This window comes from Rhizobium sp. BK275 (assembly GCF_014193555.1).
Lineage (GTDB): Bacteria > Pseudomonadota > Alphaproteobacteria > Rhizobiales > Rhizobiaceae > Rhizobium.
This window is the reverse complement of the sequence record NZ_JACHZL010000006.1, coordinates 339,428-395,775: the sequence shown is the minus strand read 5'-3', so window position 1 is coordinate 395,775 and position 56,348 is coordinate 339,428. Positions and strand designations below refer to the sequence as shown.

General features: G+C 59.0%; 52 protein-coding genes, 1 tRNA gene and 1 pseudogene (2 of these 54 running past the window's edge). 22 read left to right on the top strand and 32 right to left on the bottom strand.

The features are described 5' to 3' along the window. Window positions 1-31, top strand: partial view of an acetate--CoA ligase gene (gene acs, locus FHT82_RS20805; RefSeq protein WP_183734573.1) — the end only. It extends 1,925 nt beyond the left edge of the window; the window shows 31 of its 1,956 coding nt (coding positions 1,926-1,956); the start codon falls outside the window, past its left edge; its stop codon occupies window positions 29-31. A gap of 32 nt (window positions 32-63) precedes the next feature. Here acs and FHT82_RS20800 read toward each other — a convergent pair whose 3' ends face one another. Together FHT82_RS20800 and FHT82_RS20795 are read right to left on the bottom strand one after the other, a co-directional pair. Next, window positions 64-507: a thermonuclease family protein gene (locus FHT82_RS20800; protein ID WP_183734572.1), complete on the bottom strand. Its 444-nt coding sequence runs from the start codon at window positions 505-507 to the stop codon at window positions 64-66. 48 nt (window positions 508-555) lie between these two features. Then, complete coding sequence (locus FHT82_RS20795; protein ID WP_183734571.1) at window positions 556-780, bottom strand: DUF1674 domain-containing protein; 225 nt, start codon at window positions 778-780, stop codon at window positions 556-558. Between the two features lie 111 nt (window positions 781-891). Here FHT82_RS20795 and htpX point away from each other — a divergent pair, with 111 nt between their 5' ends. The 3 genes from htpX (at window position 892) to FHT82_RS20780 (ending at window position 5,006) form a co-directional block, all read left to right on the top strand. After that, window positions 892-1,854 carry a zinc metalloprotease HtpX gene (htpX, locus tag FHT82_RS20790; protein WP_183734570.1) on the top strand — a complete coding sequence of 321 codons (963 nt, stop codon included), beginning with the start codon at window positions 892-894 and terminating at the stop codon, window positions 1,852-1,854. Continuing rightward, window positions 1,845-3,236 carry an RsmB/NOP family class I SAM-dependent RNA methyltransferase gene (locus tag FHT82_RS20785; RefSeq protein ID WP_183734569.1) on the top strand — a complete coding sequence of 464 codons (1,392 nt, stop codon included), beginning with the start codon at window positions 1,845-1,847 and terminating at the stop codon, window positions 3,234-3,236. The genes htpX and FHT82_RS20785 overlap by 10 nt, the downstream gene beginning before the upstream one ends. A 102-nt stretch (window positions 3,237-3,338) precedes the next feature. Beyond that, a complete protein-coding gene (locus FHT82_RS20780) occupies window positions 3,339-5,006 on the top strand; it encodes a heparinase II/III family protein (RefSeq protein ID WP_183734568.1) in 1,668 nt (555 codons plus the stop codon). On the opposite strand, the gene FHT82_RS20775 is transcribed toward FHT82_RS20780, so the two are convergent. Beyond that, complete coding sequence (locus tag FHT82_RS20775) at window positions 5,003-5,200, bottom strand: hypothetical protein (RefSeq protein ID WP_183734567.1); 198 nt, start codon at window positions 5,198-5,200, stop codon at window positions 5,003-5,005. The two genes, FHT82_RS20780 and FHT82_RS20775, sit on opposite strands and share 4 nt — an antisense overlap. Here FHT82_RS20775 and purH point away from each other — a divergent pair. Then, window positions 5,199-6,815: a bifunctional phosphoribosylaminoimidazolecarboxamide formyltransferase/IMP cyclohydrolase gene (gene purH / locus FHT82_RS20770; protein WP_183734566.1), complete on the top strand. Its 1,617-nt coding sequence runs from the start codon at window positions 5,199-5,201 to the stop codon at window positions 6,813-6,815. The two genes, FHT82_RS20775 and purH, sit on opposite strands and share 2 nt — an antisense overlap. Before the next feature lie 47 nt (window positions 6,816-6,862). On the opposite strand, the gene FHT82_RS20765 is transcribed toward purH, so the two are convergent. Beyond that, window positions 6,863-8,248, bottom strand: a complete 1,386-nt coding sequence (locus tag FHT82_RS20765) for an MFS transporter (RefSeq protein ID WP_246698186.1) — start codon at window positions 8,246-8,248, stop codon at window positions 6,863-6,865. A gap of 29 nt (window positions 8,249-8,277) precedes the next feature. Continuing rightward, entirely contained in the window at window positions 8,278-13,056 is a 4,779-nt protein-coding gene (locus FHT82_RS20760; protein ID WP_183734564.1) for an NAD-glutamate dehydrogenase, read from the bottom strand. A 275-nt stretch (window positions 13,057-13,331) separates the two neighbouring features. On the opposite strand from FHT82_RS20760, the gene pdxY reads away from it, so the two are divergent. Both pdxY and FHT82_RS20750 read left to right on the top strand, forming a co-directional pair. Next, a complete protein-coding gene (pdxY, locus tag FHT82_RS20755) occupies window positions 13,332-14,207 on the top strand; it encodes a pyridoxal kinase PdxY (protein ID WP_183734563.1) in 876 nt (291 codons plus the stop codon). A gap of 58 nt (window positions 14,208-14,265) precedes the next feature. Continuing rightward, window positions 14,266-14,913: a carbonic anhydrase gene (locus FHT82_RS20750; protein ID WP_183734562.1), complete on the top strand. Its 648-nt coding sequence runs from the start codon at window positions 14,266-14,268 to the stop codon at window positions 14,911-14,913. Window positions 14,914-15,188: 275 nt separating this feature from the next. On the opposite strand, the gene FHT82_RS20745 is transcribed toward FHT82_RS20750, so the two are convergent. The 3 genes from FHT82_RS20745 to FHT82_RS20735 all read right to left on the bottom strand — a co-directional run bounded on the left by FHT82_RS20745 (window position 15,189) and on the right by FHT82_RS20735 (window position 17,534). After that, window positions 15,189-16,010: a lytic transglycosylase domain-containing protein gene (locus FHT82_RS20745; protein ID WP_183734561.1), complete on the bottom strand. Its 822-nt coding sequence runs from the start codon at window positions 16,008-16,010 to the stop codon at window positions 15,189-15,191. Between the two features lie 169 nt (window positions 16,011-16,179). Beyond that, window positions 16,180-17,214, bottom strand: coding sequence for an aspartate-semialdehyde dehydrogenase (locus tag FHT82_RS20740; RefSeq protein ID WP_183734560.1), 1,035 nt, complete (start codon window positions 17,212-17,214; stop codon window positions 16,180-16,182). Between the two features lie 110 nt (window positions 17,215-17,324). Next, window positions 17,325-17,534 carry a hypothetical protein gene (locus FHT82_RS20735; RefSeq protein ID WP_183734657.1) on the bottom strand — a complete coding sequence of 70 codons (210 nt, stop codon included), beginning with the start codon at window positions 17,532-17,534 and terminating at the stop codon, window positions 17,325-17,327. A gap of 261 nt (window positions 17,535-17,795) precedes the next feature. Between FHT82_RS20735 and FHT82_RS20730 the strand changes: the two genes are divergently transcribed. After that, window positions 17,796-19,682, top strand: coding sequence for an MFS transporter (locus FHT82_RS20730; RefSeq protein ID WP_183734559.1), 1,887 nt, complete (start codon window positions 17,796-17,798; stop codon window positions 19,680-19,682). Between the two features lie 86 nt (window positions 19,683-19,768). Here FHT82_RS20730 and lpxE read toward each other — a convergent pair whose 3' ends face one another. Together lpxE and leuB are read right to left on the bottom strand one after the other, a co-directional pair. Beyond that, window positions 19,769-20,503, bottom strand: a complete 735-nt coding sequence (gene lpxE, locus FHT82_RS20725; RefSeq protein WP_183734558.1) for a lipid A 1-phosphatase LpxE — start codon at window positions 20,501-20,503, stop codon at window positions 19,769-19,771. A gap of 192 nt (window positions 20,504-20,695) precedes the next feature. Beyond that, window positions 20,696-21,808, bottom strand: coding sequence for a 3-isopropylmalate dehydrogenase (gene leuB, locus FHT82_RS20720; protein ID WP_183734557.1), 1,113 nt, complete (start codon window positions 21,806-21,808; stop codon window positions 20,696-20,698). A gap of 181 nt (window positions 21,809-21,989) precedes the next feature. Between leuB and FHT82_RS20715 the strand changes: the two genes are divergently transcribed. After that, window positions 21,990-22,922 carry a pyridoxal-phosphate dependent enzyme gene (locus FHT82_RS20715; protein ID WP_183734556.1) on the top strand — a complete coding sequence of 311 codons (933 nt, stop codon included), beginning with the start codon at window positions 21,990-21,992 and terminating at the stop codon, window positions 22,920-22,922. A gap of 68 nt (window positions 22,923-22,990) precedes the next feature. Here the strand turns inward: FHT82_RS20715 and leuD are convergent, their stop codons facing one another. The 3 genes from leuD to FHT82_RS20700 all read right to left on the bottom strand — a co-directional run bounded on the left by leuD (window position 22,991) and on the right by FHT82_RS20700 (window position 24,493). Beyond that, the gene (gene leuD / locus FHT82_RS20710; RefSeq protein WP_183734555.1) at window positions 22,991-23,599 is read right to left on the bottom strand and encodes a 3-isopropylmalate dehydratase small subunit; all 609 of its coding nucleotides are present in this window, start codon (window positions 23,597-23,599) and stop codon (window positions 22,991-22,993) included. Window positions 23,600-23,732: 133 nt separating this feature from the next. Further along, window positions 23,733-24,152 (bottom strand): glyoxalase/bleomycin resistance/extradiol dioxygenase family protein, encoded by a 420-nt coding sequence (locus tag FHT82_RS20705; RefSeq protein WP_183734554.1) that lies wholly within the window; start codon window positions 24,150-24,152, stop codon window positions 23,733-23,735. Window positions 24,153-24,262: 110 nt separating this feature from the next. Continuing rightward, window positions 24,263-24,493 (bottom strand): hypothetical protein, encoded by a 231-nt coding sequence (locus FHT82_RS20700; protein WP_007824784.1) that lies wholly within the window; start codon window positions 24,491-24,493, stop codon window positions 24,263-24,265. 113 nt (window positions 24,494-24,606) lie between these two features. Between FHT82_RS20700 and FHT82_RS20695 the strand changes: the two genes are divergently transcribed. Both FHT82_RS20695 and FHT82_RS20690 read left to right on the top strand, forming a co-directional pair. Further along, the gene (locus tag FHT82_RS20695; protein ID WP_183734553.1) at window positions 24,607-25,512 is read left to right on the top strand and encodes a CoA ester lyase; all 906 of its coding nucleotides are present in this window, start codon (window positions 24,607-24,609) and stop codon (window positions 25,510-25,512) included. Beyond that, window positions 25,512-25,718 (top strand): DUF1737 domain-containing protein, encoded by a 207-nt coding sequence (locus FHT82_RS20690; RefSeq protein WP_183734552.1) that lies wholly within the window; start codon window positions 25,512-25,514, stop codon window positions 25,716-25,718. The genes FHT82_RS20695 and FHT82_RS20690 overlap by 1 nt, the downstream gene beginning before the upstream one ends. 2 nt (window positions 25,719-25,720) lie before the next feature. On the opposite strand, the gene FHT82_RS20685 is transcribed toward FHT82_RS20690, so the two are convergent. Continuing rightward, window positions 25,721-26,158: a metallopeptidase family protein gene (locus tag FHT82_RS20685; protein WP_183734551.1), complete on the bottom strand. Its 438-nt coding sequence runs from the start codon at window positions 26,156-26,158 to the stop codon at window positions 25,721-25,723. Between the two features lie 162 nt (window positions 26,159-26,320). Between FHT82_RS20685 and FHT82_RS30425 the strand changes: the two genes are divergently transcribed. From FHT82_RS30425 to bfr, 5 genes are all read left to right on the top strand, one after another. Continuing rightward, window positions 26,321-27,265: a hypothetical protein gene (locus FHT82_RS30425; protein ID WP_246698185.1), complete on the top strand. Its 945-nt coding sequence runs from the start codon at window positions 26,321-26,323 to the stop codon at window positions 27,263-27,265. Between the two features lie 40 nt (window positions 27,266-27,305). After that, a complete protein-coding gene (locus tag FHT82_RS20680; protein WP_246698188.1) occupies window positions 27,306-28,724 on the top strand; it encodes a DNA polymerase Y family protein in 1,419 nt (472 codons plus the stop codon). Then, window positions 28,721-32,200: an error-prone DNA polymerase gene (locus FHT82_RS20675; RefSeq protein ID WP_183734549.1), complete on the top strand. Its 3,480-nt coding sequence runs from the start codon at window positions 28,721-28,723 to the stop codon at window positions 32,198-32,200. The genes FHT82_RS20680 and FHT82_RS20675 overlap by 4 nt, the downstream gene beginning before the upstream one ends. Window positions 32,201-32,296: 96 nt before the next feature. Next, on the top strand, window positions 32,297-32,683 hold the full coding sequence (locus tag FHT82_RS30420; RefSeq protein WP_081928573.1) for a (2Fe-2S)-binding protein: 387 nt from the start codon (window positions 32,297-32,299) through the stop codon (window positions 32,681-32,683). Next, window positions 32,649-33,134 (top strand): bacterioferritin, encoded by a 486-nt coding sequence (gene bfr, locus FHT82_RS20665; protein WP_007824799.1) that lies wholly within the window; start codon window positions 32,649-32,651, stop codon window positions 33,132-33,134. Before FHT82_RS30420 ends, bfr begins: the two co-directional genes overlap by 35 nt. An 88-nt stretch (window positions 33,135-33,222) precedes the next feature. Here bfr and FHT82_RS20660 read toward each other — a convergent pair whose 3' ends face one another. The 6 genes from FHT82_RS20660 to rsfS form a co-directional block, all read right to left on the bottom strand. Continuing rightward, window positions 33,223-33,756, bottom strand: a complete 534-nt coding sequence (locus tag FHT82_RS20660; protein ID WP_183734547.1) for an RNA pyrophosphohydrolase — start codon at window positions 33,754-33,756, stop codon at window positions 33,223-33,225. Between the two features lie 12 nt (window positions 33,757-33,768). Further along, window positions 33,769-34,968: a divergent polysaccharide deacetylase family protein gene (locus FHT82_RS20655; RefSeq protein ID WP_183734546.1), complete on the bottom strand. Its 1,200-nt coding sequence runs from the start codon at window positions 34,966-34,968 to the stop codon at window positions 33,769-33,771. Between the two features lie 77 nt (window positions 34,969-35,045). Next, complete coding sequence (locus FHT82_RS20650) at window positions 35,046-36,368, bottom strand: S41 family peptidase (protein ID WP_183734545.1); 1,323 nt, start codon at window positions 36,366-36,368, stop codon at window positions 35,046-35,048. After that, window positions 36,358-37,767 carry a murein hydrolase activator EnvC gene (locus FHT82_RS20645; protein WP_183734656.1) on the bottom strand — a complete coding sequence of 470 codons (1,410 nt, stop codon included), beginning with the start codon at window positions 37,765-37,767 and terminating at the stop codon, window positions 36,358-36,360. Before FHT82_RS20645 ends, FHT82_RS20650 begins: the two co-directional genes overlap by 11 nt. Before the next feature lie 154 nt (window positions 37,768-37,921). Next, entirely contained in the window at window positions 37,922-38,404 is a 483-nt protein-coding gene (gene rlmH, locus FHT82_RS20640) for a 23S rRNA (pseudouridine(1915)-N(3))-methyltransferase RlmH (RefSeq protein WP_183734544.1), read from the bottom strand. Between the two features lie 119 nt (window positions 38,405-38,523). Further along, entirely contained in the window at window positions 38,524-38,967 is a 444-nt protein-coding gene (gene rsfS, locus FHT82_RS20635) for a ribosome silencing factor (RefSeq protein ID WP_183734543.1), read from the bottom strand. 209 nt (window positions 38,968-39,176) lie between these two features. Here rsfS and FHT82_RS20630 point away from each other — a divergent pair, with 209 nt between their 5' ends. After that, window positions 39,177-39,554 carry a winged helix-turn-helix domain-containing protein gene (locus FHT82_RS20630; protein ID WP_183734542.1) on the top strand — a complete coding sequence of 126 codons (378 nt, stop codon included), beginning with the start codon at window positions 39,177-39,179 and terminating at the stop codon, window positions 39,552-39,554. Here the strand turns inward: FHT82_RS20630 and modC are convergent, their stop codons facing one another. From modC to obgE, 7 genes are all read right to left on the bottom strand, one after another. Continuing rightward, window positions 39,555-40,625: a molybdenum ABC transporter ATP-binding protein gene (modC, locus tag FHT82_RS20625; RefSeq protein WP_183734541.1), complete on the bottom strand. Its 1,071-nt coding sequence runs from the start codon at window positions 40,623-40,625 to the stop codon at window positions 39,555-39,557. Continuing rightward, window positions 40,622-41,323 carry a molybdate ABC transporter permease subunit gene (modB, locus tag FHT82_RS20620; protein WP_183734540.1) on the bottom strand — a complete coding sequence of 234 codons (702 nt, stop codon included), beginning with the start codon at window positions 41,321-41,323 and terminating at the stop codon, window positions 40,622-40,624. The genes modC and modB overlap by 4 nt, the downstream gene beginning before the upstream one ends. Window positions 41,324-41,398: 75 nt before the next feature. Continuing rightward, window positions 41,399-42,190 (bottom strand): molybdate ABC transporter substrate-binding protein, encoded by a 792-nt coding sequence (modA, locus tag FHT82_RS20615; protein WP_183734539.1) that lies wholly within the window; start codon window positions 42,188-42,190, stop codon window positions 41,399-41,401. Window positions 42,191-42,681: 491 nt separating this feature from the next. Next, window positions 42,682-43,302 (bottom strand): nicotinate-nucleotide adenylyltransferase, encoded by a 621-nt coding sequence (locus tag FHT82_RS20610; protein ID WP_183734655.1) that lies wholly within the window; start codon window positions 43,300-43,302, stop codon window positions 42,682-42,684. Window positions 43,303-43,318: 16 nt separating this feature from the next. Continuing rightward, window positions 43,319-44,602 carry a glutamate-5-semialdehyde dehydrogenase gene (locus FHT82_RS20605; protein WP_183734538.1) on the bottom strand — a complete coding sequence of 428 codons (1,284 nt, stop codon included), beginning with the start codon at window positions 44,600-44,602 and terminating at the stop codon, window positions 43,319-43,321. Beyond that, on the bottom strand, window positions 44,595-45,764 hold the full coding sequence (gene proB, locus FHT82_RS20600; RefSeq protein ID WP_183734537.1) for a glutamate 5-kinase: 1,170 nt from the start codon (window positions 45,762-45,764) through the stop codon (window positions 44,595-44,597). The genes FHT82_RS20605 and proB overlap by 8 nt, the downstream gene beginning before the upstream one ends. Beyond that, the gene (gene obgE / locus FHT82_RS20595) at window positions 45,757-46,827 is read right to left on the bottom strand and encodes a GTPase ObgE (RefSeq protein ID WP_183734536.1); all 1,071 of its coding nucleotides are present in this window, start codon (window positions 46,825-46,827) and stop codon (window positions 45,757-45,759) included. Before obgE ends, proB begins: the two co-directional genes overlap by 8 nt. A gap of 83 nt (window positions 46,828-46,910) precedes the next feature. Between obgE and FHT82_RS20590 the strand changes: the two genes are divergently transcribed. Beyond that, complete coding sequence (locus FHT82_RS20590) at window positions 46,911-47,777, top strand: endonuclease/exonuclease/phosphatase family protein (protein WP_183734535.1); 867 nt, start codon at window positions 46,911-46,913, stop codon at window positions 47,775-47,777. Window positions 47,778-47,812: 35 nt separating this feature from the next. Here the strand turns inward: FHT82_RS20590 and FHT82_RS20585 are convergent, their stop codons facing one another. The 4 genes from FHT82_RS20585 to rplU all read right to left on the bottom strand — a co-directional run bounded on the left by FHT82_RS20585 (window position 47,813) and on the right by rplU (window position 49,800). After that, entirely contained in the window at window positions 47,813-48,400 is a 588-nt protein-coding gene (locus tag FHT82_RS20585) for a GNAT family N-acetyltransferase (protein ID WP_183734534.1), read from the bottom strand. Next, window positions 48,397-49,053, bottom strand: coding sequence for a GNAT family protein (locus FHT82_RS20580; RefSeq protein WP_183734533.1), 657 nt, complete (start codon window positions 49,051-49,053; stop codon window positions 48,397-48,399). The genes FHT82_RS20585 and FHT82_RS20580 overlap by 4 nt, the downstream gene beginning before the upstream one ends. Before the next feature lie 125 nt (window positions 49,054-49,178). Next, window positions 49,179-49,448, bottom strand: a complete 270-nt coding sequence (gene rpmA, locus FHT82_RS20575; RefSeq protein ID WP_113429721.1) for a 50S ribosomal protein L27 — start codon at window positions 49,446-49,448, stop codon at window positions 49,179-49,181. A 34-nt stretch (window positions 49,449-49,482) separates the two neighbouring features. After that, window positions 49,483-49,800, bottom strand: a complete 318-nt coding sequence (gene rplU, locus FHT82_RS20570) for a 50S ribosomal protein L21 (RefSeq protein WP_007824851.1) — start codon at window positions 49,798-49,800, stop codon at window positions 49,483-49,485. 304 nt (window positions 49,801-50,104) lie between these two features. Here rplU and FHT82_RS20565 point away from each other — a divergent pair. Then, a tRNA-Ser gene (locus tag FHT82_RS20565) sits at window positions 50,105-50,194 on the top strand. A gap of 195 nt (window positions 50,195-50,389) precedes the next feature. Further along, entirely contained in the window at window positions 50,390-52,903 is a 2,514-nt protein-coding gene (locus FHT82_RS20560; protein ID WP_183734532.1) for a toll/interleukin-1 receptor domain-containing protein, read from the top strand. Window positions 52,904-53,311: 408 nt separating this feature from the next. On the opposite strand, the gene FHT82_RS20555 is transcribed toward FHT82_RS20560, so the two are convergent. Beyond that, a complete protein-coding gene (locus FHT82_RS20555) occupies window positions 53,312-54,256 on the bottom strand; it encodes a LysR family transcriptional regulator (protein ID WP_183734531.1) in 945 nt (314 codons plus the stop codon). A 169-nt stretch (window positions 54,257-54,425) separates the two neighbouring features. Between FHT82_RS20555 and FHT82_RS20550 the strand changes: the two are divergent. Both FHT82_RS20550 and FHT82_RS20545 read left to right on the top strand, forming a co-directional pair. Next, window positions 54,426-55,917: pseudogene (locus FHT82_RS20550) on the top strand (MFS transporter). Between the two features lie 176 nt (window positions 55,918-56,093). After that, window positions 56,094-56,348: the 5' portion of a DUF2934 domain-containing protein gene (locus FHT82_RS20545; protein ID WP_183734530.1), read on the top strand. It continues 3 nt past the right edge of the window; only the first 255 of its 258 coding nucleotides appear in the window; it begins with the start codon at window positions 56,094-56,096; its stop codon lies beyond the right edge, outside the window.

Here is a 56,348-nt window from a genome sequence, read left to right as displayed (position 1 = left end):
TGCCAACCGGCAGAACAAGGCTACGGCTTGAGTTAAAGGGCTGCTCCACCATCAGGAGCGGCCTCATTCTTCCGTGCAGGAAATCGGTGGTTTGCGGCCGCCATCATAGGAGCGAACCAGCCCGTCGGTGAGCAGATCCTGTGCAGGATTGCGCCCGTCGGGTAAGGTGACATTGGCGAGAATTCGTCCGAAATATTTGTCACCACTGATATCGGTCAATTTGATGCCCGTAACGCCTGAGGTCATTTGCTCCAGCGCGTGCCGCGCCTCGCGACCAGCTCTCCTGACTTCAGGGCATTTCGAATGCATTTCGGGTGCGTCGATGCCGCGAATTCGGACATACACTTCCATCGTCTGCTGTGGCCAGGGTGTCGCGGTGACCAGCAGCGTATCTCCATCAATGACCCTGATGATTTCAGCCGAAACCGGTCCGTCGATCTCATTCCGTGCCGCAAGAGCAGGCATGGCGAGAAGGAACACGAGAAAAACAGGAGTCAACTTCATCATAAGAGGAATAAATTCCTCTTACATGCGAAAGTCAATAGGAATATTTACTTAGAAATCAATCGCGCGGCCGTTGATTTCATAGTCGCCGAAGCGGGAGGGTTCCGCCCCGCCCCGTCCGCCGATCTCTGGCGGCAGTTCGGCGGGCTTGACGTTCTTGCGACGTTCCTCGGCTTCGGCAAGCGCACGCATGGCAGCAGGGGAAAGCATCTTGCGTGGCGGCTCGGAGCCTTCGGAAACCGGGGTTTCCACATTGTCGTTATCGGCCGTCTGCATGCTGCACTCCCGCCTAAAAATATTGAAAATGGCTGGCGAATAACCAAATCATAGTGCGTCGGCGCCAGGATTTAAAGCATCGCGTCGCAATCAAGGAGATGGAGACCTCTGATGAACCTTGTGCGTACTGCCATGTTGCTTGCCTTCATGACGGCGCTTTTCATGTTTGTCGGCTTTTTGATCGGCGGCCGGGGCGGCATGATGATCGCCTTTCTGATCGCTGCCGGCATGAATTTCTTCTCCTACTGGAATGCCGACCGGATGGTGCTGTCGGCCTATCGGGCACAGGAGGTCGATGAGCGCAACGCGCCGGAATTTTTCCGAATCGTGCGCGATCTAGCCCGTAATGCCGCTCTGCCCATGCCGAAGGTCTATCTCTATGACAGCCCTCAGCCGAATGCCTTTGCGACCGGCCGCAATCCGCAAAATGCTGCTGTTGCCGCATCGACCGGCCTGCTGGCAGCTCTCTCGCCGGAAGAGGTTGCGGGCGTGATGGCGCATGAACTTGCTCACGTTCAGAACCGCGATACACTGACCATGACGATCACGGCTACGCTTGCCGGTGCGATTTCCATGCTCGGCAATTTTGCCTTCTTCTTCGGTGGCAATCGCGAAAACAACAACAATCCTCTTGGCTTCATCGGCGTGCTCGTCGCGATGATCGTTGCGCCGCTTGCGGCCATGCTGGTGCAGATGGCGATCAGCCGTACGCGCGAATATTCGGCCGACAGGCGTGGTGCTGAAATCTGCGGCAACCCGCTGTGGCTCGCCTCTGCGCTTGGGAAGATCGCTCGCGGCGCAGCACATGTGCCGAACTATGATGCGGAGCGCAACCCGGCCACCGCGCACATGTTCATCATCAATCCGCTCTCCGGCGAGCGCATGGACAACCTGTTTTCGACCCATCCGGACACCGAAAACCGCATCGCTGCCCTGCAGGAAATGGCGCGCGGAGGCTTCGACGTCTCGACGCAGCCGGTTCGCGCTGTTAATCCGACACGCAAATCGCGATCGGTCCCGAATGCCGGTTCTGGCCGCGGTGACTCGCAACCGCCAAAGGGTCCGTGGTCTTGAATTCAGACGGCAAGAAGAAGCCAGTTCATAAATATAAGCCTTCCGCAGAACGCTCAGCGCCAGTGCCGGTAAAACCCGGCCTGCCGGCGCGCGCGGCGGCTGCGAAGATCCTTGCGGCCGTCGTCGACAAGAAACTGCCGCTTGATGGCGCGCTGGATCACGAGCATGGAAATCCAGCCTATAAGGTGCTTGGGGAAAGTGATCGTGCGCTGGTACGCGCCATCCTCAACACCACGCTCAGGCATCTGCCCCGCATCGATGCCGCCATTGCCTCGCTGCTCGAAACGCCGTTGCCGGAAGGTGCTCGAGCTTTGCATCATGTGCTTGCCGTTGGTGCCGCGCAGATTCTCTACCTTGACGTTCCCGATCATTCCGCCGTCGACCTTGCAGTCGAGCAGGCCAATCAGGATCCGCGCAACCGCCGTTTCGCTAAGCTCGTCAACGCCATCCTGCGCCGTCTTGGCCGCGAGAAGGAGCACATTCTCGCAGACATCGCAGACATTCCGCCGATGCCGATGTGGTTTATCGAGCGGCTTGAAAAAGCCTATGGGAAAGAGCTGGCTATTGCCATTTCCGAATCCCAGCTTGAGCCGGCCGCCATCGATCTCACCGTGAAATCCGATGCTGTAGGCTGGGCGGAACGCCTGAACGGCACGGTACTTCCAACCGGCGGCGTGCGGCTTTCCGCTTTCGAGGGCGGTATTCCCTCGCTTGATGGATTTGAAGAGGGTGAATGGTGGGTTCAGGATGCGGCAGCAAGCATCCCCGCGAAGCTCTTCGGCGATCTCACCGGCAAGCGCGTCGCCGATCTCTGTGCCGCGCCGGGCGGCAAGACCGCGCAGCTCATCCTTGCCGGCGGTAAGGTGACGGCGATTGACCAATCCGAAAACCGGCTGAAGCGCTTGCGCTCCAACCTTGAGCGGCTTGGCCTCGAAGCCGAAACGGTCGCGGCGGATCTTACGAAATTCGAACCGTCCGAGCGCTTCGATGCGATCCTTCTCGATGCCCCCTGCTCGTCGACGGGCACGACCCGCCGGCATCCCGACGTGCTCTGGACGAAGGGTGCCGAGGATATCGCCAAGCTGGCAGCACTTCAGGAACGTCTTCTGCGCCATGCCGTTACGCTTCTCAATCCCGGCGGCTTGCTCGTCTTCTCCAATTGTTCGCTCGATCCGCAGGAAGGCGAAGAGGTCGTCGAGCGCGTTCTCGAAGATGTGAAGGGTGTTGAACGTGTGCCGATCGATGCAGGAAAATGGCCCGGTATGAGCCAGGCGATCACACCGCTGGGCGAATTCCGCACGCTTCCCACAATGCTGGATATGCCTGACGGTTTTGCGTCCGGCCTCGATGGTTTCTATGCAGCAGTGCTCAGACGCAACTGACGATTATTATATTCTAATTTCATCACAAAATAATACATCGTGGGTAATGAAATCGGTTTTGATTCATCTATTCTTAACCACGAGGGTCAATAGACAATTGATATGCAGTCCGGTCGGCGTCTTGCGAGCATGTATGTTCGGGAAGCTTGGCGGCGCGGTACGCGCCGTGCCGCACTTCTGCGTTTGCGCTTTTCCCGCCATGCCATATCGGTGCCGGAACGCCTGATCGTAGCGCCGACGGATCTGAGAGGCATCGATTCACACGTCGCGGAAGAAATCATAGACGGCCGTTTTCCGCTTGCCGGACGTATGCTGGAAACAGGCGGAAAATCCCCTTTCACATTGACCCTCCCATCGCGCGCTTTCGCAGTCAGGCTCCACAGCTTTGGTTGGCTGCGGCATATGCGGGCCAATAAGAGCGAGCGCGGTTCGGCCGTCGCTCGTATGATCGTCGATAGTTGGCTCTCGATTCACGGAGGCCGGATCGAAGGCATCGCCTGGGAGACCGATGTCGTCTCGCAGCGCGTCATTGCTTGGTTGTCGCATTCTCCGGTTGTCCTGCAGAATGCCGATCGCGGTTTCTATCGCCGCTTCATGAAGTCGCTTGCCTTCCATATCGGCTACCTGCGCCGTATGGCACCCTATTCGTCAGGCGAAGTCCGCTTCCGCCTCCGCATCGCGCTCGCCACAGCCTCTGTTGCCATGCCGGTGCGTGCCGCGACAGTGCGGCGGGCAGCTCAGGCGCTCGACCGCGAATTCGATAGCCAGATTCTGCCTGACGGAGGTCATATCTCCCGCAACCCGCGCATCGGGCTGGAGTTGCTGCTCGACCTGCTGCCGCTGAGACAAACTTACGTCAATCTCGGCCACGACCTGCCGCAGAAGCTGATTTCGGGTATTGACCGTATGTATCCTGCCCTGCGCTTCTTCCGTCATCAGGACGGCGATCTGGCACTTTTCAACGGTGCGACATCCACGCTGGCGGATGAGCTGATGTCCGTGCTGCGCTATGACGAGACGGCGGGCCAGCCCTTCAAGGCGCTGCCGCATTCGCGCTATCAGCGACTTGCGGCCGGCAAAACGGTGATCATTGCCGATACCGGACCGCCCTCGCCCGGCTGCTTCAGAACAGCCCATGCAGGCAGTCTCTCCTTCGAAATGTCCTCTGGTCGTTACCGTTTTATCGTCAATTCAGGATCACCGAAATTCGCCGGCCAGCGTTATACCCAGATGGCGCGCACCACGGCTGCCCATTCCACTGTGGTCCTGAACGATACGTCCTCCAGCCGGTTCTCTCCTTCGGCTTTTCTGGCCCATATGATGACGGAGCCGGTGGAAACGGTCATCGCCGAGCGCGTGGAGACCGAGGACGGTCGTGAAGGCATCAAGGCAAGCCATGATGGCTATCTCGATGCCTTCGGTGTCATCCATGAACGGGAGCTGACGCTCAATGCCGCCGGCTCCATCGTGACCGGTATGGACCGTTTCGTCGCCGATGACCGGTATCACAGCGAAGGTCCATTGCGGGCGGTTGCCCGCTTCCACATCCATCCATCCATCGTGCCGCGGCAGAACGACACGGAATCCGTGCTGCTGACGGCGCCGGATGGTGAAAGCTGGTTGTTTTCCTCGCCGGGCAACGAGGTGCTGATCTCGGAAGATATTTTCTTTGCCGACAGCGCCGGCATCAGCAGTTCGGACCAGATCGAGATCGACTTCGATTTGGCAGAGAAACCTGAAATTCGCTGGTTCTTATCACGCAAGGGCTAAAGCATTTCCGTTTTCTCTGAACATGGAAATGCTTTCGCTCTTTGCTTTTGTGCAATTCCGAACGTAAAACCGATGCACACTTTTGCTGGAATTGCTTCGGCGGCTGTTTGCGCCGGCTCCAAGCTGTGATAACGCGGCCCCATCAAGCGTCCCTTGCCCGGATGTCTCCCGAAGCCCGAACGGAGAAGGTTCATGGCCGTCATTTCCAAGAAAATCCCCGCCCCTGACAAGGTCGAGATCAAGACCGCGCTGCTCTCTGTCTTCGACAAGACCGGCATCATTGAACTTGCCCGCGCCCTTTCTGCGCGTGGCGTGCGCCTGCTGTCGACCGGCGGCACCTACAAGGCGATCGCGGCCGAAGGACTTGCCGTGACCGACGTTTCCGAAGTGACGCAGTTTCCGGAAATCATGGATGGCCGCGTGAAGACGCTGCACCCGAAGGTGCATGGCGGCCTGCTGGCAATCCGCGACGATGCCGAGCATCAGAAAGCCATGAAGGCTCACGGCATCGACGGCATCGATCTTCTGGTCGTCAATCTCTATCCCTTCGAGGATGTGCGCGCGGCCGGCGGTGACTATCCGACAACGGTCGAGAATATCGATATCGGCGGCCCGGCAATGATCCGCGCTTCGGCCAAGAACCACGCTTATGTCACCGTCATCACCGATCCGGCCGACTATGCGGAGCTGATCGAGCAGCTTTCGGGCGATGCCGGCAAGACGGTTTACGCGTTCCGCCAGCGCATGGCGGCCAAAGCCTATGCCCGCACTGCCGCCTATGACGCTGCCATCTCCAACTGGTTTGCCGAGGCGTTGTCGATCGATACGCCGCGTCATCGCACTATTGGCGGCGTGTTAAAGGAAGAGATGCGCTACGGTGAAAACCCGCACCAGAAGGCTGCCTTCTACGTGACGGGCGAAAAGCGCCCGGGCGTTTCGACAGCCGTCCTGCTGCAGGGCAAGCAACTCTCCTACAACAATATTAACGATACTGATGCGGCCTATGAACTCGTGGCCGAGTTCCTGCCGGAGAAGTCGCCGGCCTGCGCCATCATCAAGCATGCCAATCCCTGCGGTGTCGCGACCGGTTCAACGCTTCTCGAAGCCTACAAGCGTGCGCTTGCCTGCGATTCCGTCTCGGCTTTCGGCGGCATCATCGCACTGAACCAGACGCTCGATGCGGCGACGGCCGAAGAAATCATCCAGCTCTTCACCGAGGTCATCATCGCGCCTGACGTCACAGATGAAGCGAAGGCGATCGTCGCCCGCAAGCCGAACCTGCGCCTGCTCTCAGCCGGCGGCCTGCCGGATGCGCGTGCGGTCGGCATCACCGCCAAGACCGTTTCCGGTGGCCTGCTCGTCCAGAGCCGCGACAATGGCATGGTCGAAGATCTTGAACTGAAGGTCGTGACCAAGCGTGCACCGACGGCCCAGGAGCTCGAAGACATGAAGTTTGCGTTCAAGGTCGGCAAGCATGTGAAGTCCAATGCCGTCGTCTACGCCAAGGATGGCCAGACGGCGGGTATTGGCGCCGGTCAGATGAGCCGCGTCGATTCCGCCCGCATCGCGGCGCTGAAGGCCGAGGAAGCGGCCAAGGCGCTCGGCCTTGCCGTTCCGATGACGCATGGTTCGGCGGTCGCCTCCGAGGCGTTTCTGCCTTTCGCAGATGGCCTGCTGTCGATGATTGCCGCCGGCGCCACCGCTGTGATCCAGCCGGGCGGCTCGATGCGCGACCAGGAGGTGATCGACGCAGCAAACGAACACAATGTCGCGATGGTCTTTACCGGCATGCGCCATTTCCGCCACTAAGCGAAACAGCCAATTTGTCCCCCGGTCTTGCGGGCCGGGGGAACCCGTTACGTGCGATCCGCCGGATAGGGCGTCCGGATCAGCAGCACCAGGCCTCCGGCGAGAAACAGGATCAGCGTCGACATGCCGAGATGCGCCGATCCGGTCAAATAGGTCACGATCGAAAATAGCAGCGTCGCCATGAAGCTCGTGGCGCGGCCCGAGAGCGCATAGATGCCAAAATAGCGGCCGGCCTCCTCGATGCTGACACTGCGCGCCAGATAGGAGCGCGACGAGGCCTGCACGGGTCCAAAGGCAAGGCCGATCAGCAGGCCGTAGAGGATATAGGCCTTTTCGGCAGCCGTGCCGAATAGCCCGCCACTATCGGCATTTGAAAGCGGCATCGATCCGAAGAAGGTGTAGCCGGGTCCGGTAGAGATGATGCCTATTGTCGCCAGCAACAGCATGGTGAGGCTGATGATGACCGTTGTTTTCGAGCCGATGGCCCTGTCGATACGTCCGGCAATCAGGCAGCCGAGGATCGCGACGACGTTAAGGATGATGCCGTAGATGCCGATCTCGATCGTCGCCCAGCCAAACATGCCGGCAGCGAAGGCGCCGCCGAGGATCAGCAGGCCGTTGACGCCATCCTGATAGATCATCCGTGCGATGAAAAAGGACAGGATACTGCGGCGCGTCTTCAGTTCGCCGAGCGTGTTGCGCAATTCCCTAAGACCGAAGCGCACGGCAAAGGCAAAAGGCAGGCCTTTGCGGGCATCCGGGGTGAAGAAAAACATCGGCAGGATGAAGATCAGATACCAGACGGCCGAGATCGGCCCGGTGATGCGCGCATCCTCGCCCGTATGAGGGTCGAGGCCGAAAAGCGGATCGAGACCCAGAATTGTCTTGCCGCTATCCGGACTGCCGGCCAGCAGCGCCACGACGCCGATCAGCACGATCATGCCGCCGAGATAGCCGAGGCCCCAGGCAGTGTTGGAAAGCCTGCCCACTTCATCCTTGCCGACGAGGCGCGGCATCATGGAATCGTTGAAGACGATAGAAAATTCTGCCGAAATCGAGGCGAGGATCATGAAGATGACGGGATAGATGACCGGCGAGCCGGGTGCCGCGAACCACAGGCAGCAGAGGCTGACGATCTTGATGACGGCGAAGAAGGCGATCCAGGGTTTACGTGCGCCGGACTGGTCGGCAATAGAGCCCAGTATGGGGGATAGGATGGCGATGATGATCGAAGAGATCGTCGCCATATTGCTCCACGTCGTCTGGGCGGTAACCGGATCAGCCGTTAGCCGCGAGACGAAGTAGGGGCCGAAAATGAAGGTGGTGACCACGGTGAAGAAAGGCTGGGCTGCCCAATCGAAGAGCATCCAGCCCCATATGCCCTTCTCCGTGGCTTTCGGCGGCTGCGTTCCTGTCCAGTCAATGCGATTCAAGCGTCCGCTCCTTTTTGGGGCGGACTGTCTCATCTCGCCCGGTCGCGCGCAAGGTCGGTCAGGATGCCCGCGGCAACAGTGATGCGGGCGAGGTTCGGGTCTGCGCCATCACTGAGGCTCGCAAGTTCCTCGACGATACGGTTGATGCGGATCCTGTCCTGCGCATGCCAGGCCTGGACCGGCTGCTTTTCCTTGCCGTGATCGGAAAGTGCGGAGATCACGATATCGCGACGGGCGCTGGCGATCTGGTCGATGCTGCGGGCAAGGGCGAGGTTTTCGTAATGGTCGGAGGTGATGATGCGGTTACCCGCGGCAAGCAGCCGGCCGACGCGGAAGGTCCGGGTGACGGCAAAGTAGTTTTCGGCTGCACGCGGCAGCGCCTCGTCGGTCCGTTCAGCGATCTGCATAATTTCCGGCACGAGGGCGAGGGTCGGCAGGGCTGCAATTTCGGCGGCCAGTTTTTCCGGCAGGCCGGACTGCTGGAACTCCTGCTGGCGCGCTGAGACTTCGGTTGCCGCCTGCTCGGCAAAGGCTGGTTTGAGTTTTTTCAGGGCAGCCTGCAGCCGGCTAATGATTTCAGCCATGCCGCCTCGAGTCATGCCGGTCTTCAGCAGTAGACGTGTCAGCACGATGAAGCTATTGGTGATTTCCTCGTAAATCCGGTTCTGGACCTCGCCGGAAACCTTGTTGTCCAGGGCATCTGTTTCGGCCCATAGCCGGTTGAGATCAAAGCCGTCACGGGCGACGATCGCAGCGCGCACGACCTCAGAGGCAGAGGCCGCTGTGGCATCCATCATGCTCACGGCAAAGCTCGGCCCGCCGCGGTTGATCGCCTCATTTGCGAGGACAGTCGCGACGATTTCCCGCTTCAGCCGGTGAGTGTCGATGTCGAATGCGTTCGACTTCTGCATCTTGGCCGGGAAGTAGTTGAAGAGCGTGCTGACGAAATAAGGGTCATCAGGTAATTCACTGGCGATCAGCGCATCGAAGAGCACGATCTTGGCATAGGAGAGCAGCACGCCGATCTCGGGGCGCGTCAGCGGCCGTCCGGCCGTGTAGCGTTCGGACAGCGAGGCGTCGTCGGGAAGCGTCTCGACCTTGCGGTTCAGCTGGCCGGCTGCTTCCAGCACGCTCATGAAACGGCCGAGTTCCAGGCCGTTTGCCGTTCCCTTGCGAGATGTCAGCGAGATCGCGAGGGACTGCAGGTAGTTGTTGCGCAGCACGAGGCCGGCCACTTCGTCGGTCATACTGCCGAGAAGCTGGTCGCGTTTCGCCCGGCTGAGGCGCTGTTCATGCATGGCGTTTGCCAGCGCGATCTTGATATTGACCTCGACGTCCGACGTGTTGACGCCTGCAGAGTTGTCGATAGCATCCGAATTGCTGCGTCCGCCCTTCAGGCCATAGGCAATGCGGCCCTTCTGCGTAACGCCAAGATTGGCGCCCTCGCCGATTACCTTGGCGCGTACCTCGTCGGCCGTAATGCGGATCGGATCGTTGGCGCGATCGCCCACTTCCGCATCAGTTTCCGACGCTGCCTTCACGTAAGTGCCGATGCCGCCAAACCAGAGCAGGTCGACCGGGCTCTTCAGGATCGCCGTCATGATCTCGAAGGGCGTGGCGACCGCCTTGTCGATGCCGATTGCTGCCACAGCCTCCGGCGTCAGCGTAACCGATTTTGCCGAGCGCGAGATGATCATGGCGCCTTTCGAGAGCACGGACTTGTCGAAGTCCTGCCAGCTCGAGCGCGGAAGATTGAAGAGGCGCTGGCGCTCACGAAGCGTCTTTTCCATATCGGGATCGGGGTCGATGACGATATCGCGGTGATCGAAAGCGGCGACCAGCCGGATCTTCGGCGAAAGCAGCATGCCGTTGCCGAAAACGTCACCCGACATGTCGCCGACGCCGGCAACCGTAAAGGGTGTCGTCTGGATATCGATGTCCATTTCGCGGAAGTGGCGTTTCACTGTTTCCCAGGCGCCGCGGGCGGTGATGCCCATCTTCTTGTGGTCGTAACCGGCCGAGCCGCCTGACGCAAAGGCGTCGTCCAGCCAGAAACCGGCCTCCTGGGCGAGCGCGTTGGCGGTGTCGGAGAAGGTTGCCGTGCCCTTGTCGGCCGCGACGACGAAATAGGGGTCGTCGCCGTCGAGACGCACCGTATTGTCAGGCGGGAGGATATAGGCGCCGGAGATGTTGTCGGTGATGGAAAGCAGTGTACGGATATAGGTCTTGTAGGCTTCACGACCTGCGTTGAAGATCTCTTCGCGGCTGCCACCGACCGGCAGTTTCTTGGGATAGAAACCACCTTTTGCGCCGACGGGGACGATCACGGCGTTCTTGACTTGCTGCGCCTTCACGAGACCCAGAACTTCGGTGCGGTAGTCCTCGGCGCGGTCCGACCAGCGCAGGCCGCCGCGGGCAACGCGGCCAAAGCGCAGATGCACCCCTTCTACTTCCACACCGTAGACGAAGATTTCGCGGAAGGGCTTCGGTTCCGGCAGGCCATCGACCAGGTGCGGGTCAAGCTTGAAGGCAAGCATCGCCTTCGGTGTCCCATCGGCATTGCGTTGGAAATAATTGGTGCGCAGCGTTGCATCGACGATATTGACATAGCGGCGCAGGATACGGTCGTCATCCAGGCTCGGCACGTCGGCAAGCTCGGCTTCGATTGCCTGATGCAGTTCGGCGAGTTTCTTGATACGCGCCTTTTCCGACAGCTTCGGATCGAGCGTGTCGCGGAACAGGCGGAAGATCGAAGCGGCGATAACAGGATATTTGTCGAGGGTGGTTGCGATATAATCCTGCGAATAGGCGATGCCGGCCTGGCGCAGATAGCGCGCATAGGCGCGCAGCACACTAACCTCGCGGGCCGAGAGACCGGCCGACAGAATCAGCCGGTTAAAGCTGTCATTGTCGATCGTGTCGCTGAAGGCTGCGACGAAGGCTTCTTCGAGCGGTGCGCCAAAACGTGCGAGGTCAATGTCCGCACCGCTGCGAGCCTCGAGTTCCATGTCGTGCAGCACGACGATGTTGATGGCGCCGTCGGCGGCCGGAACTTCGATATCGAAGGTCCGTTCACTCAGGACGTTGAAGCCCAGGTTTTCGAGGAGAGGCACGCGGCGTGACAGCGGCAGTTGTTCGCCGCAATGGAAGATCTTCAGCGACAGGATGCGGCCGCGTTCATCGTCGTGGCGATAGTAGAATTCGATGCGGATCGGCTCGCCGGCGGCGCATGCGGCTATGTCGGGCAGATCGCCAACCGCTTCATCCGGCGTGAAGGCTTCCTGGAAGGCGTTGCTGACGCCGAGCTTCGGCGCCTTGGGGCCAGCGAGCATCTCGAAGCGGCTGTCCCAGCGCGCGGTGATCTGGCGGATCGTCTCCTCGAGCTTGGCCTGAGGGATGCGTGGCGTCTTACCGCCGGAGCGACCGATGATGAAGTGCACACGCGCGACGCCACCTTCCGGGAAGGCCGGGTAATAAGCGGAAACGCGGCCGTCATAGACGGTCTTCAGGTAGGCACCGATGCGTTCGCGTACGATCGAGTCATATTCTTCGCGCGGCACGAAGACGATGACGGAAACGAAACGGTCGAAATGATCAATGCGCGGTAGGACACGCACGCGAGGGCGGTCGACCAGATCGTTGATCTGCTCGGCGAAGCGTGCAAGCAGCGTGGTATCTATCTGGAAAAGATCGTCACGTGGATAGGATTCAAGCGTGTTGTCGAGCATGCGGCCCGAGTGGCTCATCGGGTCGAAGCCGAAATGCTCCTTCACCTTTTCAATCTTGGAGCGCAACAGCGGGATTTCCGTGGCCGACGAGGTATAGGCGGTCGAGGTGAAGAGGCCGACGATGCGCAGCTCCCCTGTCACGTTGCCCTGTGCGTCGAAACGTTTGACGCCGACATAGTCCATGTAGGCGCGGCGATGGACCGTGGACTTCACATTGGCTTTGGTGACGATCAGGAAGTCCGGACCATCGAGGAAGGCGAGAATCTCCGGCGTCGTCGTCACGGCGTCCTTGCCGGTGCGCAGAACCAGCACATCGGGGTTGGAGAGAATGCCAAGACCCGTTCCCTTGTCACGTTCGACCTTCGCATCCGGTCCCTTTCCGGAATAGACGTAATCGCGCATGCCGAGGAAAGTGAAATTCTCGTCGCGCAGCCAGGTCAGAAAGGCGACCGCCTCATCACGGTCGGCCTTTTTGCGGCTGGCATTGTAGTTCGAAAGCTCTGTAATCACCTCGTCGACGCGCGACAGCATCGGCTTCCAGTCGGAAACGGCAAGCTCCACCTGCTCGAGCACTGCCTTGATGCGCTTGATGAGATCGGCGGCCTGAGAGGCGGCGAGCGGCGAGACATGAAGCTGGATATGGCTGACCCGTTTTGCCGGATCGCTCGGCACATCAGCGGAGTAAAGTTCCGGAGCCTTGCCGTCTTCCATGATCAGGATCGGGTGAACCGCCATGTAGATGTCGCGATGGGTGCTGGTCACCTCGCCCATCACGGATTCATAGAGGAAAGGCTTGTTGTGATCGGTCACCGAGAGAATGGAGACTGCGATGCCATCGGGGTTGACGTCGGCGATCGTATCGATGCTGACGCGCGCCGTCTTGCCGTTCCAGGCGGCGAGTTCGGCTGCCGAATGCACGGCGGAAAGCGCCAGCATTTCCGGTGTGTAGAGTTCGAGGTCGTCGCTACTGGCCCGGCCGAAGAGGATTTCGGGGTCGAGATGGGGTTCGCCGGTCGCAGCCGCGATCTTGCGCGCGCTTTCGATCTGCTTTTCCCGTTTCGGATTGTTTCTGGCAGCCATGGATCACCCCCCGATTTGTTCTGATATGGGCAAGTTAGCAGAAGGCTCTTCGAAAGAATCTTTAAAAAAGGGCTTCGAAAAGTAGTTTTCGTGCTTTTTTGACTATGCTGGCGAGAGATTTCGAAAGTTTTTGGGTCGTTTTGTGTCGGTGGACGGCAAAGCGTCCTTATCCGGCTTTCCGCCCCGCCGCACATTTCCACGCTCGCGTGAAGAATGGTTGACAGCGCCTCGTCAAAAAGATCATCAACGGCGGTCAAAATTCGGATTCGGATACTATGTCGGAAAACGCAGCAGGCGCAGTTATCGTCATTTCCAGCCATGTCGTGCGCGGATCGGTCGGAAACCGTGCTGCGGTCTTCGCGCTGGAAACGCTCGGCCATCAGGTCTGGGCGCTGCCGACGATCGTGCTGCCCTGGCATCCCGGTCATGGCCGTTCGACACGGCTTACCTTCGCCGAGGCCGATTTCGAGGCGGCGATCGACGATCTCATCCGCGCACCGTGGATCGGCGAGGTCAAGGCCGTCCTGTCGGGCTATTTCGGCAATGCGGCCCAGGCTCGCTCTGTTGCGAAACTCGTTGCGTCCTTGCGTGAGAAGGACCCAGAACTGCTCTATGTCTGCGACCCAGTCATGGGCGATCTTGGTGGCCTCTACGTGCCGGAGGTAACGGCCGAGGCGATCCGTGACCACTTGATACCGCTTGCCTCGCTCGCAACGCCGAACCGCTACGAGCTTGCCTGGCTTTCGGGCGCTGCGCTTGATGATAACAGTGCGGTCATGGAAGCTGCACTCGCGCTCGGCCCTTCGCGCATGCTGGTCACGTCGGCAGTGCCGATGATGACGGGCAGCACCGGTAACCTCTATCTCTCCGGGAAACATGCCCTGCTTGCCGAACATCGTGTCGTCGAGAACCCACCGAATGGCCTCGGGGATTTGCTCGCGGCTCTCTTCCTGTCCCGCCTGCTTTCGGGAATGGAGGACGAAAAGGCGCTGCAGTTGGCGACCGCAAGCGTGTTCGAAGTGCTGGCGCGCGCCGTCAAGCGCGGCAGTAGCGAACTGATGCTGGCAAGCGATGCTTCGAGTCTTTCGACGCCCATGGCAATGGTGCAGATGCGTCACCTCCTCCATCCTGCCCAACGGCGGAAAAAATAGGCCCCACGCTTTGCAGCGCAGCATTGATCTTGGCTCACGCGCGCGTTAATCCAGGGGCATGATGAGCTTTCCCAACTCCCTTCTGGCTGGTTATCGCAACTTCATGAGCGGGCGCTATGCCGATGCCCGCGATCGGTATCGGCAGCTTGCGGAAAACGGGCAAAACCCGACAACGCTCGTCATTGCCTGTAGCGACTCGCGCGCGGCCCCCGAACTGATCTTCGATGCAGGGCCTGGTGAACTCTTCGTTATCCGCAACGTTGCCAACATGGTTCCGCCTTTTGAACCGGACGGCCATTTCCATTCCACGTCGGCAGCACTCGAATTCGCTGTGCAGGCCCTGAAGGTCAAGAATATCGTCGTCATGGGTCATGGCCGCTGCGGCGGCATTCGCGCAGCACTCGATCCCGATGCCGAGCCTTTGTCGCCGGGCGATTTCATCGGTCGCTGGATGTCGCTCGTCCGCCCGGCCGCCGAACAGATCGGCAGCAACGACGTCATGACGCAGGCCGAGCGGCAGACCGCGCTGGAGCGGGTCTCCATCCGCAACTCGATCAGTAATCTCAGGACTTTTCCTGATATCAAGGCGCTCGAGGAAGAAGGTAAGCTGGAGCTTCATGGCGCCTGGTTCGATATTTCGACCGGCGAGCTCTGGGTGATGGATTCTGAGACACTCGACTTCATCCGTCCCGAAATCTGGGGATAGACCGCTTTATCGGTCTTTTAAGATATTCCAATAAGCTCGCTTGTGGAGTGCTACGCGCGCGGATTGGTCATGAATTTCGAAGTGGTGAAATTCAAGAATACAAGTAGGGCAGTGCCGGTCGCTATCCTGCTGCCGTTCGTCTTGAAGGAGTGGTGTTGATCCGCTCCTCACTCATGCAGTAGGCACGCGCTCGAAAATAACCATCTCTTTGCCGATGTTCTTGCCCGTGCCGCATTCGCATGCGGCGCCGTATCTTTTTCCTACTGGACGTCTCTTCAATTGCCGTCGATCTGCTGGCCGATATAGGCGATTGCCTGCTGATAGACCGTTGCGGCGTTCCAGCCCTGGATGGCTACGAAGTTCGGTTCGCCCGGCTGGTAGCCGGCGCCGGCACGCCAGCCATGGCCCTTGAGAAAATTGGCGGTCGAGGCCAGCGCGTCGGCTCGGGAACCGACCATGTCGACGCGGCCGTCACCGTCACCGTCAGCGCCGTAACGCACCACGTTGCGTGGCAGGAATTGCGTCTGGCCGATTTCGCCATGGGCAGCACCTCGGGCTTGCGGGCTGAGATAGCCTTCCGAAACGAGCTGCAAGGCTGCATAAAGCTGGTCTGTGAAATATTCCGAGCGGCGGCAATCATAGGCGAGGGTAGAGACTGCGGACATCGTATGCTGGTTGCCCATATAGCTGCCGAAGCCGGTTTCCATGCCCCAGATGGCGATCAGCGGACCGGCCGGAACGCCGAAGCGGCGCTCGATCGAGGCGAAAAGAGCCTGGTTGGCGGCTTTCATCGACCGTCCGCGAGAGATGATGGCGGCACCGCCGCGCTTCTTCATGAAAGCATCGAAGGATAGTTTGAAGCTCTTCTGGCCGCGGTCGGCCGAAATCGTCGGCTTGTTGTAGCTGACATTGGCGAAGGCGCGGCTGAGGACGGACTGGCTCACACCATTGGCTGCCGCCGTCTGTTTGAAATCGGCAACCCAGGCCTCGAAACCGGCACTGGTGTTACCGCACTGGGCACCTTGCGCGAACGCCGGTACCGCATGGAGGACGCCCATTGCCGCGGCGGCCGCCAGAATCAATTTTGTCATGCGCATTGAGAAACCCCGCTCTCGATCTGCATAGCTTTCGGGCCGGGCAAGAGAATGCCAGTCACCGGCGATTTTGTCACGGTCGCCTTTTAGCGAACGCTTATACGGCGGTATTTGCCCGAAAAAGCCCCACTCGTCGAGCAGGGCTTTAGCATATTATGGTTTACAAATGGTATCAGGCTGCTTGCTTGCGCGGCTTGACGAGACCCCGATTGACGAGCAGTTCGGCGATCTGGATGGCGTTGAGAGCTGCACCCTTGCGCAGGTTGTCGGAGACCACCCAGATGTTGAGGCCGTTCTCGACGGTTGCGTCCTCGCGGATGCGCGAGATGTAGGTCGCGTCCTCACCGGCAGATTCGTAAGGCGTGATGTAACCGCCGTCCTCGCGCTTGTCGATGACGAGGCAGCCCGGTGCCTCGCGCAGGATATCGCGGGCCTGGTCGGCGGTGATTTCGTTTTCGAATTCAATGTTGACCGATTCCGAATGGCCGATGAAGACGGGAACGCGAACCGCGGTGCAGGTCACCTTGATCTTCGGGTCCAGCATCTTCTTCGTTTCAGCCAGAACCTTCCATTCTTCCTTCGTATAGCCGTCTTCCATGAAGGTATCGATATGCGGGATGACGTTGAAGGCGATGCGCTTGGTGAACTTCTTGTTCTCGATCGGATCGGCAACGAAGACGGCACGCGTCTGGTTGAAGAGCTCGTCCATGCCATCCTTACCGGCACCGGAGACCGACTGATAGGTGGAGATGACGACACGCTTGATCTTGGCGAAGTCGTGCAAGGGCTTCAGCGCAACGACGAGCTGGGCGGTCGAGCAATTCGGGTTGGCGATGATGTTGCGCTTGGTAAAAAGCGAGATCGCGTCCGGATTTACTTCCGGAACGATCAGTGGCACCTCGGCGTCATAGCGCCAGGCCGAGGAATTGTCGATGACGACGCAGCCCTGTTGGCCGATCTTCGGGGAGACGCGCTTGGAAACTTCGCCACCGGCCGACATCAGGCAGATATCGGTGTCGGAGAAATCGTAGTTCTCCAGGTTGGAGACTTTCAGCGTCCGGTCGCCGTAGGAAACCTCCGTACCCTGGGAGCGGGCCGAGGCAAGTGCTACGACTTCATCGGCCGGGAAACCGCGCTCGGAGAGAATGTTGAGCATTTCCCGCCCGACATTTCCGGTCGCTCCCGCAACTGCAACTTTGAAACCCATTTCTCAAGCTCTCTTTCTCTTCTCTCCTCTTGTCCGTGAGGGGGAAGCGCGAAATTATCGCGGCTTCCTGTCCCCAGCCGGGCCGGGGAGAGAGCGGCAGGCCAGAGACGTCAGACGGTTTTCGTCGTCGTTTTGGCCTTGGTTTTGGAAGAAACCGGAACGGCAAAATCCAGCCCGGCATCTTCTGCCGGGTGATTGTGCTCAGCGATGGCGTGCTCGTAGCGAACCATGGATATTCCTTTTCCACCGTTGCTCATAAAAGGTTTTCCACAGGAGTCAAGGTTTTTGCGCATGCAGTTGGAGCAGGCAGAGGGCACCATTGCCGGGCGGCATCGACCCCGTTGTAATGACTGCAACGAAAAACAGAGGGGGTCCATGCGTATGCTTCTCGCGGTTTTCGCGGGGCGTGCCGTACCTGCGGTGATCCACGCACAAAAATTAGACTAAAGTCATAATCCCAAAGCATCCCTCTTTCTGACTCGTCTTTTCTGTCAAACTTCCGTCAGGCGTGTCGTGGCCAGAAGTATGCTGTGAGGAGAGTAGGCCGCGATCGTTGCTCATCACTCTGTGGAGGACAGACAATGGCAGATGTCGCAAGCGTCGACGGTGTGAAAGCCGGTCCGATGACGGGCGAGGAGAAGAAGGTCATCTTCGCCTCGTCGCTCGGCACGGTTTTCGAATGGTATGATTTCTATCTTTACGGTTCGCTCGCCACCTATATCGGCGCGACCTATTTCACCCAGTATCCGGAAGCGACGCGTAACATCTTCACGCTGCTCGCCTTCGCTGCGGGCTTCCTCGTGCGTCCGTTCGGCGCATTGGTCTTCGGCCGCCTCGGCGATCTCGTCGGCCGTAAATACACCTTCCTGGTGACGATTCTCATCATGGGTATGTCGACCTTCCTGGTCGGCATCTTGCCGGGGGCTGCCTCAATCGGCATCGCAGCTCCGATCATCCTGATCGGCCTGCGCCTGCTGCAGGGCTTGGCTCTCGGTGGCGAATATGGCGGTGCGGCGACTTATGTTGCCGAACACGCGCCGAACGGCCGCCGCGGCTACTTTACGTCCTGGATCCAGACGACGGCAACGCTTGGCCTTTTCCTGTCGCTGATCGTCATCGTCACGGTCCAGTCGATCATGGGCTCGACCGCCTTCGCCGCCTGGGGCTGGCGTATTCCGTTCCTCGTTTCGGTCGTCCTGCTCGGTATTTCCGTCTGGATCCGGTTGAAGATGAACGAGTCACCCGCCTTCCAGCGCATGAAGGCGGAAGGCAAGGGATCGAAGGCACCGCTGACGGAAGCATTCGGCCAGTGGAAGAATGCCAAGATCGCGCTGATCGCGCTTCTCGGCGCTACCATGGGCCAGGCGGTCATCTGGTACGGCGGTCAGTTCTATGCCCTGTTCTTCCTGCAGAACGTGCTGAAGGTCGATTTGCAGTCGGCCAACATCATGGTGGCGATCGCCCTGTTCCTCGCCACGCCATTCTTCGTCATCTTCGGCGGACTGTCGGACAGGATCGGCCGCAAGCCGATTATCATGGCGGGCCTGCTGATTGCGGCGGTCACCTACTTCCCGCTGTTCAAGGCGATGACTTACACGGCAAATCCAGCTCTCTTTGAGGCACAGGCGACGATCCGGGCAACGGTAACGGCCGATCCGGCGGATTGCAGATTCCAGTTCAATCCGACGGGCACCTCCAAGTTCACCAGTTCTTGCGATATCGCAACAGCGTTTCTGACCAAAAACTCGGTGCCTTATGATGTGGTGTCAGGTCCGGCCGGCCAGCCAGCAATCGTGAAGATCGGTGATCGTACGATCACCAGTTTCGATGCCGTCGCAGCCGGTGCCGATGCGGCCAAGACCAATGCGGCCTTCGAAAAGAACGTCAATCTTGCTCTTCATGATGCTGGCTACCCGCTGAAGCGCGGTGCGGCTAGGGTTGCGGATGCCAAGCTCGATGCCTTCATTGCCGCCAATCCGGAACTCGCTCTCAACGCCGATGCGATACGCGCCGGTCAGAAGGAAACACTGCCAGCCGACAAACTCGTTGCCGGCAAGTTGCTGACGGCGGATGAGGCGAAAGGCATCACAGACATGGCCGTGTTCACGATCCCTGGCGGTGGTTCGTTCGCGATGGTGGCCGATCCTGCTCGCGTCAACTGGGTTGGTACGACCGCCATCCTGTTCGTGCTCGTGCTCTACGTGACGATGGTCTACGGCCCGATCGCGGCCCTGCTGGTCGAGCTCTTTCCGACCCGCATTCGCTATACCGGCATGTCGCTGCCTTATCATATCGGCAACGGCTGGTTCGGCGGCCTGCTGCCTGCTACGGCCTTCGCGATGAGTGCGGCCGCCGGCAACATTTATTATGGCCTCTGGTATCCAATCGTCTTCGCGGCGATCACGCTGGTCATCGGCGTGCTGTTCCTGCCGGAAACCAAGAACCGGGATATTCATGCGCTGGATTAAGGCGTGGCGAACATATTGAAATCAAAGACCCCGGCGCTCGAAAGGCGCCGGGTTTTTCATGTGCCAATTTTCTCAGGCGCCATTTCTTATGCGTCTGGGAAGTATCGCTTGGACATCGGCCAGCCATCCGGCGCAAGTTTGAAAAGCAGGCCGTAACGGGCATAGACGATTGCCGTCAGCAGCGAGAACCAGGCGCCGAAGGCGAGGCCGGCAATGACATCGCTCGGATAGTGCGCGCCGACCATGACACGCGTCATGCCGAACCAGATGGCGCAAGCGATAAAGGGAACCCGGTAGCGCGGGAAGAGCAGGGCAAGGGCGGCAAAGAAAGCGCCCACCGTGGTCGAATGACCTGACGGGAAGCTCTCCAGTGCTGCATGGCCGGAGAAGGGCGTGAAGGAAAGCACGCCGAGATCCTGGAAATGTTCGGGGCGCGCGCGACCGATCGTGCGTTTCAGAAGGTTTGCGAGCAGGCCGGAAAAGACGACGGTCGTGAACAGATAGGCGCCGATCCAGCTTACATAGAGCGCCTGGGCCTTGGCCCTTGCGCTTTTCAAGAGCTTGTAGCCAGCTCTGCCGTGGAAGAAGAGCAGGACGCTGGTGAGGATCAGCCAGGCGGAATCGCCGAAATCGGTCAACATCTCCCCGAAGCGTTGAATGGGTTCCGGCAGGTGGCCGGCACCAATCGGTGCATCGAAGATCAGCATGGAAAGGGTGACGGCGTTCAGCGTAATGAAAAGACATGCGCGCCACCGCAATGGTGGCATGACGCATCCATTTCTGCGCCAGCGCCTGTCCAAGGAGACTAAAAGTTCCCGCATTCCTACTATCCGTATAACCCCTGGGTATGAGATAGGCGGTAAAAATGCACAGGATTACGACAGAGAACGGCTTCCTCAGATAATTCTTTTTAATCTTGGTAACGACCGCTCTGGACGCCGATGGATAAGACCGTGCCAACTAAAAAGCCCTCCGCACGGGTGCGAAGGGCCGAAAGCGTTTCACGTGAAATATCAGGCAGAAAGTGCCTTGAACTCGTTGAGGATGGCGTCACCCATCTCGACGGTGCCGACCTGGCGGCTGCCTGGTGCCATGATGTCGCCAGTGCGGATACCCTTGTCGAGCACGTTGGCTATCGCCTTTTCAAGGTTATCTGCTTCCTTGACCAGGTTGAAGGAATAGCGAAGGCACATGGCGAAGGAGGCAATCATGGCAATCGGATTGGCGATACCCTTGCCGGCAATGTCAGGTGCCGAGCCGTGAACCGGCTCATAAAGCGCCTTGCGCTTGCCCGTCTTTCCGTCAGGTGCTCCGAGCGAGGCCGACGGCAGCATCCCGAGCGAGCCGGTCAGCATGGCGGCAACGTCTGACAGCATGTCGCCGAAGAGGTTATCGGTGACGATGACGTCGAACTGCTTCGGCTGGCGCACGAGCTGCATGCCGCCGGCATCGGCCAGCATATGCTCCAACTGCACGTCGGAATATTTCGCCTTATGCGTTTCGGTCACGACCTGGTTCCAGAGCACGCCTGATTTCATGACGTTGCGCTTTTCCATCGAGCAGACGCGGTTGTTGCGGGTGCGGGCCATTTCAAAGGCGACACCGGCGATACGCTCGATCTCGTAAGTGTCGTAAACCTGGGTATCGATGCCGCGCTTCTGGCCATTGCCGAGATCGATGATTTCCTTCGGCTCGCCGAAGTAAACACCGCCCGTCAGCTCGCGGATGATGAGGATGTCGAGACCCTCGACCAGTTCCGGCTTCAGTGAGGAAGCGGAAGCAAGTGCGGGATAGCAGATCGCCGGACGCAGATTGGCGAAGAGTTCCAGATCCTTGCGCAGGCGCAGCAGGCCAGCTTCCGGGCGCACTTCGTAGGGAACACTATCCCATTTCGGGCCGCCGACGGCGCCGAAGAGCACGGCATCGGCGGCAAGCGCCTTCTTCATGTCGTCTTCGGAGATTGCCGCACCATGTGCATCATAGGCGCAGCCGCCAACGAGGCCTTCGTCGGTGACGAAGCCGGCATTCATTGCCTCGTTCATATAGGCGATGATCTTGCGGACCTCGCCCATGGCTTCGGGGCCGATGCCGTCGCCCGGCAGCAGGAAAAGATTGCGCACTGTCATGAAAGCCTCCGCGGAAAAACAGGTTGCGGTTTCTTAGACCCCGGAAATGGGCATTTCAAGCGAGAGAAAGGGTGAATCGGTACGCTTGCCTCCGCGTCATGTGATGTCCGGCAAGGTTGCTCCCGTGGCCGTAAACGGGCTAGAACGACAGCCCTGCCTGTTCTTTTCCGGATATTCTCCCATGTCTTTCGCGCCTCTCCATCTTGATACGCCCCTCGTCCAAACCGCGGCTGATTACAGCCTCAGCGGCAAGCCGCTCTGGCTGAAGCTCGATGCGCTGCAGCCCTCCGGCAGCTTCAAGCTGCGGGGGGTCGGCCGGCTTTGCCAGCACGAGGTTGAAAACGGTGCGCGCGAGATCTTTTGCGCCTCCGGCGGCAATGCCGGCATTGCGGCAGCCTATGCCGGGCGGGCGCTCGGCGTGCCGGTCACCATCGTGGTGCCAGAGACGACGGCGCCGGACGTGCGCCGGACGATTGCCGCAACGGGCGCCAATGTGCTGGTCCATGGATCTGTCTTTGATGAGGCCAATGCGCATGCGATCGAACTTGCTGGGAACCGCAAGGCGACTTATGTGCATCCTTTCGACCATCCGCTCCTGTGGGATGGCCATGCCACGCTGATCGACGAAGTCGTCGCGAAGGGTGCCAAGTTCGATTGCGTCGTTACCAGTGTCGGCGGTGGCGGGCTGCTTGCCGGCATTGTCGAAGGGTTGAAGCGGAACGGGCTTTCCGACGTGCCTGTTATTGCCGTCGAGACAGAAGGGGCGGCCTCCTTCAATGCCAGCCTCAAGGCCAATGAGCGTGTTTCGCTTCCGGCCATCACCTCGATTGCCACGTCGCTTGGCGCGCGGCAGGTGGCGCGATATGTTTTCGACCTGCCGAAACATCATCCGATCGAAAGCGTTCTCGTCAGCGATGCCGATGCCGTGGCCGCCTGCCTGAAATTTGCCGACGCGCAGCGCATTCTGGTGGAGCCGGCCTGCGGTGCGGCGCTTGCCGTTGCGGACGTGCATGCCGGTCTGCTCTCCCGCTTCGACAATCCGCTGATCGAAGTTTGCGGCGGCATCGGCGTGTCGCTCGAAAAGCTTGATGCCTGGAAAGAGAAGTTTCTCTGAGCTGCGACCAAAGAAAAGAAAAAGCCGGGCGAGAAGCCCGGCTTGATTGATAGGCAATTCGTCGGGGCTCAGGCGGCCCAGGGATGCGAGGCGACGTTCTTCTTTTCGAAGTCGTCGATCGCCTTGCCCTTTTCCATCGTCAGGCCGATATCGTCGAGACCGTTCAGCAGGCAGTGACGCTTGAATTCATCGAGGGCGAACTTGATCGAGCCGCCGTCCGGACCGGTGATTTCGAGGTTTTCAAGGTCGACGGTCAGAACAGCGTTGGAGCCGCGCTCGGCATCGTCCATCAGCTTGTCGAGGTCTTCCTGGCTGACCTTGATCGGCAGGATGCCGTTCTTGAAGCAGTTGTTGTAGAAAATGTCGGCGAAGCTGGTGGAGATCACGCAGCGGATGCCGAAATCGAGCAGTGCCCACGGAGCATGCTCACGCGAGGAGCCGCAGCCGAAGTTATCACCTGCGACGAGGATCTTGGCATCGCGGTAGGCCGGCTTGTTCAGCACGAAATCAGGGTTTTCGGAGCCGTCTTCATTGTAACGGGCTTCGGCGAAAAGGCCTTTGCCAAGGCCGGTGCGCTTGATGGTCTTCAGATAGTCCTTCGGAATGATCATGTCGGTGTCGATATTGACGACCGGCAGGGGCGCTGCAACGCCCGTGAGCTTCACGAATTTATCCATGACCCATGCTCCATTTCAGCAAAACGTACTTTCTGATTTTGCATCTATTCCAGTTTTCCGCCGAAATGAAGAAGAATCTTTCGCTGACGGAGGCCACGCGACGTTTCGCGCAGCCGGCCAATTGTGTGTCTTCTTACTTCGATGGTGCATTCAGGCCCCAGAGGACGCCAAACGGATCGCGAAGCTGGCCGTAGCGATCGCCCCAGAACATCAGTTCGACCGGCATGACGACTTCGGCGCCGGCAGCGACTGCGCGGTCCCACCAGAAATCGATATCGTCGATCACCAATTGTATGGCGAAGCCCTCGTGGCCTTTGAAGGGGTGGCCATATTCCGGATAGGCATCCGACAGCATCAGCGAGCTGCCGTTGATATAGAGATGCACATGCATCGTCCGGCCGCTTTCATCTGATGGTACGAGATAGGCTTCTTCGGCGCCGAAAGCCTTCTTGTAGAATTCCGCAGCCTTTACTGCGCCGTCGACCGTCAGATAGGGAAGCAGCCCATTCTTGACCGGCGGCATCTTGGTCTGGTTGCTCTCCGTCGCATCCATGCTCGTCCTCCATTCGTTTTTAAAGTGCCGGCCGAATGCCTGGCTGCTTCAAGGACGTAGTATGGGAACGTGAGCCGACAATGTCGGTCAGAATTTTCAGCGAAAAGCGATCAGAGATCGATGATCGTGCCGCGGCCGTCGTTCCAGATGCGCATCTCGCGCTTGCCATCGGCGCGGGCACGGACGGGAGCGGGCTTCATCTTCATCGAAAGGGCGCGGCCGACCATGAGCACGGTCAGGATGCCGCCGACGGCGAGTGTGACCGAGAAGGTAAGAAGCAGCATGGCCACGAAAACGGTGGCGCCGGCAAGCATGAAGAAGATGGAGCGAATGTTCTGCATTGGTTAGAGACCTTTCTACGGAAAGGAATGTGGTCCTTCTTTTTCCTCTCTGCAAGGTAAGCATGGCTTTTTGTTGTCTTGCAGGGCTTTGCGAAGCTTGGCACTAATTGTTCATGAGCCGAACACCACCTCTTCGTTCCCAGCGTCTGCGCCGCTCGGTGCTGAGCGTGCCCGCCATCAATGCGCGGGCGCTTGAAAAGACCCATTCCCTTGATTGCGATGCGGTTATTTTCGATCTGGAGGATTCCGTCGCGCCCGAGAAGAAGGCAGAAGCGCGAGACAATCTGAAGGCCTTTTTTGCCGGGCCTCCGCTCGAGAGCAAGGAAAGGATCATCCGTATCAATTCTTTGTCATCCGGATTCGGGCTGGCGGATCTGGAACTCGTCAAGGCGCTTTCGCCCGATGCCGTTCTGCTTCCAAAGGTGGATGAGCCACAGGATGTGACTGATATCAGCGACTTGCTTGCCGAGGCTTATGCGCCGGAGGAATTGCGCATCTGGGCGATGATCGAGACGCCGCGCGGCGTGCTGAATGCCGCAGCGATTGCCGAATCCGGTCGCACGCCGGGATCGCGGGTCGATTGTCTGGTCGTCGGGCTCAATGATCTGCGCAAGGAAACGGGCGTTTTGCCGCAGTCGGGGCGGACCTATCTCGTGCCCTGGCTGATGCAGGTCGTTCTGGCGGTAAAGGCCTATGGTCTCGATGCGCTCGACAGCGTGTTCAACGATTTCCGGGATAGCGATGGCTTCGATGCCGAATGCGGGCAGGGCCGCGCCATGGGCTTTGCCGGCAAGATGCTGATCCATCCGGCGCAGATTGCAGCCGCCAACCGGCATTTCGGGCCGAGCGCGGAAGAGATTGCGGAGGCGGAGGCCATCATTGCCGCCTTCGCCGATCCGGTCACCAAGGAACTCAATGTCATCAATGCGAACGGACGGATGATCGAGCGGCTGCATCTTGTCCAGGCGGAAGCTCTAGTCCATAAAGCTCGCCTGATTTCTGCAAGAAAGCCCGCCTGATGAAACTCTATCGCTTCCTGACCGGTCCCGACGACGCTTCCTTCTGCCACAAGGTGACGGCGGTGCTGAACAAGGGCTGGTCGCTGTCCGGTTCGCCCACCTATGCCTTCAATGCTGCGACTGGCCAGATGCAGTGCGGCCAGTCGGTCGTCAAGGAGGTCGAGGGCAAGGATTATCATCCGGACATGAAGCTGTCCGAGCAATAAGGTCAGCGTTCGGCCGCTTCTTCGGCGCTTGCCTCGATGCGTTCCATGTCATCGTCGCTGAGGCCGAAGTGGTGGCCGATTTCATGGATCAGCACATGGGTGATGATATCACCCAGTGTTTCGTCATTTTCTGCCCAGTAATCGAGGATCGGACGGCGATAGAGGCGGATGCGATTCGGCATCTCGCCTGTTTCCACGGTAAAGCGCTCCGAAATGCCGCGCCCCTCGAAAAGGCCGAGCAGGTCAAAGGGCGTTTCCAGCGCCATATCCTCGAAAACTTCGTCATCGGGGAAGTCTTCGATTTCGATGGTCAGATTGGTCGTCAGCTTGCGAAATTCGTCCGGCAGGTGACTGTAGGCCTCCATTGCCAGCGACTCGAAGGTGCTGATCGTCGGCGCATGGCGGTCTTGCCAATCATCGCTCTGGTCTATGCGGGCCATAAGTATTCCTTCCTTTGTCGGCCCATATAGAGCCTTTATCGCCGATTTTCGAGTGTGGAATCAAAGGCAGGAATAAATTCTTATGAAATGATCATTGACTCTTCATTAGAGCTCTGGAATCTATAAGAACATAACAGGAACAAGACGGATGGAGAGAACGCCATGGCGCAGACCGCCCTGGCGCGCGAGCGGCTTTTTGCGCTCCGCGAAACCATTGCCCGACTGGAGGGAAAACCCGCGCCGGCGCTTGCTGCGGCGGAACGGGAAACCCTGGCGGAAGGACGCGAGAGCCGTCAGGAGCACATTCTGCCTCGGCTGTCTTTTGGCATTGAACCGTTCGATAAGGCCCTGGAAGGCGGTCTGCAGCTCGATGCGATTACCGAGTTCCGCGCGGCGAGTTCCGGCGATGCAGGGGCGGCGAGTGGACTGGCGATGGCCATTGCGGCGCGACTGCAGAAGCAGGAGGAGGACACCGGCAGGCTGCTGCCGTTGCTCTGGATCGGTGATGCCGTCGGCACACTGGAGGCGGGTCGCCCCTATGCTCCGGGGCTGAAGGATTTCGGCCTGAAGCCGGAAAGGTTTTTCCATGCCGCGCCGCGCAAGCTGGAGGATGCGCTCTGGCTGGCGGAAGCGGCCATCGAAAGTGCTGCCTTCTCGGCCATCGTCTTCGAAGTGCGCGGCAATCCCTTGCATTTCGGCCTGACCGAAAGCCGCCGGCTCAGTCTCAGGGCACGCGCCGTCCGTCGTCCGCTCTTTCTCGTCCGCCAGGCCGGGGAGGAGGAGGCGAGCAGCGCTGCCTTCCGCCTACATGTCGAACCGGCGCCGTCTGACCTGCGGCCGCTGCCGGACGGATCGAAGCTTTCCGGCAGCATCGGCAATCCGATTTTCCGTCTCACGCTGGAGAAGAGCCGCAATCCGGCCCCGCTCTCCTTTCTTCTGGAGTGGAACCCCCATGAACGCGAATTTCTCCCCGTCGACGAACCAGGTTTCGCTCGTCCTCCAGGCGAACAGTCAGCGCATTCTGGCGCTCAGCTTTCCGCATCTGGCGACGGACCGCATCGCGCGCAAGCGATGGGGTCTGTCCTGGCGTTCGAAAGGGCGTCCTGAAGCGTCACCGATCGTCTGTTCCGGCAAGCTCAACAATGCCATGCGGCTGACGGCGCTGGACGAGTTCGCCGAGAAGCTGGGATTGAGGAAGGAACAGGGCGTTGCCGAAGCGCGCGCCATGTATCCGGCGCTCGATGTCGTGGAAGAGGATCCTGCGGCCGACCGCCGGCTGCTGGAAGCGATCGCCGACTGGTGCGACCGCTATACGCCGATGGTAGCGCTCGACGGTAAGGACGGGCTGTTTCTCGATATTACCGGCTGTGCCCATCTCTTCGGCGGTGAAAGCGCGCTTCTCAAGGATATCCTGTCGCGGCTCTTCCATATGGGGCTCGATGTGCGCGGCGCGATCTCCTCATCGCCGGGTCTTTCCTGGGCCGTCTCCCGCTTCGGACAAGGCGTCGTCGTGGAGGATGAGGAGAGTGAGCGTATGCTGATGCCGCTGCCCGTCGCGGCCTTGCGGCTGGAAGGCCAGACTGTCGATGCCTTGAGGAAGCTCGGCCTCAAATATGTCGGCGACGTCATCCATGCGCCACGGGCGCCGCTGACCCGCCGCTTCGGGCCGACACTGCTGCTGCGCCTCGATCAAGCACTGGGACGCGAGGAAGAGCCGATCTCGCCCCGGCGTCCCGTCGCCAGCCTTTCGTCCGAACGCCGCCTGGTCGAGCCGATCGGAACGGAAGAACAGATCCTTGCCGTCACCGGACAGGTTGCCGTGTCACTGAAACCGTCACTGGAGGCGCGAGGCGCTGGTGGAAGGGTGTTCGAGCTGGTGCTGTTTCGCGTCGATGGCAGGGTTTTCCGCATTTCCGTCGGCGCTTCGCGGCCAATTCGCGAACCGAAGCTCGTCGCAGGGCTGTTTTCCGAACGGCTGCAGGTTATCTACGACGATATCGATGCCGGCTATGGTTTCGAGATCCTGCGCCTGAACGTGCTGCGGCATGATCCGTTCAATGATGCGCAGGGCGATTTCGAAGGCGATCGGCAAGGGGAAATCTCGCTTTCGAGTTTTGTCGACCGTGTTGCGGCGCGGCTTGGCGCGGATTGCCTGCAGAGTTTTCAACTTCGCGAGAGCCACGTGCCTGAACGCGCTGTAATCACGGTGCCGGCAATGGAAAGCCTTCCGGCTCGGGGCAAAACAGAGCAGGGCCACGCCCTCCCTTTCCGCGAGGAGAGGCCTCTACGGCTCTTTGCAACGCCCGAGCCTGTCGAGGTTGCATTTTCCGAAGTGCCTGACGGTGCACCGCAGACTTTCCGCTGGCGGCGCATGCAGCATCAGGTCGCAAGAAGCGAAGGGCCGGAACGGATCGCCATGGAATGGTGGATTGATGGCGACGATGTCCAGGCGCGCGACTATTTCCGGATCGAGGACGAGGTTGGCCATCGCTTTTGGATCTATCGCCGAGGTCTCTACGGTGAGGAGCCTGCTCCCCGCTGGTTTATGCATGGGGTTTTTGCATGAGGTCCGAACCCGCATTCTTCGAGATCGGTACGAGGACGAATTTTTCGTTTCTCGAAGGTGCTTCGAAACCGGAGGAGATGGTCGTACAGGCCGCCTGCCTGAAGCTCGGCGGCCTCGGCGTTGCGGACCGGAATTCGGTTGCCGGCGTGGTGCGCGCCCATGCGCAGGCACAGCAGCTTGAGGAGAGATACAGGAACAGGGATGCGATTTTAGCCGAGGCGAAGAAGAAAGGAAAAACGAAGATCATTCTTGATCCTATCCGGGTTCAGCCGGGCGCCCGCCTCGTTTTTTCGGATGGAACACCTGATGTCCTTGCCTATCCGCGCAACCGGAAAGGCTGGGCAAATCTCTGCCGCCTTCTGAGCGCGGGCAATCTGAAGGAAGAAGCGGTCAAGGGAACCTGTATCCTGACGGAAGCAGAGCTTATGGAATGGGGCGACGAGATGATGCTTGCCCTCGTCCCGGATCGGGCCGTCGTGAATGATCCGAACCGCCAGCCTGCTCTTGAAGAATATCTGGAACGGTTCCGAAAACGGTTCCGCAAGGCATTTTTCATGGTGCTGTCACCAGCCTATGACGGCTGCGACCGGCAGGCTTTTGCAGTACTTGCCATGCTTGCCGCCCGCAACCGGGTACCTCTGATTGCGACTAATCAGCCGCTCTATCACCATCCAGAGCGTCGGCCACTTTCGGATGTCGTGATCGCAATTCGGGAGCATGTGGAGATATCGGAAGCCGGGTTCCTTCTGGCGCCCAATGGAGAGCGGTATCTCAAGGATTCACGTGAAATATCCAGGGTCTTCCGGGATTACAGAGATGCGGTCGAGAATACGCAGTTGTTTTTCAGCAAGCTGAGTTTTTCGCTGAACGAGCTGAAACACAATTATCCCCCTGAAAACGATCCAGGTGAAACGCCACAGGAAACTCTCGTGAGGCTGACGAGAGCGGGTGCGCTAATACGCTATCCTGATGGCGTTCCGGAGAAAGTGGCCAAGCAGATCGACTACGAGCTAAAGCTCATCGGCGACAAGAATTACGCTTCCTATTTCCTGACGGTTTACAAGATCATTCATCATGCTCGTTATGAGCTCAAGGTTCTCTGCCAGGGACGTGGTTCGGCCGCCAATTCTGTTGTCTGCTACTGCCTTGAAATTACGGAAGTTAATCCTGAAAAATGTACCCTCCTTTTCGACCGTTTCATTTCGATGGATCGCCACGAGCCGCCGGATATTGATGTCGATTTCGAGCATGAACGGCGGGAAGAGGTTATTCAGTCCATATATAAAAGATATGGCCATGAGCATGCCGGTCTGACGGCTGCTGTTACCAGCTATCGTACCCGTTCGGCAGGCCGTGAAGTCGCCAAGGCCTTTGGTCTGTCGGAAGATGTACAGTCGGCGATCAGTAGTCTCGTCTGGGGGTGGTCGGAGGATAATCTCTCGGAGCGGGACGCGAAGGCGGCCGGCCTCGATATCAAGGATCCGGTGACACGGAACGTACTGAAATATGCTTCCGAGCTTTTGAGTTTTCCCCGTCACCTTACCCAGCATGTCGGCGGGTTCGTCATCACGCGGGACCGGCTCGATGAGGTGGTGCCGATCATGAAGACGGCGATGCCGGATCGCTACATGATCGAGTGGGACAAGGATGATCTCGACAATGTTGAAATCCTCAAGGTGGACGTGCTGGCGCTCGGTATGCTCACTTGCCTGCGACGAGCTTTCACGCTGCTTGAGCTGCATTACGAAGTAAAGAAGACGCTCGCCGATCTCGGCCATAAGGAGCATGGAAAGGAAGGTGAGGCGGTTTATAGGATGATGTGGCGAGCGGATACGCTTGGTGTCTTCCAGATCGAAAGCCGGGCGCAGATGAGTATGCTGCCGCGTCTTAAGCCCGATAGATTCTATGACCTTGTCATCGAAGTTGCCATTGTCCGGCCTGGGCCGATTCAGGGCAACATGGTTCATCCCTATTTGAAGCGTCGGGAAGACAAGAAAAAGAACATTCCGATCAAATATCCCAGCAAGGAACTGGAAACGGTGCTCGAGAGAACGCTTGGAGTTCCGCTGTTTCAAGAACAGGCTATGCAGATCGCCATCACCGCGGCAGGTTTTGCGCCTGCCGAGGCAGATCGGCTCCGACGGGCGATGGCGACCTTCAAAAGGACCGGCACGATCGGTAATTTCGAAAAGCGGTTCATCGATGGCATGGTCGAAAAGAATTACGACCGCGAGTTTGCGCAGCAATGCTTTAACCAGATCAAAGGTTTCGGCGAATACGGATTTCCGGAGAGCCATGCCGCTTCCTTCGCACTGCTCGTCTACGCCTCCTCATGGCTGAAGGCCTATTATCCCGATGTCTTTTGTGCGGCGATGCTGAATTCGCAGCCGATGGGCTTTTATGCGCCGGCTCAACTGGTGCGGGATGCACGTGAGCATGGGGTGAAAATCCTGCCGGCAGATATCAATCTGTCGAATTGGGAATGCACTCTGGAGGAGGCGGCTTTCGAGCCGGCAGCGATCGATTTCCGTCATGGCGAGATGCGAGAGGTCATCAAGACTCGTCATGCTGTTCGGCTCGGCTTTCTGCAGATCAAGGGCGTTTCCTCTGACGATATGGAGCAACTCGTGAAAAATCGCGGAGAGGGTTATAATTCGGTACGTGATCTCTGGCTGCGCTCCGGCCTGCAGAAATCTGCTATCGAACGGCTGGCGGATGCGGATGCCTTCCAATCCATCGGGCTGTCACGACGCCAGGCACTCTGGGCGGTTCGGGCGCTGGATGTGAAGAGTGCGACTGAGGAGCTGCCGCTTTTCGAGCAGGTCCGCCATATCGATCTTCAGCCCGAACCCCAGGCGAAGCTGCCGGACATGCTGCCGGGAGAACAGGTTATCGAGGACTACCGCTACCTGTCACTGTCGCTGAAGGCCCATCCCGTTTCCTTCCTGCGGGAGGAGCTACGCAAGGCAGGCGTGACGCGCAATGTCGATCTGCTACGCGTCGCGAATGGGAAGCGGGTCACGATCGCGGGGCTGGTGTTGGTGCGCCAGCGGCCGGGCTCTGCCAGCGGCGTGATCTTCATGACGCTGGAGGACGAGACTGGTGTTGCCAATGCGATCGTCTGGCCGAAAATGTTCGAAAAATACCGATCAGTCGTCATGGGAGCGCGATTGGTAAAAATCGTCGGCCGGCTGCAGAGCCAGAGTGGTGTCATCCATACTGTCGTCGAACATATCGAAGATATGACTCCGCTGCTCGGCATCCTTCAGCGCGAGGCGAGACGTTTCGGTGTGAGCGAGCGTTCGGACGAGGTGTTGCGACCGACGCAAGATCATCGGCAGCAGAAAAAAGCTGATGCACTGGCAAGGGATGAATTGGTCAGAAGGATCGGGGATGGACGATCGCCGGAGAGGGCGAGGGATGGCGATCTCGCCGAGACCGCAAGTGTCATGCCGCGCGGGCGCAATTTCCACTGATGGTCCCTAGTATCCGGGAAAGCGATTTTTCTTAAGGACTTAAGCAGAAGCTCACCGGGATGTGACGTTTGGCGGCAGAACAGTGAACGGGTTCGGTTGCGAATTTTCTTGACAGTTCCTATCTTCTTTTGCAGAAAACACGATAGTAAGTGTCATGTTTGGAATGAAGACGTGCTCGTCTGCAGTTGCAATTACATAACCGACAAGGAAATCCGGGACGTCATCAACAATCTTCTCGATGAAGATTGCTGGCAGCTGATCGTGCCTGCGAAGGTCTATCACGCCATGGCCAAGCGCGGCCGTTGCTGCGGTTGCTTCCCGAACGTTGTCGATATCATCATCCAGACAACCGAAGATTATCATGCCCGTCGCCACTCGACGGAGACGGAAATATTTGATTTCATGTCCCGCTTGAAACAATTCCACGAGGAAAACAGGAGAGCGGACATTGAAAGGCGACAAAAAAGTCATCGAGCGGCTTAACGAGGCCCTCTTTTTAGAGCTCGGTGCAGTCAACCAATATTGGGTTCACTATCGCCTTCTTGAGGATTGGGGTTACACCAAGCTCGCCAAGAAGGAACGCGCCGAATCGATCGAGGAAATGCACCACGCCGACCGTCTGGTCGCGCGCATCATCTTCCTCGAAGGCCATCCCAATCTACAGACGCTTGCGCCGCTCCGTATCGGTCAGAACGTCAAGGAAGTTCTGGAGGCCGATCTTGCCGGCGAATATGACGCCCGCACCGCCTACAAGAAATCGCGCGATATCTGTCATGACGCTGGCGACTACGTTTCCATGAAGCTTTTCGAAGAGCTGCTGGCAGACGAGGAAGGCCATATCGATTTCCTTGAAACGCAGCTCGAACTGCTCGAGAAGATCGGCGAAGCCAAATATGGTCAGCTCAACGCAGATTCGGCCAACGAAGCCGAATAATTCGCCATCGGCAATCCTATCTCAGCCGGCCGCCTTCAAAGCGGCCGGTTTCATTTCGGAACGCATTGATGACAGCTTCGGTCGATGCTCAATCTTCCGGGATCAAGCCGGAAAGGTGGCTGAATTCCGCCACGACCCGTTCATAGACGGCGCGCTTGAAGGGAACGATCAGGCCGGGCAAGTCTTCCATCGGCTTCCATTCCCAAGCGTCAAATTCCGGCTCATGGCCGCCGGGCGGCGGGTTGATGGCGATCTCACTTTCGTCGCCCTCGAAGCGGAAGGCGAACCAGCGCTGTGTCTGGCCGCGGTACTTGCCCCTCAGCCCGATGCCGATCAGCTGTGGCGGCAGGTCGTAATTGATCCAGTCCTTAGCCTCGGCAAGCAGGGTCACGGTCCGGATGCCGGTCTCTTCGTAAAGCTCGCGATAGGCCGCCTCCAGTGGGTCTTCACCCTTGTCGACGCCGCCTTGCGGCATCTGCCAGAGTTGGGGCGAACCGTCATACTCCGAATTACCGTCGGGAATGCGCCGCCCGGCCCAGACGAGGCCCTCGCGGTTGAGGATCATTACACCGACGCAGGGGCGATAGGGCAGGTCCTCGGCTTTTACGGTCGCCTGGCTCATGGTTTTCTCCGCTCAGGGATTCTTGGGGTCGTTGACGAGCGCTGCGACGCCGACAATCTCGATGCCGCGCATGGTCGCTTCCTCGCTCCATTTGGAGATCGCGTCAATGCTCTCGTCGAAAGCCGAGGCAACACCGATCGCCTGGCCGTTGCGGCGGGCGATGCGCTCCAACTCATCGAGCTTCTGCAGGATGGTGTTCACATCGACCTGGCTGTCCAGTTGCAGGTCGGCGAAAGCGTAAGGAAGCTCCGTGCCTTTGGCGACCGCAGCGGTCTTGGATTGCGCCGAAGTGCCATCGTCAAGGAACAGCAGCCCGCGCTTGCCGATATCCCGCATGACCGGTTCCATGGCCTTGGGATCGGAGAGGAAACGTCCGCCCAGATAGTTCATGATGCCGGTGTAGTTGGTGATTTCGCCCATGGCCCGATGCAGGCTTTCGAGGTTGCGCGCGACGGGCTTCGACGTCAGCAGCGTATCCGGCCCTGGATCATTCGCTGGGTAATCAAATGCCTCTAGCGGCACCTGCAGCAATATTTCGTGACCACCACGGCGGGCATCCTGCATCCAGCGTTGCAGGCTGTTGCCACTGGCGGCAAAGGCGAAGGTAATTTCTTCCGGCAATTGCTTGATGGCGCGCTGCGTGCCGGTCTGGCTGAGACCGAGGCCGCTGAGGACGATCGCGATGCGGGTGCCGCGCGTGCCGGACCATGGCCGCGCATATTGATCCATCGGCCGTCGGCCATCGGGACCCGTGATCGGCAGCCGGCCGAAGGGCGTTTCTTCGAGCAGATCGTCGTTGGGGATGGCCGCCATGCGGGGATCCTGGCCCTTCTGCATGGCATCGACCAGAACCGGGCCGCTGCTGTCGCGCGGGCGGGGGCTGTACTTGGTGATGACCGAGCCATCCCCGGCCACCATGCGCTCCACGTTGGCACCCGAGGTTGGCTCTGAACGCGGCATGCCATTTACTGCCTGATTGCTCGACGTTGACGGTTGCTGAATTGTGTCGGTCGGCGGCGCGGCCGTGGTATCCGGCAATGCCGGAGGCTTCGACTGTTCGAGGCCATCACTACGAAATGCCGTGTAAAGGGAAAAGCCGCCGATCGCGACAAGGCAGAGGCTCGCGGCGATCTGCCCGATCCGCAGCACGCTGGGGCGCTTGCGCGCGGCCTTGCGGTTGCGGCCTAAAGGTGCATGCAGGTCCGTTCCCAATTCCTTGCCCGCTCCAAAACCGGGAAACAGCAGAAAACCTCAAGGCCGGGCGGGTGCCCGGCCTTGAGAACGATGAATTACTTCGCGACGACGGCCTTTTCCGGGTCCGGCGGGAATGACGCGTCGGTCTTCTTGCCGCGCAGCAGGTCGAGTGCATAGTTGAGCTGCACGTCGTCCTTCGGATCCGGCGGCACGTAGGCGACAGAGCCCGAACCTTCCTCAGTCTCGCTCTGGCCCTTAATGTGGCCGCGCAGGGCGGATTCGCCCTCGGTCACCATCTTGCCTTGGAGATCGGCCGGAAGGGGCTCTTCCACCTTGATGTCAGGTGTGATGCCGGTGCCCTGAATCGAGCGACCCGACGGCGTGTAGTAAAGCGCGGTCGTCAGGCGCAGCGCGCCGTTTTCGCCAAGAGGAATGATCGTCTGGACCGAGCCCTTGCCGAATGAACGCGTGCCGAGAACTGTGGCACGGCGCAGATCCTGCAGAGCGCCGGCGACGATTTCCGATGCTGAAGCCGAGCCGCCGTTGATGAGGACGATCAGCGGCTTGCCATCCGTCAGATCGCCCGGGCCAGCGTTGAAGCGGCGGGTCTCGTCCGGATTGCGGCCACGGGTGGATACCACTTCGCCGCGCTGCAGGAAGGCGTCGGAAACATTGATCGCCTGATCGAGCAAACCGCCGGGGTTGAGACGCAGGTCAAGGACGAAGCCCTTGAGCTTGTCGGCCGGAACGGTCGCCTTGATCTTCTGGATCGCCTTTTCGAGGTCCGGATAGGTCTTCTCGGTGAAGGAGATGACGCGCAGGTAGCCGACATCATCCTCAACACGCGACTTGACCGCCTGAACGGCAACAACGTCACGTACGATCGTCAGTTCGATCGGCTTGTCGGCGCCCTTGCGGATGAGCGTCAGCTTGATCGGCGTGTTGACGGCGCCACGCATCTTTTCGACGGCGTCTTCGAGCTTCAGGCCGCGAACAGACTGGCCGTCAATTTCCGAGATATAGTCGCCGGCCAGAACGCCGGCCTTGGCAGCCGGAGTGTCGTCGATCGGAGTGATGACCTTGACGAGCTCGTCCTCCATCGTGACTTCGATGCCGAGACCGCCGAACTCACCCTTGGTCTGGGTGCGCATGTCTTCGGCGTCCTTCGCATTCATGTAGCTGGAATGCGGATCGAGGGAGGAGAGCATGCCATTGATGGCACTTTCGATCAGCTTGTCCTCGGCCGGCGGTGTTACGTATTGCGCACGCACGCGTTCGAAGACGTCACCGAATACCGAAAGCTCCTTATAGGTCGATGCTCCCGCCGCCTCTGCAGGCACGCCTGCGGAGTAAATGACGCTCATCGCGGTCGCGCCCATCAATGCGCCGACCAGAACAAGAGAAGCCCTACGAATCATTGCGTGCCTTTCCAGTGTCTTTGGCGGTCCACCACGGTCGGGAATCGACCGGTTTACCGTCCTTTCGAAACTCAATGTAAAGCGTTGGCCGATCTGTTTCCAGCGCCAATGCTGTCGCGCTTGCCACTCTTTTCGCACCCATTACGGCGAGCGGCTCGCCTGAGAAAACGAATTTCCCTTGACGGGTGCTGATGGTATCCATGCCTGAGAGAACCAAGTGATATCCGTCGCCAGCGTCGAGGATGATCATCTGGCCATAACTGCGGAAAGCGCCGGCAAAAACCACCAGCCCGTCAGCAGGGGCCGTCACCACCGTTTCCGGATTGGTCGCGACCGTTATTCCCATGGCCTCGTGTCCGGTGCCGTCGGCATCGCCGAACTGGCGCAGAATATCGCCTGCCACAGGCAGCTCCAGTTTCGCCTTCAATTCTCCGAAGGGATATGCGGGCGCAATGCGGTTTTTATCAGGCACCCCGCTGTCGGCCAGGGCCTTTGCCTGGGCGCGCTGTTCGTCGGTCAGGAGCTTGCGGTTCTCCTCCGCCTGCCGGGCGGCGGCCGCGGCGTCGCGCACCGAGGCGATTTCCGTTTCCATCGAAGCGACGAGGCTTTCGAGCGTCGTTGCCTTGCTTGCCAGTTCCTGAGACCGCTGCTTTTCGGCTTCCAGTTCGGCGGCATTGGAGCGGCTCAGCTTGTCGTTTTCGGCAAGCAGCAGGTCCATGCGGCGCTCCTCCTCCAGGCTGTTTGCCATGGTGGTGGTCAGGCCTTCCTTCTCCTTGGCGCTTGCCGTCTGCAGTGCCGAGAGGTCGGCAAGATCAGCCGCGAGCTTTTCGGTCTCCTTGCGGATGCCGGGAACCACGGCGCCGAGCAGAATGGCGCTGCGGACGGAAGCAAGCGCATCGTCAGGTGTCACGAGAAGGGCAGGCGGCGGGTTGCGGCCCATGCGCTGGAGGGCGGCAAGAACCTCGGCAAGCAGGCCGCGGCGTTCGTGCAGCGAGCGGCGGATGCCGTCTTCCTTGACGCCCAGCTCAGCGAGCTTCTTTTCGCTGTCGAGAATCTTGCTTTCGAGAGATTTGCGGCGCGTGGCGGAATCGATCAGCGCCTGGCGGATGCTCGCCGTGCTCTTTTCCAGATTGTCGATGCTGCTCTGAAGCTCTGTCACCTTGTCAGAGGAAAGGCTTATCGTCTTCGACAGCGTTTCCAGTTCGGTTCTCGTCTCGTCGCGTTTCTTTGCAAGTTCGGCAGCAGGATCAGGCGGCGGCTGTTCGGCAGTTGTCACCGGAGCGGCCGGTTCGGCAACGGTTGGTGGTGGCGGAGCATCCTGCGCCTGCACGGCAAAGGGGTTTCCCGAAATGGCAATGACGGCCGCGCCGAGCCCTGCGGCAACGGCCGGCAGGAACAGGCGGGATCGCTTGGGGGCAGCTCTCGTCATGCGTGTCGGGGTTTACTCGTTCAAATCGCCCGGAACCTAAGCTGATTTGGGGCTGTTGACCAGAAAGTTTGAAGGAGAAGGGGCCGGGAGGCAAAACACGGCTGCGTGACCATTTTCGGCGGTATCAAACACGATGATAGGGATGGCCGGAGAGGATAGTCACGGCGCGATAGAGCTGTTCGGCAATGAGCGTGCGGACGATCTGATGCGGCCACGTCATCTTGCCGAAACAAAGGGTCATGTCGGCTCGGTCATAGAGGGAAGGATCGAGGCCATCGGCGCCACCGATTGCGATCGTCACGTCACGCTTGCCCTGATCGCGATAGGCGCCGAGAAGATTGGCGAAAGCTTCGCTGTCCAGCGCCTTGCCGCGCTCGTCGAGAAGAATGAGAATGCTGCCGTCGGCGAGCGATTTCAGCAGCATGGCCGCTTCCTCGCGCTTGCGGGTCTCCGCGTTGGAGGCGCGGCTTTCGGCCACTTCGGCGATACGAGAGAACTCCAGGCCGACTGCGGGACCGGCCTTGGCAAAACGGTCGAAATAACGGGCCGCAAGATCCTTTTCGGGGCCGGACTTCAGCCGTCCCACCGCAAAAAGACCAATCCGCATTCATCCGCTCCTGCTATGCAGCGCTTTCGAAGCGCAATGTGAACTTTCCGGCCAGCCATCGAAGGCCGGCCCGGTCAGTTACCACGTCTCAGGCGGCGGACGAATGCCGGGCTGCCTGTTTAGTGCCGCGTTTGCTCGTCCATATCCGGAGCCGCCCACATCTTTTCGATGTTGTAGAATTCGCGGATTTCGGGACGGAACACGTGCACGATAATGTCACCGGTATCGATCAGGATCCAGTCGCCACCTTCCTGACCTTCGACGCGGGCAGTACCGAAGCCCTCGTCCTTGAGATCTGTCAGAAGATGATCGGCGATCGCCATGACATGCCTGTTCGAACGGCCGGAGACGACAACCATGTAATCTCCCAGCGCCGATTTTCCGGCAATGTCGATGGTGACGATATCTTCAGCTTTGGAATCCTCGAGGCTGACGAGGACGGCTTCCAGAGCACGGGCAGCGGCATCGGCGCCACGTTCCGCACCCTTCGGGACAACGGCGAGCGTTTTTCCCTTGGCGTGTACTGTTGTCAGTGCTTTTCCTTTCCTGGAATGACAAACCATGCACAACACAGATCCGGTGCAACCGGATCATAGTTAAGATAGGCATCAAACCATTAACGTTTCAAGACGCGGCGCAGCATGCGAGCGGCCGAAAACCGCATTTGGCGTCACGAAATCGAGATTTCGACCCTCGGTCGAGATGGAGGGGCTGTGTACAGCGCCGGCGGTCGAGCGTAAAGTGTCGACGACTTCTGCAAATTTCGACCGATATGACCGAAACCGCCAAAAATCCGCTCACACCCGTCCTGCGAATCACCTTTCCCGATGACGATCGCCTCGGTCACGGCAAGATGGAACTGCTCGAGCATATCCGCGAGACAGGTTCGATCTCGGCGGCCGGCCGCGCCATGGACATGTCCTATCGCCGTGCATGGATGCTGGTTGCCGAGATGAACCGCATGTTCAAGGCCCCGGTGGTGGAATCGCAGCGCGGTGGCCAGAAGGGCGGCGGCGCGGCGCTGACGCCGTTCGGGGAGGACCTGCTGGCACGTTTTCGCGGAATGGAAAAGACCGTGCGCGCCAGCCTAGCCGACGATCTCGCCTGGCTGCAGAACAACCGCAATCTGCAACACGAAAGCCGAGGCTGATCAGGCTTCCAGCGCAACCGTCTTGATGACGGCGAAGGCCGGCATGCCAGGCTGCAGGTCCAGGCGCTCGCAGGACAATGCGGTAATGCGCGAAAGCACGGCGTCGCCGGCGCAATCGAGGCGGATCTCGACGGTTCCATCCTCCGCCGGCGAAACCTGCGCTATGGTTCCTGCCAAAATGTTGAGTGCGCTCAAGCCCTTCGGCTTCCGCGTTGCCAGCATCACGTCGCGCGCGGGGATGCGGATGCGCACAGGCTTTCCAGCAGCCGGCGCGACACCCGGAACATAAAACCTGCCTGATTTCAGCAGGATCGTTGCTATCCGATTGGCCGGATCGACGCTTTCGACCATGCCTTCCAGCACGGCACCGGCTTCCTTCCTGTCTTCTGGGAGAAGCGACGAACGGCTGAGGACTTCCACTGCCGGGCCGGCCGCTTCGACCTTGCCGTCGCGCATGACGACGACCTGGTTGGCCAAGCGCGAGACTTCGGCAATCGAATGACTGACATAGACGATTGGAATATCCATCTCATCGCGCAGACGCTCGAGATAGGGCAGGATTTCGGCTTTGCGGGCCTCGTCCAGTGCCGCCAGCGGTTCGTCCATCAAGAGCAGGCGGGGCGAGGAAAGCAGCGCACGGCCGATCGCGACACGTTGCTTCTCGCCGCCCGATAATTTTGAGGGGCTGCGCGCAAGTAACTGGCCGATGCCAAGCAGGTCGACGACGTAATCGAAACTTTCAGTGCGTGTGGATTTCGGCGCGAACCAGCGGCCATAGGAGAGGTTCGCCCGGACGCTCAGGTGCGGAAAGAGCCGCGCCTCCTGGAAGACATAGCCGAAACGGCGCCTGTGACGGGGAATGAAGATGCTCTTTGCCGTATCCGTCAGCACCTCGCCATCGAGCAGAACGCGACCTTCGGCCGGTCGGGTGAGGCCGGCGATGATACGGATCATTGAGGTCTTGCCGGAGCCGGAACGACCGAAAAGCGCCGTCACACCGCGCTCGGAGGTGAAAGCGGCATCGAGTCCGAGGGCGCCGAGGCGATGTCTTGCTTCGACAATAAGTGTCATTCCGGATCGATCCTTCGGCCTGCGAGATAGGTGAGGAATTCCGAAGCGAGCAGGGCGAGCATGGAAATCACGATGGAAACAAGGGTGAGCCGCATGGCGCCGGAATCGCCGCCCGGCACCTGGGTAAAGGTGTAGATGGCGGCCGACAGCGTCTGCGTTTCGCCGGGGATGTTGGAGACGAATGTGATGGTGGCACCGAACTCGCCCATCGCTTTGGCAAAGCAGAGGATCATGCCGGCAATGACACCGGGAATGATGAGCGGCAGCGTGACTGTGAGAAAGACCCACAGCGGGCTCGCGCCAAGCGTCCCCGCCGCTTCCTCCAGGTTGCGGTCGACGGCTTCGATGGACGGGCGAATGCTGCGCACCATCAGCGGAAAGCCCATGACGCCGCAGGCAAGTGCAGCGCCCGTCCAACGGAAGGAGAGCACGATGCCGAGATATTGATCGAGCAGGCTGCCGATCGGGCCACGGCGACCGAAAAGGATAAGAAGAATGAAGCCGGTGACGACCGGGGGTAGGATCAGCGGCAAGTGAATGACGCCGTTGAGCAACGACTTGCCCCAGAAACGGCCGCGAGCAAGCAGTAGGGCAACGAGGATACCGAGCGGCAGGCTTGCTATCATGGCGACGAAGGAAACACGCAGGCTCAGCAGGATCGCCGTCCATTCCTCATCGCTCAAGCCGAACATATCCAAGCGTCATCTTCTCCGAAACATAGAAGGCCTGCCGAAGCGAGCCTTCACGCTAAGCTCTGGGCGCTAATTGCGCAATTATTTCAGGGTCGTGAAGCCTTGGGCAGCGAAGAAAAGAGCAGCCTTGTGCGACTTCAGGAAATCAAGATAGGCGAGGGCATCCGGGTTCTTGCTCTCGGCGAGCAGTGCGATCGGATAGATGATCGGCGGGTGAGAATCGGCCGGGAAAGTACCGACGATCGTGACGCCCTTATCGGCGGCGGCATCCGTCTGGTAGACGATGCCGTAGGGTGCCTCACCGCGGGAAACGAAGGCAAGTGCGGCGCGCACGCTTTCTGCATAGGCGACCTTGGTTTCTACGGACGTCCAGACGCCGAGTTTGTCGAGCGCCGCCTGGCCATATTTGCCGGCTGGAACCGACTTGGGTTCGCCCATGGCAAGCTTGCCGTCGCCGAGCAGGCCGGCGAGATCGAATCCCTGCTTGATTTCAACCGGCTTCTGTTTGCCGCTTTCGGCGACGAGTACGAGGCGGTTGCCAAGAAGGTTGGAACGTGTGTCCGGCTTGATCAGCTTCTTATCGGCGACATAATCCATCCAATTCAAATCGGCGGAAATGAAGACATCAGCCGGGGCAGCATTTTCAATCTGCTTTGCCAGTGCGCCGCTTGCCGCATAGGAGGCGACGGCCTCCTTACCGCTTTCCTTCGTCCAGGCGGCGTTGGCGGCATCAAGCGCATCCTTTAGGCTTGCGGCTGCAAAAACGGTGACCTTTTCGGCGGCTCCGGCAGGTGCGGAAAGCGCTGCTGCGCCAAGCCAGATGGCCGAAATCGCGGCGGTTGCCAGTTTCATCCAATGGCGGCGTTTGTGCATGATCTTCTCTCCGGGTTCGAAATATCTAGACGGATATAACGGCGAGGGAGATTTGGCTAGGGTTGCGTTTCATAAAATATAACGGCAGCGAACGGTGGTTTTCCCGCACTGCGTCCTCACGCATTCGTGAAGTGCATGGCTCACGGCGGACCGAAAATTACTGAGGTGAAATTGTGGCGATTCAGTTGGCAAATGGCAGGTCGAAAGGATGGCGGGATTGAATCGATCTGTTTTTGCTGATTAAAATGGCAACTGATGTCACCATATTGTCGCGAGGCTTGCATTCTACGCATTGCTGCAATGCACCTATATATATTCACCTTCTGAACAAATATGCTAAAACACAATCATCCGACGGCTTCTCCTCCTCCCATAGCCGTCCGATAGGATCGACAACACTCCTCCTCCCAGTTGTCGATCAAGTTTTAAGCCCGACGCACCTCCTCCCGCGTCGGGCTTTTCATTTTCGGCAATGTTCCAAACAAACTGATCTATTCCGCGGCTTTATGATGATCGCCATTGCGGATGGCTGTCGAGCTCAAGGTCGAGCGCGGGCCATGAATGAAAGTCCAGGCGGGCGCCGGCTTCTTCCAGAGAATGCGGGCATCGTCTTCGTCAATGCGGGCAAAGGCGAAGGTCTTTGCCATTTTCGACGAAAGGTAAGAGAGCGTCGAGCCCGGCCGGTCGATAACGGCGATCGGGAAGGTGCGCGCGATATTCTGCCACTTTTGCCAGCGATGGAAATTTTCCAGGCTGTCGGCGCCCATGATCCAGATGAAATGCACATGCGGATTGCGTGCCTTCACGCGGGCGAGCGTGTTGGCCGTATAACTCACGCCAAATGACTGCTCGAAGGCTGTGACCTTGATATGCGGATCGGTAGCGATCGCCTCGCTGCGTGCGATGCGCTCCGAAAGTGGTGCGAGATGGTTGCGGCTCTTCAGCGGATTGCCCGGCGTCACCATCCACCAGAGCTGATCGAGCCCCAGGCGGCGGATGGCGATCTCGGCGACAAGGGCATGGCCCTCATGCGGCGGATTGAAGGAGCCGCCAAACAGACCGACGATCATGCCGCGTTCGCTATGCGGCATGCGGAGATAGCGCCGGTCCATCTGCTCTGTGGTCACGTCAGGGCCGCGTCTGTCCAGTGCCGCGAACGCGGTATTTGAAGGAGGTCAGCTGCTCGACGCCGACGGGGCCACGCGCATGCATCTTGCCGGTGGCAATGCCGATTTCCGCGCCCATGCCGAATTCGCCGCCATCGGCAAACTGGGTGGAGGCGTTGTGCAGGAGGATGGCCGAGTCGATCTCTGTGAAGAAGCGTTCGACGACTTCAGGGTTCTCGGCAAGCACGGCTTCGGTGTGATTGGACGAATATTTCTGGATATGGTCGATCGCGCCGGAAATGCCGTCGACGACGGCAACGGAAATGATGGCATCCAGATATTCGGTCGACCAGTCTTCTTCGGTTGCGGGCTTCAAGCCGGGCACGACCTTGAGAACGGCAGCCGAAGCGCGAACCTCGCAGCCTGCTTCAGTCAAAACCTCGATCAATGGCTTCAGATGCGTGCCGATGGCGGCACCGTCAACGAGCAGGGTCTCGGCTGCGCCACAGACACCGGTGCGGCGCATCTTGGCATTGACGATGATGTTCTTCGCCATTTCGAGATCGGCGGAAGCATCGACATAGATATGGCACAGGCCCTCAAGATGGGCGAAAACCGGCACGCGCGCCTCGCTTTGCACACGGGCAACGAGGCTCTTGCCGCCGCGCGGCACGATGACGTCGATTGCGCCATCAAGCCCGCGCAGCATGGCACCGACGGCGGCGCGGTCGGTAACCGGTACCAGCTGGATCGCATGTTCCGGCAGGTCGGCTGCCTTGAGGCCCTCGACCATGCAGGCATGGATCGCGGCTGATGAACGGCGCGAATCCGAACCGCAGCGCAGGATCACGGCATTGCCCGCCTTCAGGCACAGTGCGCCGGCGTCGGCCGTCACGTTCGGCCGGCTCTCGAAGATGACGCCAATGACGCCGAGCGGCGTGCGGACACGCTCAATCTTCAGGCCGTTCGGGCGATCCCAGGCGGCGATCACTTCGCCGACGGGATCGGCAATGGCGGCAATGGCGCGGATGCCTTCGGCCATTTCTGTGACACGCTTGTCGTTCAGCGTCAGGCGATCGATGAAGGAGGCGAGCATGTCCGTACCCTCTACATCCTTCAAATCCCTAGCATTTTCCGAAAGGATATGGGCCTTGTTCGCCAGGATGGCATCTGCCATGGCGTTCAAAGCTTTATTCTTGGCGTCGGTTGGAGCAAAGCCCAATGGTCGCGCGGCGGCCTTTGCCTTGCGGCCGATGTCGTTCATCAGCGCGTCAATGTCCGGGCTCTGCGCAACTGTATCAAGCATAGCTTGCGTCCTTCTTCTGCCTTTCCGATTTCGAACCGATCTGCGCAGTCATCACCATATCGTCACGATGGACCATGGCGGCGCGGCCGGGATAACCGAGGATCGCCTCGATCTCAGCCGATTTACGGCCGGTGATCTGGCGGGCTTCCTCCGCGTCGTAACCGACGAGCCCACGGGCGATCTCGCGTCCGGAGGGAGCGATGATCGCGACCGTGTCGCCGCGAGAGAAATTGCCGGAGATGCTGCGCACGCCTGCCGGAAGCAGGCTCTTGCCGGCGCCGAGCGCCGTGACGGCACCTTCATCGAGATGCAATGCGCCGGCCGGCTGAAGCTGTCCGGCAATCCAGGTCTTGCGGGCGGTAACTGGCGTGCCTGATGGTGCAAACCAAGACGAGCGCGCGCCCTTTTCGATTGCTGAAAGGGGACTATCAGGCTTGCCTGACGCGATGATCATGGCGCAGCCGGAGGTCGTCGCGATCTTGCCGGCATCGATCTTGGTGCGCATGCCGCCGCGCGAGAGTTCGGAGGCGGCGCCACCAGCCATGGCCTCGATCTCGGGGGTGATTTCGGCAATGGTTTCCAGGAATTGTGCATCCGGATCGAGATGCGGCGGCGCGGTATAAAGACCGTCGATATCGGAAAGAAGGATCAGCAGGTCGGCGCCGGTCATCGTGGCGACACGGGCAGCAAGGCGGTCGTTGTCGCCATAGCGGATTTCGCTGGTCGCGACCGTGTCGTTTTCATTGATGATCGGCACGGCGCCGATCTTCAGAAGCTGGTTGATGGTGGCGCGAGCGTTGAGGTAGCGGCGGCGCTCTTCGGTATCGCCGAGTGTCAGCAGGATCTGGCCGGCGACGATCTCGTCGCGCGAAAGGCTTTCCGACCAGGCTCGTGCCAGCACGATCTGGCCGACTGCCGCTGCCGCCTGGCTTTCCTCCAGCTTCAGCGCGCCGGAGGGAAGATCGAGCACCGAGCGCCCGAGCGCAATGGCACCTGACGATACCACGAGGACATCGACGCCTTTGGACTTCAGCACGGCGATATCGGCGCACATGGCATCGAGCCAGGCTTTCTTCAGGCCGGTCTTGCGGTCCACCAGCAAGGCCGAGCCAATCTTGATGACGACGCGGCGATAGCGGTCCAGCGGTTTACGGCTACTCATCCGCCTCGTCCTCGTCGCTCAGGATCATGTCGCGATGGCGCAGCTTCGGTGTCTTGGCCGGCTTTTCTTCGGTATTGGCTTCGACGATGATGTCGCGCAGCGCGCGCAGCACCTCGGTCATTCCCTTGCCGGTGACGGCGGAAATCAAGAAGGGTGTCTTGCCGCAGGCCTTGGCGAGTTCCTTGGCCTTTTTCTTCAGGGTCGCATCGTCGAGTACGTCGATCTGCGAGAGCGCGACGATTTCCGGCTTGTCGACCAGGTCGTTGCCATAGGCTTCGAGCTCGTGCTTCACCGTCTTATAGGCCTTGCCGACCTTTTCCTCCTGGGCAGAGACGAGATGCAGCAGTACGCGCGTGCGCTCGACATGGCCGAGGAAGCGGTCGCCGATGCCCACGCCCTCATGCGCGCCTTCGATGAGACCGGGAATATCTGCAAGGATGAATTCCCGCTCGTCGATGGTCGCGACACCGAGGTTGGGGTGCAGCGTCGTGAAGGGGTAATTGGCGATCTTCGGCCGGGCGCGGGTCACCGAAGCGAGGAAGGTGGACTTGCCGGCATTCGGCAGACCGACGAGGCCGGCATCGGCAATCAGCTTCAGGTGCAGCCAGATGGTCTTTTCTTCGCCCTCCAGACCGGGATTGGCCCAGTCCGGCGCCTGGTTGACCGAAGACTTGAAGTGGGCGTTGCCGAAACCACCGTTGCCACCCTTGGCGAGGCAGAATCGCTGGCCTTCTGCAGTGAGGTCGCAGATCAGGGTTTCCTGATCCTCTTCAAAAATCTGCGTGCCGACGGGAACCTTGAGCGTTACGTCATCACCGTTGGCGCCGGTGCGGTTCTTGCCCATGCCATGCATGCCGACCTTGGCCTTGAAGTGCTGTTGGTAGCGAAAATCGATCAGCGTGTTGAGGCCGTTGACGGCCTCCACCCAGACGTCGCCTCCGCGTCCGCCGTCGCCTCCGTCAGGCCCACCGAACTCGATGAATTTCTCACGGCGGAAGGAAACGCTGCCCGCGCCACCATCACCCGACCGGATATAGACCTTTGCTTCATCGAGAAATTTCATTTTACTTCCAGTACTCAGTGCGTTTGGGCGACCCCTCTTGGCCCATTCGATATAGGCGGTTCAGGCGGAGGTCAAAGAATATCGTGATTTTTGCGAGCTATAACATACAGTACGGCTTCGGTCTCGATGGCAGATACGATCCGGAACGTATCGCCAAAAGTCTCGAAGGCGCCGACGTCATAGCTCTGCAGGAGGTGACGAGAGGCTTCGTCCGGAACGATTATGCCGACATGCCGGCCGCGATCGCGGCCCTGTTTCCCGACCATTTCTGGGTCTATGGTCCGGCCTGCGACATGCATGCCGTGGCGCCGGAGGGCCAGGTTTCTCCGCTGCGCGGCACCCGTTTCCAGTTCGGCAACATGGTGCTGTCGCGCTGGCCCATCCTGTCAACGCGAACGCTGCTTCTGCCGCGCAGTCGCACGGTAGAGAAGATCAATCTCCAGCGCGGTGCCACGGAAACCGTTATTGCCGCACCAGGCGGCGCGATGCGGGTCTATTCCGTTCATCTCGACCATGTTTCCGCCGACGAGCGCATTGCGCAACTTCACCATCTCACCGACCGCATCAATGCCTTCGTTCAGGAGGGCGCGTCGCTGAGTGGTGCCCACGAATTCGAGCTTTCCGAGCCGCCGCTGCCGGACGATTATGTCATTATGGGCGACTTCAACATGGAGCCGGAATCGCCGGAATATTGCGCCTTTGCCGGATCCGTCGACCGGTTCTACGGCCGCACGGCGCGGATCGGCACGCCCATCGACGCCTTTGCGGAGCTCGGAGCCTATAAGCCCGGAAGCTACAGCTGGATGGATCCGAAAGATCACGGCAAGCGCATGCATCTCGATTATTGCTTCGTCAGTTGCGGCCTCAAGGACCGATTAAAATCCGCCGTCATCGACACGGATTCCCTGGGTTCCGACCATTTTCCCCTGCGGGTCGAGATCGGCGATTGAGGGGACGCCGCCAATTCAGCGGCGTCCTTCCGATGTCAGGCAACCTGTCTCTGTTGAAGTGCGCCAGGCTGAAGCACGGTTTCGATATGGGCGACCATGGTATTGCGGGCGAAAGAATAGATTTCGCTGCAGCCGGTCATCCGGAAGCCGAGCTTTTCCTGAAGCCGAAGCGAAGCAGGGTTGTCGGCAAAGACGCCCGAATGAACCGGCACATCAGGCATACGCCGCGAAAAGCGCTCCAGTGCGGCTTCCGTGGCCTCGCTCATATAGCCGCGCCGCCAGTAGTAGCGGTTCAGCCAGTAGCCGAGGTGCCAGCGACCATGACGAAGTTCGATCGACACATTGCCGATATGGACGTCGTCACTGCCTGTTATCGCCAGAACCCAGTCCGGCATTACGCCAGATGTGACCGGAACCAGCCAGTCCAGCGCATCCTGCCGGTCGTAGGGGGCGGGGACGCGGGCCAGCATTCTGGTGACCGCGAAATCGGAAAGCGATTCCGCAATCGCCGGCGCGTCGCTCAGCCTATGGGGGCGGAGCGTCAGCCTTGCCGTCGTGATGACCGGCACAGGGCCGGGCATCATGGGCTTGGTCTTGGGCCTCTGCAGGACAACGGCGTTCATGAGATTGCCCCCCAGCTTCTCAGCGACATCCAGGTCTTGCGGTCGAGCCGGTACCATTCGACCGGCACGTTGCTGCCGAGCGCCAGCGAGGCGGCAAGGCCGGATCCCTGGAACTGGAAGCCGCACTTCTGGATGACGCGGCGCGAGGCAACGTTCATGACCCGGCAACGGGCATCGATCTGCTCGACCTGCTGCCGCGTCCTGAACACCATGTCGACGAGCGCATGGCAGGCCTCGGTCATATAACCCTGGTTCCAATAGGGCTCACCCAGCCAGTAACCGATCTCGACAGTCCTTTCATCGGTATGCGGCTCCACTCCGCAGCAGCCCATGAAGGCGCCGTTCTCGGCCTTAGTGATGGCATAGACGCACTTGCCAATCTCGCCATTTCGCGTACGCCAAACAAAGTCGGCGGCATCATTGGCGGTATAGGGGTGCGGCATACGCGATACCATGGTGGCGACTTTGGCGTTGTTGGCGAGATGGGCAAGGGCGTCAATGTCTTCTTCATGGGGCGCGCGCATGACGAGCCTTTCCGATAACAAGACAGGGCAATCGGTCCTTAACCGCTCCGGCCTCAGCCGTTCCATGGAAGACCGCCGGTCTTCCCGGGGTGACCGTGATTGGTCGACCCTCATCAATTCGCCTTGCATGTTCAGTCCTCCTGTTTGGACAAAGAAAAAGGGGAGATGGCGCCCCATCTCCCCTGTTTTCTGGACTGAACCTGGTATGGCCAGCCGGGTCGATGAGACGCCGGCTGTTTTTGAGCGCTACCGGCTTATTCCGCTGCTTCCGCTTTCGGCATTACAGACACGTACACGCGACCATTGGCCTTCGTTCGGTAGTCCACATTGCCAGCCGTAAGCGCAAAAATAGTATGATCCTTGCCGAGGCCGACATTGGCGCCCGGATGCCACTGCGTACCGCGCTGGCGAACGATGATGTTGCCGGCTACGACGTTCTCGCCGCCGAACTTCTTCACGCCGAGGCGCTTGGATTCGGAATCGCGACCGTTGCGCGAGGAACCGCCAGCTTTTTTATGTGCCATTGGAGTTCTCCTTTAAACCTGAAACCCGTTGATCTTACTTGGCGGCCACGATGTCCGTGATACGGACAACCGTGTGATGCTGGCGATGGCCGCGCGAACGCTTCGAATTCTGACGACGACGCTTCTTGAAGGCGATGACCTTCTTGCCGCGGGTCTGGTCGACGACTTCCGCCTTGACGGAGGCGCCGGCTACGAAGGGCGCACCGATCGCTGCGTCGGCACCTTCGCCGATCACGAGGACTTCGGTGAATTCAATGGAGTCGCCAGCGGAGGCTTCAAGCTTCTCGATGGTCAGCACGTCATTGGCTGCCACACGATACTGCTTACCGCCGGTCTTGATGACTGCGAACATTATTTTATCCTTTCATGTTCGATCCAGCTCTCCCCGCTACAGGCAGGTGGCTGTCTTCTTATCAGTCGAAGTTAAGCAGGGATTTCAGGGAACTGGCCCGGAACTCTGGTCTGCCGGTGAAACCCCGCGCGAGCGCGAGGCGGGCAAGGGGCGGAATACTCCACTCCTATTGCGAAAGCGGGATACGCGAGTGACAAAAAGGTGTCAAGGCAAAAGGATGGAAAAGCTTGAGATTTCGGCTTGCCAGTCTGTCATTTGCTCGTTATGAGAACGCCCGCGCCGAACAAGCGCCGACCAAGACCGCGGAGAGGTGGCAGAGTGGTCGAATGCACCGCACTCGAAATGCGGCATACCTGCAAGGGTATCGTGGGTTCAAATCCCACCCTCTCCGCCATGCTGGGCTTTGGGCCGTAAGTTTCCCTGTGATCTTCTGACTTCTACGCATCTTAGATGTCGGTGTCGAAATTGGCTAGAACCGCACTTCCGGCGCCCTGCGTTCATATTCGTCACACAGGGCGAGTGTGGTGGCTTGCCTTGATACAGCGGCGCGCATAGCGTGTAACAACGCAGGCAACCAAAGGTCCCCACCATGAAGGCTTTCCTCTCGCACTCATCTAAAGACAAAGGGTATGTCGAGGGGGTTGCGTCTTTACTCAGGCCGGGAAGCTATGAGCTCGACTCTGAGACCTTCGATGCTGGCCTTGTTAACTCTCAGGCAATTGTGAAAGCTTTGCAGAGGGTCGACTTATTTTGTCTGTTTCTGTCTGAAAACAGCGTTAATTCGGCATATGTCGAATTCGAGCTCCTACTGGGTTTGGAATTCATCGCGAGCGGAAGAATTGCGAGATTTCTAGCTATCTGCTTGGATGATGTTGCATTCGCTCAGGCCTCCAGCAACGCGAAATTCTTCAACATCGTCAGAAAAACCTTAACACCTGAGGGTGCGGCTAGACTGATCGAAGGGACTTTGATCTCAGTGAAGCAGGCTGCTGAAAGTTCGTTTCATCCGTTCTTAGGTCGAGAAACAGAGCTGAAAGAGCTTGAGGATCAGATCTCAGATCATAACCGACCCCCTGCCAAAGGCATATTTATCTCTGGTAATTTTGGGTCCGGCAGAAGAAGTCTCGCTCGAAGCTTTTACCAGAGCCACTACCCTCGCTCAGGGAGGGTCATACCGGGCGTAAAAGTCGATGCGTTTTCCAGTATTCATGAACTTTATCGGAATATTCTCACCACTTTGCGTCCCACGTTGACCGCTAGAGAATTCAGAGAGCGCATACAAGCGTTCGAACTTGCGGGCATCGATGAGAAGCGCCGCCAAACTGCTGATTTGCTGAATGGCTTGCTGCCCGCACAAGAAACGGCGTTCCTTATCGATAATGGGGGTATTCTCACGGACTCCGGAGCGCTTACCGAAGAGCTGGATGCGGTGATCTCAAAACTTTCCCCCAGACCCCACCCACCAGCAATCATAATTGCGCCGCGAATGACGCCGAAGAAGCTAAGGAGATCCCAGAACGATATTGCATATGTCGGTGTCCGCGCTCTTCCATATGAGTCGGCGAAGCGACTGCTGTCGCGGCTTACCAAGGACAAAGACATTACTCTTTCGATTGAAGCCCTAGATACCCTAATTAAGTTGAGTGATGGCCACCCGTTTAATATATATAGACTTGTTGAAGAAATTTCAGAGCGCGGAGTTGAAGCTTTTCTTGCGAGTCCGAGCGATTTTATTGATTGGAAGCATAGGCAGAGCTCTGAATACGTATCCAAAATCGAATTTAACGATATAGAACTTAAAATTCTCGCAATTCTGCGGACCGTCCCTGAGCTGGATTTTAGCGCAATCGTTGCCGCACTAGAAATTGATGCCCAGTCTGTTAGCGATGCTTTGTCGAGACTAGCTAATCTCCACGTGGTTGATGGTGACGGGGATCGGTTTCAAGTCTCACCTGCGGTCCTTGTTGCGGTTGAGCGCGACAAACGCGTTAAGATTCCCCGCGATGTCGAGCAGAATGCTATGCGAAGTATCGCCAACTCGCTGTCTGTGAGGCTTGAGGAGGGAACGGCGCCCGTTGCGCTCGTAGACACCGCTATCTTGGCGTCTCTGAGTACCAATGACGAAATGTCCGGCTTTGCGTCGGCTTTTCTCTTGCCGTCTCACTATGTCTGGATGGCAAAGCGATCTTACGACCAGCGGGCATGGGAACGGAGCATTCGCTATGCTCAGGAGGGCTTAAAAGGATCCGATCGACTATCATTAGAGGGAGTAGTTGCTGCTTGCCGATACATCTGTTTGCCCGCGGCGAGAACGGGAGATGTGGTCGCGTTTGACGGAGGAATCAAAAAGCTCAAGGGCCTAAATGGAAATGATTGGGTAAAGAGCAACATAGCATTTTTTGAGGGTTTCAATGCTCGCTTGAAGGGGCGTCTCCCGACGGCTGAAAAGTTTTTCCGGGAGTCATATGATTTCTCCCCTGGAAATATTTCCGCCGCTCGAGAGATTGCTGCTATTTGCTTGGCTAGAGATAATCTTGATGAAGCTGAAAAATTTGCTCGAGAGGCATTCAGTTACGCTCAGCGTAACCCGTATGTAGTCGATATTCTTCTGGCCGTCCTCGTGAGGAAACATGGGCGCAATGCCAAGCGTGTAACAGAAATCAACGATATGTTTGATATCTTATCGAAAGTGGGGGAGGAGGGCGGAAAGTCTTTTTACACCACGCGAAAAGCGGAATTCGAACATTTATGGGGAAATAACAAAGAGGCCCTCCGCTTGATTGAGAGTGCAATCGTGAAAACACCAACATTATTTGAGCCCCAACGTATATATGCTGAGATTTTATTGAAGGACGGCAATAAAAGCAGGGCATTGTCTGTTCTGGACGGCATGCGAGAGATGGTAGGTCCGCGGGATGTTGAGGATAGTAGGACTAACTATCGCGCATACCTTGTAACTTATGCTCACTATCTCGTTGAGATCGGAGAGTGGGATCAGGCAAAGAAGATTTACGATGATGAAGCAATTTTTACAGAACACGAACGGAAAACAGCCGTTAAGGAGATTGAGGTTACACAAAGCTACAGCACGAAAAAACTTTAAAATACGCATATGACTCGCCCTGCACTATGCCGAAGCAGCCTTTCGCCTTTCCTGTGTTGCTGATCACAGAGACTATCGGCGAGAAAGGTTGAGTCCGAGATGGACGTGAGGAGAAAGAGGGGACGTCGGGAGAAGTCAGCGGTGAGAAAGGCCCATTTGTTTTCGGGGCCTGCATAGGATGCATAACTTGCATAGGCAGTTTCAGCGGCTCTATAGGAAATGTCAGATTCAATGCCTGTCATGTCACCGTCTGACATTTCCCACACGACCAATGAAAAATCCTATGCAAGTTATGCATCCTATGCGCTGAGGTATTCGAAGGCCTGTCATTTGGACTCGGAATTTGGTTGGCCGGCACGATGCATATCCGCTTCGACGAGGCCATCACGATCACGGCAATGCAGGCATTCAATGTCTCGGAGAATGCAGCGCTGACGTATCTTTTGCGTAGCTCTCACATTGATCGGAAAACAGTTTTTCGCTCAGGAAATCGACGAGGACGCGGACCTTGGGCGAGAGGTGCCGGTTGGAGGGCCAGAGCAGGTGGAACTGGGCGGGGGCGTCTATATGGGCGTCGAGCACGGTGCGCAGCCTGCCGTCGGCCAGCGGGTCGCGGGCGAGGAAATCGGGCATGCAGCCGATGCCCATGCCGCTGATGGTGGCGCCGCGAAGGGCTTCCATGTTGTTGCAGGTCAGAACGGTGCGGGTTCTGATTTCCGGATGGTCGGCGGCGAGGCTGAGCGGCCAGGGCTGCAGCTTTCCGGAATTCGGGAAGCGGAACCGGACGCTCCGATGGCCTTCGAGGTCACGGGGGCAATCCGGTGTTCCGTATTTTTCCAGATAGGCAGGCGCGGCGCACAGCAAAAGCTGAAACGGGCGAAGTGCGCGCGACATCAGTCTCGAGTCTGGTAAGGTCCCGCTGCGGATTGCAACATCGACGCCCTCTTCGATCAGGTCGACGATCCGGTCGTTGAAGTCGAGATCCAGTTCGACCTCCGGGTAGAGGTTCACGAATTCCGGCAGGATCGGCAGGATCAGATGGTAGCTGACCAGCGGTACGCTGACGCGCAGCCGTCCCCGAGGGATTGCCACAGCCTGAGCGAGCGAGGCCTGGGCGTCTTCCAAATCATCGAGGATACGCCGGCAGCGCTCATGGAAGAGGCGGCCTTCTTCCGTCAGCCGCAGGCTCCGTGTCGAGCGCTGGAACAGGCGGACGCCGAGCTGTTGTTCAAGTGCGGTCACAGCCTTGCCGACAGCGGAGGGCGAGAGGCCGAGCGCGCGGCCGGCGGCAACGAAACTTCCAAGGTCAGCGGTTCTGACGAAGGCAGTCAGGCCTCCCAATGGCTGATCCATCTGCAGATCCATTCGAGCGATTTCTTCCACTATGAGCGGAACAAACCATAGGTTATCGAAGAATTATCCTCAATTTATGCTGATTTCCGCATTCGAAGTCCAGGTGTTTCGACGCCTCCCGCGCGGGCCTCCCAAGCGTGTCTTCATCCTCGAACCAGCGGATATCTTTATGACCGTCACTCACAAGTCCAAACCTACAAGTATTGCAGAGAAAATCTTCGTTCTGATCGCCGTCTGCTCGGCAGCCGCGGCCATGCCGCTCACCTTCACCGGTCCGGCCGTCGCCCTGCCGGCAATCAGTGGTGAACTCGGCGGCAGCCCCATTGCCCATAACTGGGTCACCAATGCCTTCATGCTGACATTCGGCAGCACATTGATGGCGGCCGGAGCGCTGGCAGACAGTTATGGCCGCAAGCGCATCTTCCTGTGTGGCCTCGCAGCCTTCATCCTGTTTTCCGGCGGGCTTGCCTTTTCGCCTGATATCGTCTGGTTCGACGGCCTTCGTGCGCTCCAAGGTTTCGGCTCGGCCGCGGCCTTTTCCGGCGGGATGGCATCGCTGGCCCAGGAGTTCGACGGAAAGGAGCGCATGCGCGCCTTCAGCCTCGTCGGTGCAAGCTTCGGTGTCGGTCTGGCGTTTGGACCGATGGCGTCGGGCATGATGATCGAGGCCTTCGGTTGGCGGGCGATCTTCGCTCTCGTGGTTGGCCTCGCCACCATCGCCTTCGTTTTCGGGGCAATATTCCTGACGGAAACCCGCGACCCCGAGGCAAGGGGGCTTGATTGGCCAGGCGCGATCAGCTTCACGCTCGCCCTGTCCGGAAAGCGGCTGGGGTGATGCTCTCACGCTTGGGCTCGTTCTCGGCTCTGCGCTGCTGGTGGCCGTCTTCTGTTTTATCGAGCATCTTGTGAAGAGGCCGATGCTTGATCTGACGCTTTTCCGGTATCCTCGCTTTGTCGGTGTGCAGTTGCTGGCAGCGGCTCCGGCCTATGCTTTCGTCGTCTTGCTGATCCTGCTGCCGGTGCGCTTCGTCGGTATCGAGCGCCTCAGCGCGGTTGCCGCCGGGCAGATGATGATCGCGCTTTCCGGTCCGCTTCTCGTTCTGCCGATTGCCGCTGGATTGCTGACCCGGTGGCTGCCGGCAGCGACGATCTGCAGCGTTGGTCTCGTCATTTCGGCTGCCGGCCTCTTCTGGCTTGCCCATATTCCGGTGGGGTCGGATCACGCCCTGCTCATCGGCCCATTGCTGACGATCGGCATTGGCATCAGTCTGCCCTGGGGTCTCATGGACGGGCTCGCCGTCAGTGTTGTGCCAAAAGAGCGCGCCGGCATGACTACCGGGATCTTCAGCACGACGCGTGTCGCCGGCGAGGGTGTGGCGCTCGCGATCGTCAGCGCTGTCCTCTCCGCGCTGACGCGATCGTTTCTCGGATCAAGCCATGAAGCGACAACCGCAGCACAGCGATTAGTAACCGGTGATCTGCATGGTGCGGCCCAGGCCCTTTCCGGCATGGGAGAACTGGAGCTCATTCATGCCTATAACAATGCCTTCAACCTGCTTCTGTGGCTGCTGACCGGCATCACGATCCTGACGGCAATCGTCATTTTCACATTCATGGGACGAGGCACCGGCGAGATGGCGGAAGAGTCTATCACTGCCTGAAATATTGGGGCGGATCGACGTTTCCGCCCTTTTAACTATAGCTGCCGAAAAACTACTCTGCGTGACGTAATTTATCCTGCAAAATTACATCCCGCAGTAACGACTCCTAAAGTCCCGTTTGGCACTTTATTCCTATTGATATTGTTTTGGCGTATTTACTCGCTGGGGTTTTCTAAATGAGTCGTAATCGGGACGATTGGGTCAGCCAGCGGGCTTATGCCATCTGGGAAGAGGAAGGCCGACCGCATGATCGGGGCGAAAGCCATTGGGCGCAGGCGCTGAGGGAATTTCAGCAACTCGAAGCCACCAAGGCTTCTGCCGACGGAAGCGATCTCATCGAAAAGCTTAAGGCAGCCGGACGCTTGATGCGTGCCCATGACGAAGCTGAGGTGCAGGACAATCGACACAGCCATCGCAGGACAGCCGCTCGC

What these genes read in the sequence shown, in the direction of transcription:
- FHT82_RS20800 (WP_183734572.1), bottom strand. Translation starts at nt 507, where the DNA reads ATGATGAAGTTGACTCCTGTTTTTCTCGTGTTCCTTCTCGCCATGCCT.
- FHT82_RS20795 (WP_183734571.1), bottom strand. Translation starts at nt 780, where the DNA reads ATGCAGACGGCCGATAACGACAATGTGGAAACCCCGGTTTCCGAAGGC.
- htpX (WP_183734570.1), top strand. Translation starts at nt 892, where the DNA reads ATGAACCTTGTGCGTACTGCCATGTTGCTTGCCTTCATGACGGCGCTT.
- FHT82_RS20780 (WP_183734568.1), top strand. Translation starts at nt 3,339, where the DNA reads ATGCAGTCCGGTCGGCGTCTTGCGAGCATGTATGTTCGGGAAGCTTGG.
- purH (WP_183734566.1), top strand. Translation starts at nt 5,199, where the DNA reads ATGGCCGTCATTTCCAAGAAAATCCCCGCCCCTGACAAGGTCGAGATC.
- FHT82_RS20775 (WP_183734567.1), bottom strand. Translation starts at nt 5,200, where the DNA reads ATGAACCTTCTCCGTTCGGGCTTCGGGAGACATCCGGGCAAGGGACGC.
- FHT82_RS20760 (WP_183734564.1), bottom strand. Translation starts at nt 13,056, where the DNA reads ATGGCTGCCAGAAACAATCCGAAACGGGAAAAGCAGATCGAAAGCGCG.
- pdxY (WP_183734563.1), top strand. Translation starts at nt 13,332, where the DNA reads ATGTCGGAAAACGCAGCAGGCGCAGTTATCGTCATTTCCAGCCATGTC.
- FHT82_RS20750 (WP_183734562.1), top strand. Translation starts at nt 14,266, where the DNA reads ATGATGAGCTTTCCCAACTCCCTTCTGGCTGGTTATCGCAACTTCATG.
- FHT82_RS20745 (WP_183734561.1), bottom strand. Translation starts at nt 16,010, where the DNA reads ATGCGCATGACAAAATTGATTCTGGCGGCCGCCGCGGCAATGGGCGTC.
- FHT82_RS20740 (WP_183734560.1), bottom strand. Translation starts at nt 17,214, where the DNA reads ATGGGTTTCAAAGTTGCAGTTGCGGGAGCGACCGGAAATGTCGGGCGG.
- FHT82_RS20735 (WP_183734657.1), bottom strand. Translation starts at nt 17,534, where the DNA reads ATGGTGCCCTCTGCCTGCTCCAACTGCATGCGCAAAAACCTTGACTCC.
- FHT82_RS20730 (WP_183734559.1), top strand. Translation starts at nt 17,796, where the DNA reads ATGGCAGATGTCGCAAGCGTCGACGGTGTGAAAGCCGGTCCGATGACG.
- lpxE (WP_183734558.1), bottom strand. Translation starts at nt 20,503, where the DNA reads ATGCGGGAACTTTTAGTCTCCTTGGACAGGCGCTGGCGCAGAAATGGA.
- leuB (WP_183734557.1), bottom strand. Translation starts at nt 21,808, where the DNA reads ATGACAGTGCGCAATCTTTTCCTGCTGCCGGGCGACGGCATCGGCCCC.
- FHT82_RS20715 (WP_183734556.1), top strand. Translation starts at nt 21,990, where the DNA reads ATGTCTTTCGCGCCTCTCCATCTTGATACGCCCCTCGTCCAAACCGCG.
- leuD (WP_183734555.1), bottom strand. Translation starts at nt 23,599, where the DNA reads ATGGATAAATTCGTGAAGCTCACGGGCGTTGCAGCGCCCCTGCCGGTC.
- FHT82_RS20705 (WP_183734554.1), bottom strand. Translation starts at nt 24,152, where the DNA reads ATGGATGCGACGGAGAGCAACCAGACCAAGATGCCGCCGGTCAAGAAT.
- FHT82_RS20700 (WP_007824784.1), bottom strand. Translation starts at nt 24,493, where the DNA reads ATGCAGAACATTCGCTCCATCTTCTTCATGCTTGCCGGCGCCACCGTT.
- FHT82_RS20695 (WP_183734553.1), top strand. Translation starts at nt 24,607, where the DNA reads ATGAGCCGAACACCACCTCTTCGTTCCCAGCGTCTGCGCCGCTCGGTG.
- FHT82_RS20690 (WP_183734552.1), top strand. Translation starts at nt 25,512, where the DNA reads ATGAAACTCTATCGCTTCCTGACCGGTCCCGACGACGCTTCCTTCTGC.
- FHT82_RS20685 (WP_183734551.1), bottom strand. Translation starts at nt 26,158, where the DNA reads ATGGCCCGCATAGACCAGAGCGATGATTGGCAAGACCGCCATGCGCCG.
- FHT82_RS30425 (WP_246698185.1), top strand. Translation starts at nt 26,321, where the DNA reads ATGGCGCAGACCGCCCTGGCGCGCGAGCGGCTTTTTGCGCTCCGCGAA.
- FHT82_RS20680 (WP_246698188.1), top strand. Translation starts at nt 27,306, where the DNA reads ATGCGGCTGACGGCGCTGGACGAGTTCGCCGAGAAGCTGGGATTGAGG.
- FHT82_RS20675 (WP_183734549.1), top strand. Translation starts at nt 28,721, where the DNA reads ATGAGGTCCGAACCCGCATTCTTCGAGATCGGTACGAGGACGAATTTT.
- FHT82_RS20660 (WP_183734547.1), bottom strand. Translation starts at nt 33,756, where the DNA reads ATGAGCCAGGCGACCGTAAAAGCCGAGGACCTGCCCTATCGCCCCTGC.
- FHT82_RS20650 (WP_183734545.1), bottom strand. Translation starts at nt 36,368, where the DNA reads ATGATTCGTAGGGCTTCTCTTGTTCTGGTCGGCGCATTGATGGGCGCG.
- rlmH (WP_183734544.1), bottom strand. Translation starts at nt 38,404, where the DNA reads ATGCGGATTGGTCTTTTTGCGGTGGGACGGCTGAAGTCCGGCCCCGAA.
- rsfS (WP_183734543.1), bottom strand. Translation starts at nt 38,967, where the DNA reads ATGGTTTGTCATTCCAGGAAAGGAAAAGCACTGACAACAGTACACGCC.
- FHT82_RS20630 (WP_183734542.1), top strand. Translation starts at nt 39,177, where the DNA reads ATGACCGAAACCGCCAAAAATCCGCTCACACCCGTCCTGCGAATCACC.
- modC (WP_183734541.1), bottom strand. Translation starts at nt 40,625, where the DNA reads ATGACACTTATTGTCGAAGCAAGACATCGCCTCGGCGCCCTCGGACTC.
- modA (WP_183734539.1), bottom strand. Translation starts at nt 42,190, where the DNA reads ATGCACAAACGCCGCCATTGGATGAAACTGGCAACCGCCGCGATTTCG.
- FHT82_RS20610 (WP_183734655.1), bottom strand. Translation starts at nt 43,302, where the DNA reads ATGGACCGGCGCTATCTCCGCATGCCGCATAGCGAACGCGGCATGATC.
- FHT82_RS20605 (WP_183734538.1), bottom strand. Translation starts at nt 44,602, where the DNA reads ATGCTTGATACAGTTGCGCAGAGCCCGGACATTGACGCGCTGATGAAC.
- proB (WP_183734537.1), bottom strand. Translation starts at nt 45,764, where the DNA reads ATGAGTAGCCGTAAACCGCTGGACCGCTATCGCCGCGTCGTCATCAAG.
- obgE (WP_183734536.1), bottom strand. Translation starts at nt 46,827, where the DNA reads ATGAAATTTCTCGATGAAGCAAAGGTCTATATCCGGTCGGGTGATGGT.
- FHT82_RS20585 (WP_183734534.1), bottom strand. Translation starts at nt 48,400, where the DNA reads ATGAACGCCGTTGTCCTGCAGAGGCCCAAGACCAAGCCCATGATGCCC.
- FHT82_RS20580 (WP_183734533.1), bottom strand. Translation starts at nt 49,053, where the DNA reads ATGCAAGGCGAATTGATGAGGGTCGACCAATCACGGTCACCCCGGGAA.
- rpmA (WP_113429721.1), bottom strand. Translation starts at nt 49,448, where the DNA reads ATGGCACATAAAAAAGCTGGCGGTTCCTCGCGCAACGGTCGCGATTCC.
- rplU (WP_007824851.1), bottom strand. Translation starts at nt 49,800, where the DNA reads ATGTTCGCAGTCATCAAGACCGGCGGTAAGCAGTATCGTGTGGCAGCC.
- FHT82_RS20560 (WP_183734532.1), top strand. Translation starts at nt 50,390, where the DNA reads ATGAAGGCTTTCCTCTCGCACTCATCTAAAGACAAAGGGTATGTCGAG.
- FHT82_RS20555 (WP_183734531.1), bottom strand. Translation starts at nt 54,256, where the DNA reads ATGGATCAGCCATTGGGAGGCCTGACTGCCTTCGTCAGAACCGCTGAC.